The sequence below is a fragment of the Microbacterium sp. USHLN186 genome (genome assembly GCF_037145155.1).
Taxonomy (GTDB): Bacteria; Actinomycetota; Actinomycetes; order Actinomycetales; family Microbacteriaceae; genus Microbacterium.
In genome coordinates this window covers 1-57671 of record NZ_JBBCYA010000002.1, presented here as the reverse complement: position 1 = coordinate 57671, position 57671 = coordinate 1, and the positions used below count along the sequence as shown (strand labels likewise).

Annotated in this window: 48 protein-coding genes and 1 tRNA gene (1 of these 49 running past the window's edge); 13 read left to right on the top strand and 36 right to left on the bottom strand. The window is 70.6% G+C overall.

Annotation, left to right across the window (positions count from 1 at the left end; all coding sequences use genetic code 11):
• From WFG93_RS04315 to WFG93_RS04230, 18 genes are all read right to left on the bottom strand, one after another.
• Positions 1 to 227, bottom strand: the 5' end (the start) of a protein-coding gene (locus WFG93_RS04315; protein WP_336645100.1) for a Gfo/Idh/MocA family oxidoreductase. It extends 769 nt beyond the left edge of the window; the window shows 227 of its 996 coding nt (coding positions 1-227); it begins with the start codon at positions 225 to 227; the stop codon falls past the left edge of the window.
• On the bottom strand, positions 227 to 1324 hold the full coding sequence (locus tag WFG93_RS04310; RefSeq protein WP_336645099.1) for a DegT/DnrJ/EryC1/StrS family aminotransferase: 1098 nt from the start codon (positions 1322 to 1324) through the stop codon (positions 227 to 229). The genes WFG93_RS04315 and WFG93_RS04310 overlap by 1 nt, the downstream gene beginning before the upstream one ends.
• Entirely contained in the window at positions 1321 to 1890 is a 570-nt protein-coding gene (locus WFG93_RS04305) for an acyltransferase (protein ID WP_336645098.1), read from the bottom strand. Before WFG93_RS04305 ends, WFG93_RS04310 begins: the two co-directional genes overlap by 4 nt.
• Before the next feature lie 38 nt (positions 1891 to 1928).
• Positions 1929 to 3161: a glycosyltransferase family 4 protein gene (locus WFG93_RS04300; RefSeq protein WP_336645097.1), complete on the bottom strand. Its 1233-nt coding sequence runs from the start codon at positions 3159 to 3161 to the stop codon at positions 1929 to 1931.
• Complete coding sequence (locus WFG93_RS04295) at positions 3158 to 3571, bottom strand: DUF2304 domain-containing protein (RefSeq protein ID WP_336645096.1); 414 nt, start codon at positions 3569 to 3571, stop codon at positions 3158 to 3160. Before WFG93_RS04295 ends, WFG93_RS04300 begins: the two co-directional genes overlap by 4 nt.
• A 2-nt stretch (positions 3572 to 3573) precedes the next feature.
• Entirely contained in the window at positions 3574 to 4302 is a 729-nt protein-coding gene (locus tag WFG93_RS04290; protein ID WP_336645095.1) for a glycosyltransferase family 2 protein, read from the bottom strand.
• Positions 4303 to 4334: 32 nt separating this feature from the next.
• Positions 4335 to 6263 carry a DUF6541 family protein gene (locus WFG93_RS04285; RefSeq protein WP_336645094.1) on the bottom strand — a complete coding sequence of 643 codons (1929 nt, stop codon included), beginning with the start codon at positions 6261 to 6263 and terminating at the stop codon, positions 4335 to 4337.
• Positions 6260 to 6994 (bottom strand): ABC transporter ATP-binding protein, encoded by a 735-nt coding sequence (locus WFG93_RS04280; RefSeq protein WP_336645093.1) that lies wholly within the window; start codon positions 6992 to 6994, stop codon positions 6260 to 6262. The genes WFG93_RS04285 and WFG93_RS04280 overlap by 4 nt, the downstream gene beginning before the upstream one ends.
• Positions 6991 to 7953 carry an ABC transporter permease gene (locus WFG93_RS04275; protein ID WP_336645092.1) on the bottom strand — a complete coding sequence of 321 codons (963 nt, stop codon included), beginning with the start codon at positions 7951 to 7953 and terminating at the stop codon, positions 6991 to 6993. The genes WFG93_RS04280 and WFG93_RS04275 overlap by 4 nt, the downstream gene beginning before the upstream one ends.
• Before the next feature lie 99 nt (positions 7954 to 8052).
• Complete coding sequence (locus WFG93_RS04270; RefSeq protein WP_336645091.1) at positions 8053 to 10068, bottom strand: cell wall-binding repeat-containing protein; 2016 nt, start codon at positions 10066 to 10068, stop codon at positions 8053 to 8055.
• A 123-nt stretch (positions 10069 to 10191) separates the two neighbouring features.
• Positions 10192 to 11259 carry a glycosyltransferase gene (locus WFG93_RS04265; RefSeq protein WP_336645090.1) on the bottom strand — a complete coding sequence of 356 codons (1068 nt, stop codon included), beginning with the start codon at positions 11257 to 11259 and terminating at the stop codon, positions 10192 to 10194.
• Positions 11260 to 11320: 61 nt separating this feature from the next.
• Positions 11321 to 13003 (bottom strand): RecQ family ATP-dependent DNA helicase, encoded by a 1683-nt coding sequence (locus WFG93_RS04260; protein WP_442928230.1) that lies wholly within the window; start codon positions 13001 to 13003, stop codon positions 11321 to 11323.
• Between the two features lie 86 nt (positions 13004 to 13089).
• The gene (locus WFG93_RS04255; RefSeq protein ID WP_442928229.1) at positions 13090 to 14544 is read right to left on the bottom strand and encodes an LCP family protein; all 1455 of its coding nucleotides are present in this window, start codon (positions 14542 to 14544) and stop codon (positions 13090 to 13092) included.
• Positions 14541 to 15008 (bottom strand): 5-(carboxyamino)imidazole ribonucleotide mutase, encoded by a 468-nt coding sequence (purE, locus tag WFG93_RS04250; RefSeq protein WP_336645690.1) that lies wholly within the window; start codon positions 15006 to 15008, stop codon positions 14541 to 14543. Before purE ends, WFG93_RS04255 begins: the two co-directional genes overlap by 4 nt.
• Positions 15009 to 15120: 112 nt before the next feature.
• The gene (locus tag WFG93_RS04245) at positions 15121 to 16242 is read right to left on the bottom strand and encodes a 5-(carboxyamino)imidazole ribonucleotide synthase (RefSeq protein WP_336645088.1); all 1122 of its coding nucleotides are present in this window, start codon (positions 16240 to 16242) and stop codon (positions 15121 to 15123) included.
• Between the two features lie 68 nt (positions 16243 to 16310).
• On the bottom strand, positions 16311 to 16850 hold the full coding sequence (locus WFG93_RS04240) for a PH domain-containing protein (protein WP_336645087.1): 540 nt from the start codon (positions 16848 to 16850) through the stop codon (positions 16311 to 16313).
• A 65-nt stretch (positions 16851 to 16915) separates the two neighbouring features.
• On the bottom strand, positions 16916 to 17713 hold the full coding sequence (locus WFG93_RS04235; protein WP_336645086.1) for a biotin--[acetyl-CoA-carboxylase] ligase: 798 nt from the start codon (positions 17711 to 17713) through the stop codon (positions 16916 to 16918).
• On the bottom strand, positions 17713 to 18990 hold the full coding sequence (locus WFG93_RS04230) for a CDP-glycerol glycerophosphotransferase family protein (RefSeq protein ID WP_336645085.1): 1278 nt from the start codon (positions 18988 to 18990) through the stop codon (positions 17713 to 17715). Before WFG93_RS04230 ends, WFG93_RS04235 begins: the two co-directional genes overlap by 1 nt.
• Before the next feature lie 168 nt (positions 18991 to 19158).
• On the opposite strand from WFG93_RS04230, the gene WFG93_RS04225 reads away from it, so the two are divergent.
• Complete coding sequence (locus WFG93_RS04225) at positions 19159 to 20178, top strand: glycosyltransferase family 2 protein (RefSeq protein WP_336645689.1); 1020 nt, start codon at positions 19159 to 19161, stop codon at positions 20176 to 20178.
• A gap of 90 nt (positions 20179 to 20268) precedes the next feature.
• Here the strand turns inward: WFG93_RS04225 and WFG93_RS04220 are convergent, their stop codons facing one another.
• From WFG93_RS04220 to WFG93_RS04210, 3 genes are all read right to left on the bottom strand, one after another.
• The gene (locus tag WFG93_RS04220) at positions 20269 to 21705 is read right to left on the bottom strand and encodes a CDP-glycerol glycerophosphotransferase family protein (RefSeq protein ID WP_336645084.1); all 1437 of its coding nucleotides are present in this window, start codon (positions 21703 to 21705) and stop codon (positions 20269 to 20271) included.
• Positions 21702 to 22955 carry a CDP-glycerol glycerophosphotransferase family protein gene (locus WFG93_RS04215; RefSeq protein ID WP_336645083.1) on the bottom strand — a complete coding sequence of 418 codons (1254 nt, stop codon included), beginning with the start codon at positions 22953 to 22955 and terminating at the stop codon, positions 21702 to 21704. Before WFG93_RS04215 ends, WFG93_RS04220 begins: the two co-directional genes overlap by 4 nt.
• A gap of 66 nt (positions 22956 to 23021) precedes the next feature.
• Complete coding sequence (locus tag WFG93_RS04210) at positions 23022 to 24422, bottom strand: S1C family serine protease (protein ID WP_336645082.1); 1401 nt, start codon at positions 24420 to 24422, stop codon at positions 23022 to 23024.
• A gap of 97 nt (positions 24423 to 24519) precedes the next feature.
• Here WFG93_RS04210 and WFG93_RS04205 point away from each other — a divergent pair, with 97 nt between their 5' ends.
• Complete coding sequence (locus tag WFG93_RS04205; protein WP_336645081.1) at positions 24520 to 25719, top strand: aminotransferase class I/II-fold pyridoxal phosphate-dependent enzyme; 1200 nt, start codon at positions 24520 to 24522, stop codon at positions 25717 to 25719.
• 109 nt (positions 25720 to 25828) lie between these two features.
• Here WFG93_RS04205 and WFG93_RS04200 read toward each other — a convergent pair whose 3' ends face one another.
• The 4 genes from WFG93_RS04200 to WFG93_RS04185 all read right to left on the bottom strand — a co-directional run bounded on the left by WFG93_RS04200 (position 25829) and on the right by WFG93_RS04185 (position 30951).
• The gene (locus WFG93_RS04200; RefSeq protein WP_336645080.1) at positions 25829 to 26632 is read right to left on the bottom strand and encodes a carbon-nitrogen hydrolase family protein; all 804 of its coding nucleotides are present in this window, start codon (positions 26630 to 26632) and stop codon (positions 25829 to 25831) included.
• A 112-nt stretch (positions 26633 to 26744) separates the two neighbouring features.
• Positions 26745 to 26818: transfer RNA gene (locus WFG93_RS04195), tRNA-Met, on the bottom strand.
• A gap of 92 nt (positions 26819 to 26910) precedes the next feature.
• A complete protein-coding gene (locus tag WFG93_RS04190) occupies positions 26911 to 29814 on the bottom strand; it encodes a UPF0182 family membrane protein (protein ID WP_336645079.1) in 2904 nt (967 codons plus the stop codon).
• 45 nt (positions 29815 to 29859) lie between these two features.
• A complete protein-coding gene (locus WFG93_RS04185; RefSeq protein ID WP_336645078.1) occupies positions 29860 to 30951 on the bottom strand; it encodes a YlbL family protein in 1092 nt (363 codons plus the stop codon).
• 119 nt (positions 30952 to 31070) lie between these two features.
• On the opposite strand from WFG93_RS04185, the gene WFG93_RS04180 reads away from it, so the two are divergent.
• Positions 31071 to 32468 (top strand): zinc-dependent metalloprotease, encoded by a 1398-nt coding sequence (locus WFG93_RS04180; RefSeq protein ID WP_336645077.1) that lies wholly within the window; start codon positions 31071 to 31073, stop codon positions 32466 to 32468.
• Between the two features lie 849 nt (positions 32469 to 33317).
• Here WFG93_RS04180 and WFG93_RS04175 read toward each other — a convergent pair.
• A complete protein-coding gene (locus WFG93_RS04175; protein ID WP_336645076.1) occupies positions 33318 to 35048 on the bottom strand; it encodes an ATP-dependent helicase in 1731 nt (576 codons plus the stop codon).
• A 7-nt stretch (positions 35049 to 35055) separates the two neighbouring features.
• Entirely contained in the window at positions 35056 to 35934 is an 879-nt protein-coding gene (gene nudC, locus WFG93_RS04170) for an NAD(+) diphosphatase (protein WP_336645075.1), read from the bottom strand.
• A gap of 147 nt (positions 35935 to 36081) precedes the next feature.
• On the opposite strand from nudC, the gene WFG93_RS04165 reads away from it, so the two are divergent.
• Positions 36082 to 37521, top strand: a complete 1440-nt coding sequence (locus tag WFG93_RS04165) for a phosphotransferase (RefSeq protein WP_336645074.1) — start codon at positions 36082 to 36084, stop codon at positions 37519 to 37521.
• On the opposite strand, the gene WFG93_RS04160 is transcribed toward WFG93_RS04165, so the two are convergent.
• Both WFG93_RS04160 and WFG93_RS04155 read right to left on the bottom strand, forming a co-directional pair.
• Positions 37467 to 40943 carry a UvrD-helicase domain-containing protein gene (locus WFG93_RS04160; RefSeq protein WP_442928236.1) on the bottom strand — a complete coding sequence of 1159 codons (3477 nt, stop codon included), beginning with the start codon at positions 40941 to 40943 and terminating at the stop codon, positions 37467 to 37469. The genes WFG93_RS04165 and WFG93_RS04160 overlap by 55 nt on opposite strands.
• Before the next feature lie 71 nt (positions 40944 to 41014).
• Entirely contained in the window at positions 41015 to 44281 is a 3267-nt protein-coding gene (locus tag WFG93_RS04155; RefSeq protein ID WP_336645072.1) for an ATP-dependent helicase, read from the bottom strand.
• Between the two features lie 146 nt (positions 44282 to 44427).
• On the opposite strand from WFG93_RS04155, the gene WFG93_RS04150 reads away from it, so the two are divergent.
• Positions 44428 to 44652, top strand: a complete 225-nt coding sequence (locus tag WFG93_RS04150; protein WP_336645071.1) for a DUF3107 domain-containing protein — start codon at positions 44428 to 44430, stop codon at positions 44650 to 44652.
• Positions 44653 to 44654: 2 nt separating this feature from the next.
• Positions 44655 to 44942 (top strand): hypothetical protein, encoded by a 288-nt coding sequence (locus WFG93_RS04145; RefSeq protein ID WP_336645070.1) that lies wholly within the window; start codon positions 44655 to 44657, stop codon positions 44940 to 44942.
• An 18-nt stretch (positions 44943 to 44960) separates the two neighbouring features.
• Here WFG93_RS04145 and WFG93_RS04140 read toward each other — a convergent pair whose 3' ends face one another.
• Positions 44961 to 45671, bottom strand: coding sequence for a ferritin-like fold-containing protein (locus tag WFG93_RS04140; protein WP_336645069.1), 711 nt, complete (start codon positions 45669 to 45671; stop codon positions 44961 to 44963).
• Between the two features lie 201 nt (positions 45672 to 45872).
• Here WFG93_RS04140 and WFG93_RS04135 point away from each other — a divergent pair, with 201 nt between their 5' ends.
• Positions 45873 to 47384, top strand: coding sequence for a DEAD/DEAH box helicase (locus WFG93_RS04135; RefSeq protein WP_336645068.1), 1512 nt, complete (start codon positions 45873 to 45875; stop codon positions 47382 to 47384).
• Positions 47385 to 47468: 84 nt separating this feature from the next.
• Here WFG93_RS04135 and WFG93_RS04130 read toward each other — a convergent pair whose 3' ends face one another.
• Positions 47469 to 48341 carry a PHP domain-containing protein gene (locus tag WFG93_RS04130; protein WP_336645067.1) on the bottom strand — a complete coding sequence of 291 codons (873 nt, stop codon included), beginning with the start codon at positions 48339 to 48341 and terminating at the stop codon, positions 47469 to 47471.
• A 54-nt stretch (positions 48342 to 48395) separates the two neighbouring features.
• Between WFG93_RS04130 and WFG93_RS04125 the strand changes: the two genes are divergently transcribed.
• Together WFG93_RS04125 and WFG93_RS04120 are read left to right on the top strand one after the other, a co-directional pair.
• Positions 48396 to 49421 (top strand): endonuclease/exonuclease/phosphatase family protein, encoded by a 1026-nt coding sequence (locus WFG93_RS04125; protein ID WP_336645066.1) that lies wholly within the window; start codon positions 48396 to 48398, stop codon positions 49419 to 49421.
• Between the two features lie 78 nt (positions 49422 to 49499).
• Complete coding sequence (locus tag WFG93_RS04120) at positions 49500 to 50921, top strand: aminopeptidase P family protein (RefSeq protein WP_336645065.1); 1422 nt, start codon at positions 49500 to 49502, stop codon at positions 50919 to 50921.
• A 15-nt stretch (positions 50922 to 50936) separates the two neighbouring features.
• Here WFG93_RS04120 and WFG93_RS04115 read toward each other — a convergent pair whose 3' ends face one another.
• The 4 genes from WFG93_RS04115 to WFG93_RS04100 all read right to left on the bottom strand — a co-directional run bounded on the left by WFG93_RS04115 (position 50937) and on the right by WFG93_RS04100 (position 53315).
• On the bottom strand, positions 50937 to 51122 hold the full coding sequence (locus WFG93_RS04115; protein ID WP_336645064.1) for a hypothetical protein: 186 nt from the start codon (positions 51120 to 51122) through the stop codon (positions 50937 to 50939).
• Positions 51123 to 51269: 147 nt separating this feature from the next.
• Positions 51270 to 51935 carry an alpha/beta hydrolase family protein gene (locus WFG93_RS04110; RefSeq protein ID WP_336645063.1) on the bottom strand — a complete coding sequence of 222 codons (666 nt, stop codon included), beginning with the start codon at positions 51933 to 51935 and terminating at the stop codon, positions 51270 to 51272.
• Positions 51935 to 52351, bottom strand: a complete 417-nt coding sequence (locus WFG93_RS04105) for a hypothetical protein (RefSeq protein WP_336645062.1) — start codon at positions 52349 to 52351, stop codon at positions 51935 to 51937. The genes WFG93_RS04110 and WFG93_RS04105 overlap by 1 nt, the downstream gene beginning before the upstream one ends.
• 58 nt (positions 52352 to 52409) lie before the next feature.
• Positions 52410 to 53315, bottom strand: coding sequence for a general stress protein (locus WFG93_RS04100; RefSeq protein ID WP_336645061.1), 906 nt, complete (start codon positions 53313 to 53315; stop codon positions 52410 to 52412).
• Positions 53316 to 53392: 77 nt separating this feature from the next.
• Between WFG93_RS04100 and WFG93_RS04095 the strand changes: the two genes are divergently transcribed.
• From WFG93_RS04095 to WFG93_RS04085, 3 genes are read left to right on the top strand one after another with little or no spacing between them, the layout of a single operon-like run.
• Positions 53393 to 54652 carry a magnesium transporter MgtE N-terminal domain-containing protein gene (locus WFG93_RS04095; protein WP_336645060.1) on the top strand — a complete coding sequence of 420 codons (1260 nt, stop codon included), beginning with the start codon at positions 53393 to 53395 and terminating at the stop codon, positions 54650 to 54652.
• Positions 54652 to 55179: a DUF1003 domain-containing protein gene (locus WFG93_RS04090; RefSeq protein WP_336645688.1), complete on the top strand. Its 528-nt coding sequence runs from the start codon at positions 54652 to 54654 to the stop codon at positions 55177 to 55179. Before WFG93_RS04095 ends, WFG93_RS04090 begins: the two co-directional genes overlap by 1 nt.
• Positions 55166 to 56287, top strand: a complete 1122-nt coding sequence (locus WFG93_RS04085) for an Mrp/NBP35 family ATP-binding protein (RefSeq protein WP_336645059.1) — start codon at positions 55166 to 55168, stop codon at positions 56285 to 56287. Before WFG93_RS04090 ends, WFG93_RS04085 begins: the two co-directional genes overlap by 14 nt.
• A gap of 64 nt (positions 56288 to 56351) precedes the next feature.
• On the opposite strand, the gene WFG93_RS04080 is transcribed toward WFG93_RS04085, so the two are convergent.
• Complete coding sequence (locus WFG93_RS04080) at positions 56352 to 56780, bottom strand: Sec-independent protein translocase TatB (protein WP_336645058.1); 429 nt, start codon at positions 56778 to 56780, stop codon at positions 56352 to 56354.
• Positions 56781 to 56865: 85 nt separating this feature from the next.
• Between WFG93_RS04080 and WFG93_RS04075 the strand changes: the two genes are divergently transcribed.
• On the top strand, positions 56866 to 57498 hold the full coding sequence (locus tag WFG93_RS04075) for an O-methyltransferase (RefSeq protein WP_336645057.1): 633 nt from the start codon (positions 56866 to 56868) through the stop codon (positions 57496 to 57498).
• Positions 57499 to 57671: the final 173 nt, after the last annotated feature.

The following is a 57671-nucleotide window of genomic DNA, read 5'->3' as shown; positions in this document are numbered from 1 at the left end:
GCGTCCTCGTGGAAGCGGGTGGGAACCGCCACGACGGCGATGTCGATGCCCGCCGCGATCAGCGCATCGATGTCGGGCAGCACCTCGAGCTCGCCCGCGACGCCGTGCGGATCACCGCCGGGGTCCGCGATCGCGGTGAGCCGCACTCCGTCGAGCTCGCGCAGCACCCGGGCATGATGGCGGCCCATCATGCCCACGCCCAGCAGTCCCGCTCGCAGATCCGCCATCACGCGCCCGCCCCGGCGACGCTGTTCACCGCGGTGACGATGCGCTCCAGATCGTCCTGCGACAGCGACGGATGCACCGGCAGCGACACGACCTCGCGCGCCGCGCGCTCCGTCTCCGGAAGATCCAGCCCCTGCCCGAATGGCGCGAGCGAGGGCAGACGATGGTTCGGGATCGGGTAGTACACCCCGGAGCCGACGTTGTGCTCGGCCTTCAACGCCCGCACGAACCCGTCACGGTCGTCCGGAACCCGTACCGTGTACTGGTGGTACACGTGCACCGCACCGTCAGCCACCGGCGGCACGACCACCCCGCGCAGGTTCGCGTCCAGGAACGCCGCGTTCTGTTGACGCGTCTTCGTCCACGCATCGACCTTGCCCAGCTGGACACGACCGATCGCAGCATGGATGTCGGTCATGCGGGCGTTGAACCCGATGATCTCGTTCTCGTACTGACGCTCCATGCCCTGATTGCGCAGCAGCTTCACCCGACGAGCGATCTCGTCCGTCGCGGTGGTCACCATGCCACCCTCACCGCTGGTCATGTTCTTCGTCGGATACAGGCTGAACATCGCGAAATCACCGAACGAACCCACCGGCCGGCCATCCAGCGACGCGCCATGCGCCTGCGCCGCATCCTCATACAGCGCCACACCCCGCTGCGCCGCCAACTGCTCCAGCTCACGCATCCGCGCCGGGTGCCCATACAGATGCACCGGCATGATGCCCCGCGTCCGCGGTGTGATCGCCGCAGCCACCGCCTCCGGATCCAACGAGAAAGTCTCCGGCTCGATGTCCACGAACACCGGCGTCCCGCCGGTCAACGCCACCGAATTACCCGTCGCGGCGAACGTGAACGACGGCACGATGACCTCATCCCCCGCACCCACACCCGCAGCCAGCAGACCCAGATGCAGACCCGCAGTGCCCGAGTTCACCGCCACCGACGGGCGCCCCGGAACGAAATGCGCCGAGAACTCCTCCTCGAACGCCGAGACCTCCGGCCCCTGCGCCACCATCCCGCTGCGCATCACACGATCGACAGCGGCGCGCTCCTCATCACCGATGATCGGCTTCGCCGGGGGAATGAACTCGCTCACACGATCTCCTTCGTCAGAGTTCCATTGCTTTCCGCAAAGCGGTCACCAGTCGCAGGGCAGACCCATGCGCCGTCGTCGGCACCGGGCTGGAGCGGCATGCCCGACTCCCCCACCCAGCCGATACGGCGGGCGGGGACGCCGGCCACCAGAGCATACGCGGGCACGTCCTTGACGACGACGGCGCCCGCGGCCACTGTCGCCCAGGGGCCGATCATGACAGGGGCGACACAGGTCGCGCGCGCGCCGATGGCGGCCCCCTCTCCGATGGTCACGCCGACAGGCTCCCAGTCGTGAGCGCTCTTCAGCGTGCCATCGGCGTTGATGGCGCGTGGGTAGGTGTCGTTGGTGAGCACGACCGCGGGCCCGATGAAGACCCCGTCGCCGAGCTTCGCCGGCTCGTAGACGAGGGCGTAGTTCTGTACTTTGCAGTTGTCGCCCATCTCGACCCCTGTGCCGATGTACGCGCCGCGCCCGACGATGCAGTTCTCCCCCATGCGCACGCCTTCGCGCACCTGTGCGAGATGCCAGATCGACGATCCGTCACCGATGGAAGCGTCGGGGGACACGTCTGCGGAATCGACGATCCTCACGGAATGGGATGTAGTCACGACGCCGGCCTTTCTCCTCTGCGGGATCTCCCGCGGGCTGCGATACCGATTTTACGGGTCGAACGGCTGGTCGCCTGAGAGATCACCTGCGCAGTGCGCTCTGCGACGGCGCGCAGTGAGACGCTGCGCCGAGCCCAGTCGGAACGTCGCTGTCGTTCCCGTGCGGTCGTTCCGTCCGCGGCATCCGCGATCAGCTCACGCATCGCTGTCGCCACGGCGTCCGCCGTGAACTCGACCGCGAACCCCAGCTCGGCCGCGCGCACCAGCTCGGCGCCCGCCGGAGGCCCGGCGAAGAGCACAGGCGTCCCGGTGGCAGCGGCCGCATAGGTCTTGGTGGGCTTCGCGAAGTCGTAGCCGATTCCGGGCACGATGCTCACGAGCGATGCGATCGCCCCTCGGATCCACGACGCGGACTCGGCGGGGCTCACCACGCCTCCGAATTCCACCTGACCTGGAACGAGCTCTTCGGCGAGTCGCTTGAGCTCAGCCTCGACCGCCCCCTGGCCGAAGAAGCGCAGGCGCACCCCGGGATGCTCTCGCACGATGTCGGCGAAAGCACGGACGAAGATCTCCGGCTGCTGCCATTCCGACATCGTGCCGGTGTAGACGAAGTACGGTTCGGAGGAGGCTGCCCGCGCCGCGGGGCTGAACACGTCGGTGTCGATGCCGTTGCCGACAGTGGCCACGGCTTGCGGGTCCGCGCCGAGCAGCACCAGGCGTTCGGTCACCTCGTCGGACACCGAGATGATGGATCTCGCCCGGGAGAGCACGGCCCGTTCCAGAAGTCGCATGATCACGACGACGATCCGCGGCGCGCCCATCGAGATGACGCCGTCAGTCCACACATCCGCGGCGTAGTAGACGAAGGGACGGCGCTTGAGGGCTGCCACGGTCGCCACGATGATTCCCGTGGTAGGTGGCGACTCCGCGACGGCGACGTCGAACCGCTGGGCGAGCAGGCGCACGGCCAGAGGGATGTCGAAGCTCATGTACTGCACGTATCCGCGCACATTGCCGCCTTGATCACGAGCCACCGGCCAGCGGCGCACACGCACTCCCACTGCGTCCTCGATGGCCGGCGCGTGCGCAGGAGGGTTCGTGGTGAGCACGGTGACCTCGCTGCCGCAGTCCGCGAGAGCGCGCGCGAGAGCTCCGAGCCGGAACGCCCCGGCGCTCACCTCGGGTGGAAACAGCCGCGACGCGATGACGACCCTGCTGCGCCCCGTCACGAATCGGTCCCTTCTGTCGCCGAGCCCTGAGCGCCTTCGTCTGTCGCCTCGGGGCGGCGACCCCGCTCCTCGAGCCGCTGGATCCGCCGCTCATGGAACGCGGACTCCTCGGCGAGCACACGGAGCTTCTCCTCCATACGCGTCAACTCCGCGCCGTACTGCAGACTGACGAGGAACAGCAGCGCGATCGCGACGAAGAAGACGAGGTTCACCGGGACGACGACGCCCACCGCCCGCGCGGCCCACCCGAGCGTCTGCGGGAACACAGCGATGACGAGCGCCAGCACTCCGCCCACGAACCACCAGACAGCGTGACGCTCGCGCAGCGTCCCGCGCCTCATCAGCTCGATGATCGCGATCAGGGCGAGAACGGCGGCGATGATTCCGAAGACGTAGGTGATCGCGCTCATGTTCATGCTTCGTTCCTCACCTGCGCGCGGGGCCTGAGCATCGCAAGGCTGAAAGCCGCGCATGCGCGTACAAGGTAGACAGCGGCCTTGATCGGACGGTGCGATGGCGCCCCCGCCTGCCGAACGCGCATGGCGACCGGAATCTGACGGATCCGCAGGCCTGCCCTCGATGCGATGACGAGAGCCTCGATGGTGTCGCCCAGGTACTCTGCGGGAAACTCGTCTGCGAACAGCTCCACAGCACGGGGACCCGCGACTTTGAAACCGCTCGTGACGTCGGTGAGGGGAGTCCGTGCCACCCGACTGATCACGGCAGCCAGGAACCGCATCGCCCATCGGCGCGGTCCCCGCACGCCGTAGTCGCCCCTTCCGGCAAAACGAGCTCCGATCACAAGATCGGCGTGATCCAGCCCGGCGATCATCTCGGTGAGCATCGCGACATCATGCTGTCCATCCGCGTCGACCTGGATGACGACGGTATACCCGTGCGCCCGCGCGAAACGGTACCCGGCACGCATCGCGCCTCCCACGCCGAGGTTGAAGGGGAGAGTGAGAACGTCGGCGCCCGCGGCTCGCGCTCGGGGGCCGGTATCATCCTGCGAGCCGTCGTCGATCACGAGGCACCGTGCAGAAGGGTACGCGACCTGCACCTCGCGGACCACGTCCGCGACGGACTTCTCCTCGTTCAAGGCCGGAATCACGACGAGAACGGGCACATCGATCGCGCGCATCGCTACCGATCCTATCGAGAGTGCCGCTGAAGCTACTGAGCGCAGGCCGTGATGCGCCAGAGCGATGGGTCACCATCGGACTCCACGAGCTCGAACCCGGGTTGACCACTGAAGTCGGTCATTCCGGGCGCCGTGTACCGTCCGGGGGCTTGTTCTCCCGGACCGAAATCGAGCACATAGTCGGGGTGGCCGTACGCGGCCAGGGCCTCGCAGACGGCTGGATCGGTTGCGGCGTCCCGGAGCCGCAACGCGAGGACCTGCCACGCGGGATGCCGAGGCACCGCCCATGTCCTTGGGTACACGTCGATGCCGCTGAGGAAGTAGCCGAAGCCTGTTCCCGTGGACGGGTTGCCCAGAACACGCGATCCGGCCGGCACCAGCCCGTCCAGCGACTCGAGCAGCTGTCGTTCGTCCGGGTTCAGATAGGCGTCGTCTGCGGCGAGATAGCGCGACTCCCGGTCGAAGGTGCCCTGTGTGACCGCCGGCATCGCGACTGATCTGAACACGGAGATCGACAGAACCATCGCCGTGAGGACACCCAGCGCGACGCCGATCACGAGGGGCGATTGCACACTCGTGTGCACGACGCGCGCCGCCGCTCGCGTGACGACGAACGCACCTAGAGCTGCGAGCGGTATGACCACCACCGGCGCGAGCGCCGCGATTCGGTAAGGATCCGCGTACCACGCGCCGAGAATGACGTCGCGCACCAGCGGGGCATCGAAGGCCGCGACCAGCACGTACAGCCCCGAGACTCCGAGCCAAGCGGCGGCGAACCAGCGCAGCTCGGATCGGCGCAGGGCCTCCAGCAGACCGATGAACATGAGCGCGCTCACGGCGATCGCGAAGGGAATCCGTATCTGGCCGTTGAGCAGCACGTCCAAGAAAGCCTGGAGCTTCCCGCGGAAGGGCGGCCAGTGCGAGCCCGTGGTGCCCTGCGACAGAACCACCCATAGCGCCCCGACGCCCACCCACGCCGCAGCCAGCAGCGCGATCAGCCACGCACGTCTCAGCGCTCCGTGCAGCGAGATGAGGCGCGCGCTGACCCACAGGAGGGTGATCGCCATCCACGGAAGCAGCCCTGACGGCTGCGCAAGGGTCAGCGCGGCGCCGGCGACGGCGACGATGAGTACACCGCGCAGCACGCTCACTGCTCGATGACCTTCCGATCGCCAGTTCGTCAAGCTGGTCACTGCCGCGATCGAGGCCGGCAGCAGCGCGGTCGACAGTGCATTGGGGTAGAGAACGCCCCATTGGAACAGCAGCAGGGGGAACGTGTGCAATCCGCCGGCCAGGACGGCGGCCATCGCGGTCACCGGCACTGAGGAGGTGACGCAGCGCGTCAACCAGGCGACGCCGAGCGGCCAGATGAATCCGCCGATCACCAGAGTGAACATGTTCACTGCGACAGGGATGGGTGCACCGGAGATCAACGCACCCAGCGCGACGAAAGCGTGCCAGGCCGAAGGGTAGAACCCCGCTCCTCCGATCACTCCGCTCACGTGCAGGGACGACGCGTCAGCGGAATCGAGGATGAAGCGCACCGCGTTGAGGTGGAACACTGCATCGTTCGTCTGGGAGATGCCGGCTGGATTCTGGATGTAGCTCAGCAGACGCCACGTCGTCAAAGACGCGCCCAGGGCCAGCGCTGCGGGGAGCACCCATCCGGGGCGGGATGCCGTCATCGGCTCGAGTCGGCCGCGATCCCATCTACCGAAAAGGAACGCGACGAGGGCCACGACAAGCATGGCAGCCGCCCACGTGAAAGGACTCCATGCGACACCCGTGGCACCGAACACCAGAGCGGCAGCTGCGGTGACTGCAACGGTGAAGACCGGCGCGAACGCCAACAACGCGAGGCCCCGCATCCCGACGCCGAGCAGAGCGAGCAGACCCGGCACGAATACGAGCCCCAGGAAGAGGAGCAGCACCGGCAGCTGCGTGATCCAATCCAGGATCATGCGTCCACCAGCGCGATGGCGCCATCGAGCTCCCCGTCGTAGATGACCTCGCCCTTGCTGATCACCACACCTCGAGTGCAGAGCTGACGGACCATCTCCATGTCGTGACTCACCACCACCAACGTCTTACCGGCGGCGATGAGCTCCTCGAACTTCTGACGGCACTTCTCCCGGAAGGGGACGTCTCCGACCGAGAGGATCTCATCCATGAGCAGTACGTCCAGATGCACATGGATCGCGACCGCGAATGCGAGACGGAGGAACATTCCGGAGGAGTAGTGCTTGACCTCCTGGTCGATGAACTCCTCGATCTCGCTGAAGGCGACGATCTCGTCGTAGCGCTCCTCGATCTCATGCTTCTTCATCCCCAGGATGGCCGCGTTGAGGAAGACGTTCTCACGTCCGGACAACTCCGGGTGGAACCCTGCCCCGACTTCGATGAGCCCGGCGACCCTGCCGCGAGTGAGCACCTCGCCGGCGTCGGGCTCCATCACGCCAGAGATGAGCTTCAGCAGAGTCGACTTGCCCGAGCCGTTCATTCCGAGGATGGCGATGGACTCGCCTTCATTGATCACCAGATCGATCCCGCGCAGGGCTTCGAAGCTCGTGGAGAGCTTGCGTCGGCGGATCCACGAGACGACTGTGTCCTTGAGGGAGAACGCGTGATTGAGGGTGAATGTCTTCCGCACACCGTCGACGATGATGCTGGGACGCTTCGCTGTCTGGCTCATAGATCCTGGGCGAACCTTCCTTCGAGACGGCGGAAGACGAGCTGGCCGATCAGCAGGGTGGCGACGGCGATGACCGCGGTCCACAGCGTGTTGATCGCCAGATCGGGTGGCACGCGTGTCATGGCGTCACCGACGTAACCCGGCGAATCGACGAGATTCGCCGTTGCCGGCCGCCAGAACGCGTAATGGAAGAGCTCCACGCCCTGCGTGATCGGGTTGAGCAGGTACAGCTCCACCAGCCACCCCGGCCAGCCCAACTTGCCGACCACCGCATCATGCACCATCGTCCACGCATACAGCACTGGGGAGGCCCACGTCGCGAGCAGGAGCATCAGTTCCACGATGTTCTCGGCGTCGCGGAAGCGCACATTGACCGCACCGAAGAAGAGTCCGAGTCCCAGAGAGAACACCATCACGATCGCCATCCCGGCCAGCGCCGCCAGGACTCCCAGCACAGTGATGTGGCCCGCCCATCCCATGAGCAGGCAGACGAAGAGCAGCAGCGCGACCTGCGGGAGGAAATGGACGAACGATACGAGCACAGCCGACACTGCGAAGAGCTGCCGCGGAAGAAAGACCTTGCGCACGAGCGCGGCGTTGCCCACGATCGATGTCGTCGCGTTCTTGAACCCCTCGGAGAAGAGGTTGATGACGACGATCCCCGAGAAGAGATACACGGCGTAGTTGGGCACCCGATCCAGATCCATGAAGATCCCGAGGACGACCCAGAACACGAAGAACTGCGCCGCCGGACGCACGTAAGACCAGAGCCACCCGAGAACCGAGTTCCGGTATCGGGTGGTGACTCCAGTGCGCACCAGCAGCCGCAGCAGGTATCGCCAGCGCACCACATCGATCAGACCATGGCTCTTGCCGGGGACATCGAATTCAGCGCGCGGCACGAGAGCAAAATGATCGTTGATCGTCAAGGAGGGCTCCAGCCGAGGGGTCGCTGCCATCTTACTGGCTCATCGTCGTCGCCAACCTGGACACGTGTGCAGGTCGATGAGGTCCCACCCGGGCTGTGGCCGTTCAGACCATTGGAACCGGGCGCTGCGTCAGCAGCGGCGCATCGCGACCACACCGTCATCGAGCACTCCAGGACCGCCGATCAGCACCGCGGACTCGGTGCCGCTCGACTGAATGAAGTCCGCGGCCGCAGGCACCACGCACGACTTCCGCGTCAGCAGGAGCGGCACCTGCCACCGCCCGGCGAGCACGGAGGCACTGAGCGCGTCGGGGAACCCGTCGCCGGAGGCCATGAGAACGCGCAGCGCTCCCGTACGGAAGTACTTCCGCACGATCGCGTCATTCGTCGCATAGCGATCGACGCCGGACAGACGAGCGACGGTGAGCCCCAGCTGTTTGAGATGCTGCTGGATCCCGGCTCCAACCGCACCGTCGCCGCCGACGATCGTCGCGGAGGTCGCCCCTATCGCACGCAGCGTCGCGACCGTCGCGTCATCGAGAGTCGACTGAGCGCCGTCCACGAGCAGCACCGGCGTGCCTGTCCTGTTCCCCACGGCTGCAGCGCTGATCGCGTCCGGGTAGTCCCTCCCTGTAGCGATGAGCACCTGAGCACTCTTTCCGCCCATCTGGGCGGTAGCCTGCGATGTGGCGTACCTGTTGACTCCGGTGACGCGCTCCAGCTTGGCGTTCGGGGCCGAGTTCAACGCCTGTGCGCCCAGAGCCTTGGGCAGCACACCCGTTCCTCCGATGAGGATGATCCGGGTCGGTGCCAGCCGCTTGATCTCCGCGGCGACCGCAGCGGGCAGCGCGCTCGACGGCGTGAGAAGCAGCGAGGCCGACGCCTTGCCCGCGGCCGCGGCCGCACTCAGAGCGTCCGGGAAGTCGCCGCTCGTGGCGAGCATCACGGTGCGGGTGCCACTGGGCCACGCTGCGCGTGAGACCTCCACGGCCGTCGCCTCACGCTTCTGCCCTGCGAGCCGGTCGACCTTGACCGCGGTGACCTTGACCGCGGCGGACGTCGCGACCGCATCCGCATAGCCGGTCTTCTTCGCCACGACCCGGACATTGACGTTGGCGCCCGCGTCAGCGCTGGTGAGGGCGTAACTTGCGCCGGTGGCGTTCGGCACCGCCGAGCCGTTGCGCTGCCACTGGTACGAGAGCGTCCCGGGAGCGGGTGCCACGGTGACAGCCGCACGGAGGGGCTGTCCGACGACGGCCCTGCCCTGCAGCGTGACGGTGCCCATGCTGAACTTCCCGATCGGCTTCTGGGTGGATCCGAACCAGTCGGTGAAGTAGTTGTAGAAGTTGCGGTTGCCGTACGCCGAGCAGGAATCGCCCGTGCCGTATCCCGCTCGCATCGCAGCTGCGTTGGGCTGGTACGGCGTGTAGTAGTAGAGCGCCTCAGTGGCCTTGTTGGCGATGTACACGGGCCCGGTGCCGCAGCGGGCACGGTCGGGGTGGTACTGGATCTGCCATGTCTTGCCGGCCTTGTACCACTGGAAGTAGCGACCCTCCATGTAGACATTCATCTGCCGCGCGGCGCCGTAGATCTGATGGAAGAAGCCGACGAACTTCGGGTCGCATGGCGCGGTGTCGGGGCAGGCCTGCCCGAGCGCGATGTCATAGCGCCACTGGCTGGGCCAGTCGTGCGTGATGAGCCCCTGCTCCTTCTGGAGCATGACGATCAGCACCTGCGGATTGATGCCGCAGGACTGGGAGACGCGATAGATGATGCGAGCGGCGGTTTCCCCGCGCGCACCGGTGTAACCGCGGCAGTACGTGTCGGCCGGTCGCGTCACCGAATCCGCGCGGAAGTCCTTCAAACACGTGTACCCCGACTTGCAGGTCTTCACCTTCGAGTTGAAGAACGTCTGGATCTGGGCCTCAGTCATGGTCGACGCGTCGGTGAACACGGCGTCGCTGATGATGTTGCCGGGGTTGAACCCCGCCAGGGACGTCTTGGCCGGGCCGCCCAGCCCCGTTGCGACCACGGGGTCACCGGCCGCTGCAGCGGGAATCGCCGCCGCCGTTGCGGGTACCGCCGTGCCGAGGACGAGGCCGAGGACGGCGATCAGAGTCGTCGTCCAGCGAGCCGTTCTGGACACACCTCTGGCGTGGGATCCACGTGAATGCATGTGAACAGTGTGACGGAAGTTACGAGATGATGCCACTGAGCCGCGATTTCGCCCCTTTGCTTGCGGCGTGTCGTGCAGGCTCGCGGCCTTCTCTCAGAGTTCGGCGTGCAGTGCCCAGACGCGCTCGGCGGCACTGGGCCATGAGAACGCGCGAGCACGATCGGATGCGAGCACGCGCAGCCGCTGCGCTCCCCCGCCGAGGGCGTCGACGAGGGCATCCGGCAGTTCGTTCGATGCCACCACCGCTCCCCCGTCCGCGATGACGTCCCGATGCACGGCGCAGTCCACGGCGACGATCGGCTTCGCCAGCTCCATCGCCTCCACGACCCGCCAGGGCCATGCCATCGCGGTCGACGTCGCCACCAGCGCCTCCGCGCGGTTGACCACGGTCGCACGGGTGGCATCCGGCACCGCACCGGCGAGGTGCACCCGCTGCCCCTCGATGCCCGCGGCGCGCGCGGCATCCGTCACCTCCGCCTCCGCGCCCTCGGCGACGTCCAGCACGATTGCGTCGACATCGGCGGCCGCCGCCGCACGGAATCCCTCGTGCAGTGAGCCGGCGTCGCCGGTCAGCACGACGTAGCGCCGACGCAGACGCAGACCCGCCGGCAGCGGGTCGGCATCCACCCGTCGAGTGAAGCCTGTCGGCGCCGCGCCGGCGATCACGCGCACACGGTCGCCGAGAGGAGCGATCTCGACCAGGCGTGACGCCAGTGCGTGCGAGGGGACCACCACGGCGTCGGCGTGCTTCACGGCCCGCTTGAGCATGGCGCGCTGCCAGAGCACCTGCGCCTTGGGCAGCGAGTCCGGGCTCACCCAGGCGGTGAGATCCCACAGCGTGACCGTCGTCTGGTCATGATCGTGTACGCGATCGTGCCGCACGAGCGGCGCCATCAGGCTCGGCGCGTGGATGAGACCGCCGCCTGCTCCAGCGGCGATGCCCATCTGCCACGCTGCCGCGAGCTCGCGCCGGGCGAGGGCCAACCGGCGCACCTCGTGCAGTCCGTCCAGGGGGAGTTCGGATCCACTGGGCGCGATCGCCGAGACGACGCAACCCCGCGGGGCCGTGCGGATCAGCCCCTCGGCCAGCGCCAGACCGGCGCTCGCCTCATCGGCGTCGACGCCCGCCTGATCGAGGACGATACGCAGCTGCACGGTCATGAGGTCAGCCTAACCGCGGCCGCTCGCGGCGCCTCACAGTGTCGGGGCGCCCTCGGTCCGTTCATGATGCGGCCGGGGTCGCGGTCTCGAGCAGAGAGTTCTCCGCCACGAGCTGCAGCGACAGCACGCGGTAGCCCTCACTCTCGAAGAACACCGTCATGCGATCATCGCCCACTGCCATCACGGTGCCCGCTCCCCACTCGCTGTGCACCACGCGATCATCCACCCGATAGCCGTCGCCGCTCTCGGGCGAGGTGGCGTCCCCGGTGTGCGGCTCCTGCGCCTGGTCGTGTGCCTGCTCCCGCGCCTGCTCGGCGCTGCCATCGACGCAGGTGTCGCAGTTCCCGCACAGCCCTTCGCTCTCCTGGCCGAAATAGCCCAGCAGCACCTGCCGGCGGCACTGGCGGGTCTCTGCGTACGCCCGCATCATCTCGATGCGGGAGTGGTCGATGCGCTCGCGCTCATCGGCGCGCTCCAGTGCGTCGGCGACGGCACCCTCGGCGTCGTCAGCGCGAAGGCGCCTGGCGCCGGTCCGCGCGAGGCGGACATGGCCGGTGTCGGAGAGCAGCGCGAGCAGGGCGGTGATGCGCCGGGGCGAGAGGCCGGCGCGCTCGGCCAGCTCCGCGCGGCGCAGACCGCGCGTCTCGAGCACCGCCATCAGGCGGCGCAGCTCCCCTCCGGCAGGGCGGCGGCCGGCGAAGTAGCGGCGCAATGCGAGGTCCTCGGGGCGGAAGTGCAGTGTCGCCTGCGCGGCCGCGCCGTCACGGCCGGCGCGTCCGAGCTCCTGGTAGTACGCGTCGACCGAGTCCGGCACGTCCGCGTGCACCACGTAGCGCACGTTCTGCTTGTCGATCCCCATGCCGAAAGCCGACGTCGCGACGACCACATCGACCTCGTCGTCGAGGAACGCCGCGTGCACGCGGGCGCGCTCCTTCGCGGGGAGTCCCGCGTGGTAGGCCGCTGCCCGCAGACCCCGCTCGGCGAGCGCATCCGCGTAGTGCTGCGTGTCCCGACGCGTCGCGGTGTACACCAGCCCCGGATGCGGCAGCGCGGCCACCTCCTCGATCACAGCGGCGCGCTTGTCGGCGTCGGTGGTGTGCCGACGCACCGCGAGCGCGATGTTGGGCCGGTTCAGGTCGCCGATGCACACCACCGGATCGCGCTGCCCGAGTCGTCGGATGATCTCCTCGCGCACCGGAGTGGATGCCGTGGCGGTCAGCGCCATGATCGGAGGGCGTCCGAGGCGCTCGGCGAACGCGCCGAGCATGAGGTAGTCGGGGCGGAAGTCGTGCCCCCATGAGGCGATGCAATGCGCCTCGTCCACCACCAGCAGCGAGACGTCCAGTTCGGCCAGCGCGGTGAGCACCTCCTCCTTGGCCAGCTGCTCGGGCGCGAGCAGCACGAACTCGGCCGCTCCGGTGCGCAGCATCCGCCACGCCTCCTGCTTGGCCCTGGCCCCGCGAGCGGAGTTGAGCGCGACGGCGTCTGGGGCGTCCGGCGCACTCTCGATGCCGACCAGCTGATCCTCCTGCAGGGCGATCAGCGGCGAGACGACGACCGTGACGCCCTCACGCAGCGTCGCGGCGATCTGGTACATCACCGACTTGCCGTAGCCCGTGGCGAACACGGCGAGCACATCGCGCCCGTCCACGGCGGCGGCGATCGCCTCCACCTGCGCCGGGCGCAGCTCGTCGATGCCGAAGGAGTCACGCGCCACGCGCTGGATGTCGTCGGAGATCACCATCTCATTGCACCGCGTCGGTGCTGATCCCGCCACGGGGTTGCGTGCGGGCGCGGTGAGACATAGGCCCTTCGACGGGAAGGACCGGCTCAGGGGGTGGGAGTGGCGGTCTGCGGCGGGTGCAGCGCCTCGTCGACCAAGTCACGGATGTGCGCGTAGTCCGGTTCGTGCTCGTCGACGCCGTTCTCGGGCGTGAGCTCGACGCGCGTCACGGGCAGCTTCTTCGCCTTCACCATCAGGTCGAAGAACTCCGGCAGCTTGTCCCGCGGCAGGTCGGTGTCGGCGAGATCAGCGCCGGCGTCGGCGACGGCGCTGAAGCGCGAGAGCACGTTCTCGGGCGTGAACTGCGCGAGGATCGCCTCCTGCAGCTGGCGCTGGCGCTTCATGCGGTCGTAGTCATTCGTGGTGTAGCGCGAACGGGCGTACCACTGGGCGGTGTCGCCGTCCATATGCTGCTGTCCCGGCTCGATCCATCCGATCGCCCAGTCCTCCACGTCCGACGCCCCAGACCCGGGCGGCGGACCGCCCTTCGGCAGGCGCTGCGTCACGTCGATGTCGACGCCTCCGAGCGCGTCGACGAGCGCGGCGAAGCCGTCCATGTCGAGGAAGACGTAATAGGGGATCTCGATGCCGAGCACTCCCTCGGCGGCATCCTTGGTCGCCTCGATACCCGGCGCCGAGCCGTGCGCTGCAGCCTCCGGATACAGCGCCATGCCGTGGTCCTCCCGGCACACCTCTGCAGCGCTGCGGATGTGATTCATCCACGGCTCCCAGCCGCAGGTGGGACTGCTGTGCCCCTCGAAGCCATCCGGATACAGCTCGCGCATCGGACTGCCCTCGCTGAACGGCGCGTGCGGAAGCTCCCGCGGGATCCCGGTGATGGTCGTCGCGCCGGTGTCGGCGTTGACCGAGACGACCGAGATGCTGTCGAAGCGCAGCGAGTCGCGGCCGTCGCCGCTGTCCGCACCCAGCAGGAGGATGTTGTAGTAGCCGTCGCTGGGCGGAAGGCTCGGCCCGCTCCGGCCGAAGATGTCGCCGATCGCACCGCGGCCCGATGCCGCCACATTCGAGGTGTAGACCGCGCCGGAGCAGGCGAGTACGAGCGCGAGGATCGCTGCGACCGGCGCCGCGAAGCGGGTGATCACCGGCACCTTCACCAGCCGCAGCAGCCGCAGCGTGTCGATGGTCACCACGACCCAGAGCACGGCGTAGCCGAGCAGCAGCACCTGGATCGCGGTGAGCAGGATCCACGAGAAGCTTCCGGTGGCCAGCCACACGAACGTCCCCCGCGCGAACAGGCCGAGCCCGGCGACGACCGCGAGCAGCAGCCAGCCGAACAGCGTCGCGCCGAGGCCGAAGCGCCCGAGGCGCCGGCTGCCGGCCAGCACCTGCGCGGATCCGGGCACCAGCACGTTGAGCGCCACCAACCACCAGGCCCGCTGGCCCATCATCCGCGCGTCGGCGATGTCGGGATTCCGCAGCGGCCGCGTCTCGATGAGCGGTCGCCCGCCGCGCACAGGAGCGTGCGGGGCGGCCAGGGTCACAGGGAGTCCTTCAGCCGTTGGTTCTTCTGCTGCACCTGGTTCTCCAGCTGCGCCGCGTAGGCCTCGACGCGGTCGGCGAGCGCCGCGTCGGAGGTGCCGAGTATGCGTGCGGCGAGGATGCCCGCGTTGCGCGCGCCGCCGATCGACACGGTCGCGACCGGGATGCCGGCGGGCATCTGCACGATAGACAGCAGCGAGTCCATGCCGTCGAGGTACGCCAGCGGCACCGGCACGCCGATAACGGGCACTGCGGTCACCGAGGCGAGCATGCCGGGCAGGTGCGCCGCTCCCCCGGCTCCGGCGATGATCGTGCGGATGCCACGGCCACGCGCCTCCCGCCCGTAGCTCATCAGCTTGTCGGGCGTGCGGTGCGCCGAGACGACCTCGACCTCGTGTGGGATGCCGAAGTCGCTGAGGGCCTGTGACGCGTCGCTCATCACGCGCCAGTCGGAGTCGGATCCCATCACGACGCCGACGAGGGGCGAGCTCGAGGAGTGCAGTGGCTCAGTCACCATGACAGGCTACGGTGCGCCGCTGGGAGATCGTCGCAACGGCGCGCTCCGCCGCGCGTGCCGCTCACGCGAAGAACGTCGCAGCCGCCCTGGCCAGGTACACGACGTCGTCGAGGTCCTCGCCGGCGACGTTGATGTGGCCGACCTTGCGTCCCGGGCGCGGCGCCTTGCCGTAGGTGTGGATCTTCGCCTCAGGGTGCGCGGTCATCACGGATGCGAAGCGGTCGGCGAGCGTGCCCTCCTGCGGCCCGCCGAGGATGTTCACCATCACCGTCCACGGCTGGCGCGGCTCGGCGCGCCCGAGGGGCAGGTCGGTGACCGCGCGCAGGTGCTGCTCGAACTGGCCGGTGACCGCGCCGTCCTGACTCCAGTGCCCGCTGTTGTGCGGCCGCATGGCCAGCTCGTTGACGAGGATGCGCTGATCGTCGGTCTCGAAGAGCTCCACCGCCAGCATCCCGGTCACGCCCACCCCCTCCGCGATGCGGCGCGCGATCTGCTCGGCGGCCTGCACGAGCCGCTCGGTGGTACCCGGGGCGGGCGCGATGGCCTCCGCGCACACGCCGTCGCGCTGCACGGTCTCGACGACCGGGTAGGCGACCATCTCGCCGCTCGGACGGCGCGCGATCTGCTGGGCGAGTTCACGGGTGAACGGCACCAGCTCCTCTGCAAGCAGCGCATCCCCTTCGGCGGCGGCGAACCAGTCCGCCGCATCCATCGCCGTGCGCACGACACGCACGCCCTTGCCGTCGTAGCCGCCGCGCGGCGTCTTCACCACCGCCCCCCCGCCGTGATCGTCGATGAAGCGCTGCAGCTCGTCGGCGTCGTGCACGGCCGCCCAGTCGGGCTGCGGCACGCCGAGCTGATCAAGTCGTGCGCGCATGACGAGCTTGTCCTGGGCGTACTGGAGCGCGTCCGGTCCGGGGTGCACCTGCACGCCGTCGGCGACGAGCGCGCGCAGCACCTCCTGCGGCACGTGCTCGTGGTCGAAGGTGAGCACGTCGACGTCCTTCGCGAAGGCGCGCACGGTGTCGAGGTCGCGGTAGTCGCCGACGGCGGTCGCGGCCAGCTGCGCTGACATCCCCTCGTCCTCGGCGAGCACCCGGATGTCGAGACCCAGCTCGACGGCCGGCGCGATCATCATCCGAGCCAGCTGTCCCCCACCGATCACACCTACGCGCACGGTCATCCAGCGCCCCTTTCGTCTCGTGGTCCCTATTCTTCCGCACCGGCGGTGCGGCGGCGACGACGAGACGCTCAGATCGCGCCGGCCTGCGCGTCGCGATGCGCGAGGATCTGGTTCACCTCGACCTGATCGGCCAGCACCTCGTGGACGAGGCCGACCATCGGCACGTTGTTCATCCGCATCGGTGCGTCGGCGCCGTTGCTGAGCACGATCGTCCCGGCACCCCACAGCCGCTGCAGCGGCCCACGGCGCACGCTGATCGTGTAGCCGCGCATGTGCGACAGCTCGCGCCGGTGTCGCGACCCCAGCCCCTCGCGCACGATCACGCGCCGGGTGGTGATCGTGTAGGTGCGCGAGAGCCAGAACAGGTACGGCAGCACGACCAGCAGCAGCACCACGATCCCGGCGGCGGCCAGCAGCATCCAGTTCTGGTAGGGCGACGGCAGGTTGTCGTAGAGGTATCCGGTGGCACCCGCGGTGGCGATGAGCAGCGCGGCCGACCAGCACAGCCGGCGCGCATGGCCGCGGAAGCGCGCCACGAGCAGCTCTTCGACGGGCGCTCCCCGGGGAGGCATCTTCGGCCGGCCGCCGAGCGTCACGGGCTGGGTCACCCCTCCATTGTGCCCACCCTGCGACGACAGCACGGCAGGCCCGCCGCGCATGTCGGGCGCAGGGTTCAGGTCAGGCGCGCGTGCACGACGTCGCCAGACGCCACCGTCCGCTGCTGCCCGTCGTCGGTCGCGATGGTGAGCCGGCCGTCGGTCTCGAGCCGCACCGCCCGGCCGTGCAGCAGCTCCCCGTCGGGCAGGCTGACCTGCACCGGCCGCCCGAGCGTGAGGCAGCGTGCCGCGACGGCGTCGTGCAGCCCGGATGCCATGGCGTCTCCGTCCCTGCTCAGCGCGACGATCCGCGCGCGCAGGCCGATGAGGTACTCCGCGAGCAGCGCGTCGGCGTTTACCGCGACACCGAGCATGGCGAAGGACGTCGCAGTCGGCACCGGCAGCTCGGCCGCGGTCATCGCGGTGTTGACGCCGCTGCCCACGATCACCGCGCCCTCGGGCAGCACCTCGGCGAGGATGCCGCAGATCTTGCGGCCGTCGACGAGCACGTCGTTCGGCCATTTCAGGCCGACTTCGCATCCAGGCAGCTGCGCGGCGACGGCATCCGTCATCGCGGCACCGGCGGCGAGCGGCAGCCATCCCCACAGGTCGGGATCGGCGGGCAGCTCGCGCAGCAGCACCGAGATCGCGAGCGCCGACCCCGGCGGAGTCGTCCACTGCCGATCCAGCCTGCCGCGGCCGGCGGTCTGCGCGTCGGTGACGAGCACAGTGAGATGCGGCAGAGGTTCCGCCGGCGCGTCCGGACCGGGCGCGGAGGTGACTGCAGCCAGGGCGCGCAGCTCGGCGTTCGTCGATCCGCACGTGGGCAGCACGACGAGTCGACCGGCGACCCGCTCCGCGCAGGGCAGCCGCATCAGTCCTCGTCCTCGTCGACCTCGGCGTCCTCGACGTCGACATCGCCGGGTCCCGTGTCGCGCGCGTCCCACTCGTCCCAGGCCAGCATGAGCTGCTCTATGGCAGCGTGGAACTTCGCCGTCGCCGCTCCGTGCGCGGTGTCGCCGAAGTAGTGCTGCACCCACTTCTGCAGGCGGGCGACGGCCTCCTCGTCGCGCGCGACGCGCTCCACCTCGGCGGCGATGTCCGCCGCGCCGGATGTGGTGAGCCATTCACAGGCCGACAGGTACCCGGCGGTGTCGATGACGGCGCGCTCATCGGCGGGGCGGGTGATCAGCAGCGGCCTGCCGGCGGCGAGACGGTCGTAGACCATCGCGGAGATGTCGACGATCGCCACGTCGGCCGCCGCGAGCTGCCATCCGAGCTCGGGGCCGTCGTCGTGCACGTGCTGCGCGCCCGGGTCGCGTTCGTTGGCGGTGGCCAGTGCGGCGAGGATGCGCCGGTGCGCGGCGCCGTACTCCTGGCTGACCACCCCGCTGCGCGGGTGCGGACGGTAGATGACGCGGTGGCGGCCGGTGGCGAGCAGACCCCGCATGAGGGTCTCGCCGTGGCTGGCGATGGAGCCGTAGTGCGCGGACGGGCGATCGCCTTCCCAGGTCGGCGCGTAGAGCACGACCATCCGATCGTCGGGGGTGTAGGGCAGCGTGCCGGAGTAGTGATCGGCCTGCGGTCGACCGATCTCGATGGTGCGTCGGTCGATGTCGTAGTCCCAGAGCGTGCGGCTGAGGCGCTCGCGCGCGGCCTGCCCTGCCACCAGCGCGTAGTCGTAGGCCTTGTACTGGTTGGTGGTCATGTACATCTTGTCGGACTCGCCGTGGTTGATGAACACGTGCCAGCGCCGCCCGTAACGGAACATCTGGAAGTTGCGCGTGTTCTGGTTCACGTACAGCACGATGCGAATGTCCTGCGTGGCGAGGAAGCTCTCGAGGTCGCGCACCGTGGGCACGAAGGCGACCGGCGGGCTGTCCTCCTCGATCAGCTTCTCCGCGCCGGTGGCGCTGCGCGCGAGCACGACGACCGGCCACCGGTGCGCGAGGACCTCGAGGGGCCGGTACCACTGGCGCATCTGGTACATGTTGACCGCACCATCGGCGAAGTACACCGCGATCCGGTAGTGCCGCTGAGGGTGCGGGCCCTGCGCGGCCAGTCGTCGCCGCACCCGCTGCACGGCCGCGCGGGAAGTGAGAGCCTTGCGCAGCAGCCGGTATGCCTTGTTGCCATCGGAGACGACGCCCATCCCTTCAGAATACCGCGCGGGTCGACGTCTCCTCGGTGACGTGGTGGCGCATCGAGGCGTTGCGCTGGCACCTGGAGGCGTCGCTGGGAGCCGCCGCCATGCGCCCCGTGACATGATCGACACGTGCCCGAAGACCGCAGCATCACCTCCGTCGGCGTCTCGTTCGTGATGCCCGTGCTCAACGAGCACGACTACCTCGAACACGCCGTGCGCTCAGTGCTGGACCAGGATGTCGACGGTCCCACCGAGCTGGTGCTCGCGCTCGGACCCTCCACCGACGGCACCACCGAGCTCGCGCAACGGCTGGCAGCCGACGACGAGCGGGTGCGCCTCGTCGACAACCCGGCCGCGCATATCCCGGTGGGGCTGAACGCGGCGATCCGCGCGAGCAGGTATCCCGTCATCATCCGCGTCGACGCGCACTCCGAGCTCGCGCCGGGATACGCGCGGCGAGCGCTGGAGACACTGCGGCGCACCGGTGCCGCTAATGTCGGCGGCGTGATGAGCGCCGACGGGCGCACCCCCTTCCAGCGCGCCGTCGCCCGGCTGTACAACTCGCCGGTGGGACTCGGCGGCGGCGCCTACCACGGCAGCGACCGCGAGGGCGAGGCGGAGTCGGCCTACCTGGGGGTGATGCGCCGGGAGGTGATCGAGCAGGTCGGGCTGTTCGACGAGAGCATCCGCCGCGGCGAGGACTGGGAGCTGAATCTGCGCATCCGCCAGTCCGGCCATCTGGTCTGGTTCGATCCGTCGCTGTCGGTGACCTACTGGCCGCGGGAGAGCTGGTCCCGCCTGGCGCGGCAGTTCCGGGCGACCGGCGCCTGGCGCGGCGAGCTGGTACGGCGCTTCGGCCGACGCAACGGGCTGCGCTTCTTCGCTCCCCCGGCACTGGTCGTCGTCACCGGGTTGTCGATGCTGGTCGGCGTGCTGCAGCTGAGCGGGCTGCTGCGCGGCGTGGCCGCCCTGTTCGCCGCGGTGGTCCACGTGCCGCTCATCGCCTATGCGGCGCTGGTCGTCGGGGTGGGACTGGCAAGCCCAGGAGGCGCGCGCCAGCGACTGTGGACCATGGCGGTGCTGCCCACGATGCACTACGCGTGGGGTGTCGGATTCCTCACCGGTGCGCTGCGCGGCGCGCACGACACGGTCGACGCGTCGCGGCTGGATTCGCGCAACACGCCGCTGCCCTGACCCTTCGACAGGCTCAGGGACCACCCTTCGACAGGCTCAGGGACCACCCTTCGACAGGCTCAGGGACCACCCTTCGACAGGCACGGCCGGCTACGCGGTGAGCCATCCCTGGTCGAGGATGCGCGAGACGACGCGGTCGGCGGCCTCGCCGTCGTCTCGCCGGTTGAACTGCGCCTGCCAGGCCGTGTAACGCTGCCGGTACGCTTCAGCCACACCGGGATCGGCCATGGCCGCTACCAGCTCGTCCTGGCTGTGCACGAGCGGCCCGGGCGCGCGTGCGTCGAGGTCGAAGTAGAACCCGCGCAGCTCCCCGCGGTAGTGCTCGAGGTCGGGCACGAGGAAGAACATCGGCCGGCCGGTGACGCTGAAATCGAACATCACCGAGGAGTAGTCGGTGATGAGCACGTCGGCGATCAGCAGCAGCCGCGCCGTCTCCGGGTAGCCGGTCACATCGATGACCCGCGCACCGGACTGATCGCGCCCGGGCTTGATCGTGCGGGAGTGGCCGCGCACGAGCACGACCGAGTCGGTCTGCTCGGCCAGTCGCTGCGGGTCGACGAAATCGACCATCTGGTCGCGGTCGTCGCGCCACGTGGGCGCGTACAGCACCACCCGCTCTTCGGGTCGGATGCCGAGCGCCGAGCGCACCGGTGCCGGATCCCCGGAGACCAGCACGTCGTTGCGCGGATAGCCCTCGGTCCAGATCGGCCTGCCGAAGAAGGCGTAGGCCTTCTTGAGCACGCGGGCGGCGTACGTGTTCTGCGCGAGCAGCACATCCCAGCGGCGCGATTCCTTGATCACCGCCGCCATCCGGCGCGGGTCGAAGCCGGGCCGGTGCAGGGCGAGGCGCTTGAGGGGAGTGCCGTGCCAGGTCTGCAGCACGATCTGCCCGGGCTTGCGCACGAAGCGCCGCCGCAGCCAGTCGTTCACGATGAGCAGGCGCGACTCCGCGCGAGCGCGCCACCAGTCCGGACCACCCTCGACCACGGCGATGGCGCCCTCGGGCACCTCCACCGAGAGATCGGTCACGCTCCAGTAGCGGGTCACGGCCGGCGCGCGCTCGGCGAGCACCCGGTCGATCGCTCGGGGGTTGCAGCCGGCGGTCTGTCCGTAGAAACTCTCGAAGAACACCGCGTTCTCGCCGGCGCCGATCTGCGAGGCGTAGCGCTGCTCGAGCGTGCGCAGGCCGACGGGAGTCTCGTGGATGGGGGCGATGGGGGCCGCGATGATCACGCGTGCGCCGTGCACCTCGATGCGCAGCCCGGGTGTCAGCGTCGGCGGGATCTCCAGCCCGTCGACATCGATGCCATCGACGGCGAGCTCGTACACACCCGCGGGCAGCGGCAGCACGGCCCCGCCCCAGCGCGACACCCGCAGCGGCAGTGTCGCCTTCCAGGTCCTGCCGCCGCCGGTGATGCGGGCGCCAGTGCGGGCGCGCGGCCCCTCGAGGGAGGCAGAGGCGGGACGCGGGCCCGTCCCCGACACGATCAGCGTCTGGGCCTGCTCATCGATACGAGCGGTGGTCATCGTGCTCCCTTCGGCGCGGGGACGCCCCGCGCGCGGATGGCCTGGTAGACACGGCGGGCGTTGCCGCCGTCGCGGTGCGCGTGCATGTGCGCGCTGAGCTGCGCCGAGCGCCGGGCGCGCTCGGCGCGGGCGGCGTCGTCGGCGAGCACGGAGTCGATCTGCGCGAGCGCCTCGTCCCAGTCGCGGGCGTAGTCGTCACCGGCGACGTCGGAGTACTGCCCGTAGAAGCCGCGCTCGAGTGCGTACTGCTCGGCGTCGGGCGCGAGGTAGACGACGGGCATGGCGAGCAGGCCCACGTCGTACGCCATCGACGAGTAGTCGGTGATCAGCACGTCCACCCGCGCCAGCGCGGGTGTCACATCGGGCAGGAGCTCGGCGTTCAGCATCCGCACCCGTCCACTCGACCAGGGCGGCGCGTACGCTCCCTCGCCGAGGGGATGCGAGCGCACGAACAGGATCGCGTCGTGCTTCTCGAGCAGCCGCACGATGCGCACCCATTCGTCGGCGCTGGGCACGGCTGGATCCGCACCTCCGTCGCGCCAGGTCGGCGCGTACAGCAGGACGCGCTGGGCCGGCAGCAGCGGGCCGGTGCGGGTGAGCAGCGCGGCTCCTTCGGCGCGCCGTTGCTCGGCGGTACCGGTGGAGAGCGCGTCCACACGCGGCTCGCCCGTGACGACCACGCGATCGTCTCCGAGCGCGAAGGCAGATTCCAGTCGCCCGCGGGAGCGGTGCGAGGCGGCGGGCAGCACCCGGATGCGCTGCGCGGCGCGACGGTACAGCACGGTGAGCATCCGACGCAGCAGCGCTGCGGCGGGCAGCGCCTCCGGCACCTGCGCGGTGACCGGGGAGTCCAGCCCGATGCGCTTGAGCGGGATGCCGTGCCACAGCTGCACGACGAAGGCGCCGTCGCTGCCGTAGCGGTTGACGTCGCCCAGGCCGTGCGTGACCACGAGCACTCCGGCTCGCTGCGTGCGCCACCATCCGCGCACCCCGTCGCGGGGAACAGTGCGAATACCGAGTGCCGCCGCGTCCACGGCATCCCGCGGGCCGCGCGTCAGCCACAGCACGATGTGACCGGCCTCCTGCGCGACCCGGTACAGGGCGAGCGCGCCGTCTCCGACGCCGGCGCCGCAGCCGAACACCCACGTGTCACCGCGTGGTACGACGAGAGCGGCGAGGCGCCCGGCGGCGTACAGAGGGATGCGCAGTAGCTTCGCCGCGTTTCCGGTGCCGAAAGAGAAGGACGCCACCTCGCGAGCCTATCGCGCGGTGGCGTCCTTCTCGGTGTGCGAACGAGCGGTGCGCACACGCGGGATTCAGAGCTGCAGCTCGCCCAGGGTGACCTCCGCGGTGTAGGTCTTGCCGCCACGCACGTAGCTGAGCTCGGCGTCGCTGCCTGCGGCTGCGGCCCGCACCTGGGCCGTCAGGTCGCTGGCGCTGGTGATCGGCACGCCGTTGAACTCGGTGACGATGTCGCCGCGCTTCAGACCGGCCTTCGCGGCCGCCCCACCCGAGGTGGGGGTGTCGATCACGGCACCGGCGACGGTAGCGTTCTGCACGCTGCTCGCGTCGCGCACGGTGGCGCCGAGCAGTCCGTGCGTGGCCGTGCCGTCCTGGATGATCTCGTCGGCGACGCGCTGGGCGATGTTCGACGGGATCGCGAAGCCGAGGCCGATGGATCCGGCCTCGCCGCCGGACGAGGATCCGCCGGCGGTGGCGATGGCGACGTTGACGCCGATCAGCCGCCCCTTGCTGTCCACGAGTGCGCCACCGGAGTTGCCGGGGTTGATGGCGGCGTCCGTCTGCACCACGGCGATCGAGATGGACTGCTTGGCCTGCTGGCTGCCCATTCCGGGGATGTCGAACTGGAACGGGTTGCTGCCGCTGCCGCCCTCGCCCTGATCGGGCTGGGGGGCGCCGTTGTCGGGCAGCGCCGAGGAGGCGACCTGGATGCTGCGGTTGAGTGCGCTGACGATACCCGTGGTCACCGAGTTCGACAGGCCCAGGGGCGCACCCACCGCGACGGCGGTGTCGCCGACATTGAGCTTCGCCGAGTCGGCGAACTCGATGGGAGTGAGATCCTTCGGGTCCTTCAGCTTGATGACCGCGAGGTCGTAGATCGGGTCGGTGCCGACGACGCTGGCCTCGTAGATGCGCCCGTCGGCGGTCGTCACGCGGATGGTGGGGTCTGCGACCGCTCCGCCGAGCGTGACCACGTGCGTGTTGGTGAGCACATGGCCCTCCTTGTCGAGCACCACGCCCGAGCCGCTGCCGGACTCGTTGGAGCCGGCGACCTCGATGGTGACCACCGAGGGCAGCACTTCGCTGGCGATCGCGGTCGTCTCGTTGACCGAGCCGGGGTTGTTGACCGTCACGCTCTGCGGGCCGACGGCGGACTGCGAGGCGGGCCGGTCGAGGACCGCGTCTCCGATCATGCTGCCGCCGAAGCCGGCGGTCCCGCCGACGAGGGCGGCCGCGAGGATGAGGCCCGCCACCTTGACCGGTGCCCCTCCGCGCTTCGCGCCGGGCTGTGCGGACTGCGGTGCTGAGGCGGGATCCTGCGGGAGGTGCGGCGCCTGCGGCGGCTGCCAGGTGGCCTGCGGCGAGCCGAAGGTCGGGGGGATGTGGTGGCCGTGTGCCGGCGGCGTCGTCGGAGTGGGACCGACGTACGCAGCCTCGGGGTTCGAGGGCTGACCGGGGTTGTTGTCGTCATTCATCTTCTGCTCCTTCACAACGCCCTATCAGAGTGACAACCCAGTCTGTGCGTTTCTTATGCCGAGGATGAAATTCACCTATGGTCTTAGCCTGTTCTGCATGGATGTCATTCCCGGCGCCTGGCGGCGCACAGCAAAAGGGGCGGGGCTGCTCTCCCCGGACGGTGAAGTCGCGCCCACCATCTTCGCCGAGATGTCGGCCGCGGCCGCGCGCACGGACTCGGTGAACCTGGGCCAGGGCTTTCCTGACGAGGACGGCCCGGCCGAGGTGCTCGAGGCGGCGCGGGACGCCATCGCGCAGGGCATCAACCAGTACCCGCCCGGGCGCGGCATCCCCGATCTGCGTGCGGCGATCAGTGAGCATCAGCGGCGCTTTTACGGTCTCACCGTCGACCCCGACACCGAGGTGCTCGTCACCGCGGGTGCGACCGAGGCGCTCACCGCGACGCTGCTCGCGCTCATCGACGGGCCAGACGACGAGGTGGTCGTCTTCGAGCCGTACTACGACTCGTACGCGGCGGCCGTCGCCCTCGCCGGAGCACGGCTGCGCACCGTGCCGCTGCGTCGGCCTGACTTCCAGCCGGATCTCGACGGGCTGGCCGCCGCGGTGACCGATCGCACGCGCGTCATCCTGGTGAACGACCCGCACAATCCCACCGGGGCGGTGTTCTCACCGCACGTGCAGGCAGAGGTGGTGCGCCTCGCCGACCGGCATGACGCCGTGATCGTCACCGACGAGGTGTACGAGCACCTCTCGTTCCGTCGCCCGCACGTGCCGATCGCGACCCTGCCCGGCGCGGCCGGGCGCACGCTGGCCATCTCCTCAGCCGGCAAGACGTTCTCGACCACGGGGTGGAAGATCGGGTGGGTGCACGGTCCGGCGGAGCTGATCACCGCCGTGCTGACCGTCAAGCAGTACCTCACCTACGTCAACGGCGCGCCGTTCCAGCCGGCCATCGCGGTGGGGCTGCGCCTGCCGGATGCCTACTTCGTCGACGCGGCAGCCGCGATGCTGCGCAAGCACGGCGTGCTGGGCACGGCGCTGCAGAGCGCGGGGTTCGAGGTGTTCGCGCCGGACGGCGGCTACTTCACCGTCGCAGATGCCACCGCGCTGGGCGGCGCGGACGCCGCCGCGTTCTGCCGCAGCCTGCCGGAACGCGTAGGCGTGGCGGCCATCCCGCTCAGCGCGTTCGCGACGCCCGAGAACCAGAGTTACTACTCCGGCCTGGTGCGCTTCGCGGCTTGCAAGCGCATCGAGGTCATCGAGGAGGCCGCCCGGCGGCTGACCGCCCTGCGCTGACCCGAGTCCCGTTCCGCTTGGGGGTCGACACGCCAGATGTCGGACTGATTCGCCCGGAACGTCCGACACGTGGCGTGTCGGCCCCGGAATGCGTCGCGGATGTCGCGCCTCAGCGCGGGGCGACCCGGTAGCGGCGCAGGCGCAGCGACGGGTTGCTCTCGCGCGTGCGGGAGACGAGCGCCGGATCGACGGATGCCACCGCGACCCCCTCCCCCGCGCTGACCCCCGCGACGACGACGCCCTGCGGGTCGATCACCTGCGAGTACCCGACTCCGATCGGCGCGGGGTGGTCGGCGGCGATCACATAGGCGGTGTTCTCGATCGCGCGCGCGGCGAGCAGCGTGTTCCAGTGGTGCTCCTTCAGCGGGCCGCGCACCCATTCCGCGGGCACGACCAGCGCGTCGGCGCCGGCGTCGGCGAGCGTGCGCGCCACTTCGGGGAAGCGCAGGTCGTAGCAGGTCATCAGCCCGAACCGCATCCCCTGCACCTCGAACACCGCCGCCTCGCCGAGCGCTCCCGGGGCGATCCAGTCGGACTCCCGCTGCCCGAACGCGTCGTACAGGTGCTGCTTGCGGTAGATCGCCTGCACACCGGCATCCGTCACCGCGACCACGGTGTTGTGCACGCGGCCGTCCGCGGCCTGCTCGATCAGACCCGCGACCACGGTGAGCCGGTGCGCGGACGCGAGTTCGCGCAGCGCGCCGACGAACGGCCCGTCCAGCGTCTCGGCGTTGCGAGCGAGTGTGTCGTCCATCGGCGTCGCGAAGTAGTTCGCGTACTCGGGCAGCACGACCAGTTGCGCCCCTCGCGCGGCGGCATCGGCGACGAGCGCGGCGACGCGCGCGCGGTTGTCCGCGCGGTCGGCGGTGGGCGCGAACTGGCAGACGGCGACGAGCGCGGTGGAGGCGGTCATGCTGCCATCCTCCCCCACCACGGGTCGCGCCGCCTCTCTCGAGCAGGCACCCGGACGACCTCTGCCGGGAAACGCAGAAGGCCCGGTCCTCACGGACCGGGCCTTCTTCTTGTTGCGGGGACAGGATTTGAACCTGCGACCTCCGGGTTATGAGCCCGGCGAGCTACCGAACTGCTCCACCCCGCGGCACATTTGAAAGCCTAACACGGCTCGCAGACGAGGGCGAATCGAGGAGGCCGGCGGGGTGATCACGGGCGTGTCGCCCCGCCGGCCTGCCGTCATCCCTTGGCGGCGGCGTCCTCGAGGGCCAGCAGCCTCTCGATCGCGGCGGTCAGCTTCTTGTCCTCGGCGGCGAACTTCTCGAGGTCGCCGGCCTTGAGCGCGACCTCGCGCGCAGTGAGCGCGGTACGGGCGCTCTCGAGCGCGCTGGCCATCTCGTCAGCCGGCGGCGTTGGCGTTCCGCCCTCGTCGGGGTTCGTGGGCTGATCCGGATCGGTGGGCTTCACGTCCTCGTCGCCGGCGGCCGCGCCGGCGTCACCGCCGAACAACGCGTCCAGCGCCTCGGTCAGAGTGTCCTCGAACGCGACCCGGTCGCCGAAGGCCACGAGCACCTTGCGGAGGTTCGGCAGCTTGGTGCCTTCGGAGGATTGCACGAACACGGGCTGCACGTAAAGCAGACCCCCACCGACCGGCAGGGTGAGCAGGTTGCCGTACTTCACATCGGACTTGCCCAGCGTCAGCACGTTGAGCTTGTTGGCGATCTCGGTGTCCGAGTCGAACGTGTTCTGCACCTGACCGGGGCCCGGCACGGTGGTGTTCGTGTCGATCTCGAGCAGCCGCAGCTTGCCGTAGCCCTCGGCCTTCTTGCCCGCTGTCGATCCGGCATCCGAATCCACCGCCAGATAGCCCATGAGCACCTCGCGGCTCTCGCCCTGCTGCGCCGCCGGGATGAACGTCGAGAACATCGAGAAGCGCGGCTCGTTCTGCCCTGGCATCTGCATCGACAGGTAGTACGGCGGCTGCAGGCGGTCCTTCGCGCGCGGATCGTCCGGCGTCTGCCAGCGGTTGTCCTCCTGCGCGAACGAGCGCGCGTCGTCGATGTGGTACACCCCGAGCACGTCGCGCTGCACCTTGAACAGGTCGGTCGGGTAGCGCACGTGGCTCATCAGATCGGCGGACATCTTGCTGATCGGCTCGATCGTGGAGGGGTAGACCTTCTGCCAGGCCTTGAGGATCGGATCCTCGTCGTCCCACGCATACAGCTTCACCGAGCCGTCGTACGCGTCGACAGTGGCCTTGACCGAGTTGCGGATGTAGTTGATGTTGTCGAACGAGACCACCGACGCCGGGGTGCGCGAGTCCGCGATCGCGTCGCGCAGGCTCACCGTCTTCGAGTACGGGTAGCTGGCGCTGGTGGTGAATCCGTCGACGATCCACACGATGCGGCCGTCGACCACGCTGGGATACGGGTCGTTGTCGAGGGTGAGGTAGGGCGCCACCTTCTGCACGCGCACCTTCGGGTCGCGGTCGTAGAGGATCTGCGACTCGGAGTTCACCAGATTCGAGAAGAGGATCTGCTCGGACTGGAACTTCATCGCGTACAGCAGCTTGACGAAGGTGTTGCCGATGCGGGGCCCGCCGTCGCCCTCGAAGGTCGTCTTCGTGTCGCTCGCGCCGTCCTGACCGCGCGGGTAGTCGATCTCGACCGGATCGGTGCCCTTGGGCGCGCCGACGATGGAGTACTCCGGTGAGGACTCGCCGAAGTAGACGCGCGGCTGGAAGTCCTCGCTCTTGCTGAGGAATCCGGAGGTGGGGATGCCGCTCTCGAGGAAGACCGGCTCGCCGTCGTCGGTGCGCTGGTTTCCGGCGAGGGCCACCAGTCCGTACCCGTGCGTGTAGACCGCGGCGCGGTTGTTCCAGCTGTCGCCGCCGCCGAGTTTGGTGAGATCCAGGTCGCGCACCGAGACCACGGTGTCCTGCGACTTGCCGTCGATCTCGTAGCGGTCCACGTCCAGCTCTGGGGCGAACTGGTAATAGGAGCGGTACTGCTGCAGCTGGCGCACGGTCGGGCTGATGATGGCCGGATCCATGATGCGCACGGATGCCGTGGTCTCAGCATCTGCGCGCAGCTGCCCGGGCGCCGTGTCGGTGGTGGCGGTGAAGGGCGTGACCTCCATGTCAGCGACGCCGTACGCCTCCTTGGTGCTGGCGATGCTGCGGTCGTAGAACTCGGCCTGATAGGCGTTCTCGTTCGGCTTCACCTGGAAGGTGGTGACGACCCAGGGGTAGCCGATGCCGACCACGAGCGACGCGACGACGAACAGGGCGGTCGCCGCCAGCGGGAAGCGCCAGCGCCCGATCACCGCGGTGACGAGGAACAGCACGGCCACCACGGCGGCGATGATCGACAGGATCGCAAGTCCGGGAATCGTGGCGTTCACGCCGGTGTATGCCGCACCGGTGATGCGGCCCTCGGGCTGGACGAGGGTGAGGTAGCGATCCAGCCACAGGCTGACCGCCTGCACCGCGAGGTAGACCCCGGCCAGCACTGCGAGCTGGATGCGGGCGGGCTTGGAGATGCGCAGCTCGCGCTGGCCGATGCGCACCGAGCCGTACAGGTACGACACGAGCGCGGTGATGATCAGGCACAGCAGCAGCACCGCGGACACGAACGCGAGCAGCGCCGAGTAGAACGGCATCGCGAACAGGTAGAAGCCGGTGTCGACGCCGAACTGCGGGTCGAGAGTGTCGGTGCTCACGCCGTTGGCCCAGAGCCAGGCGGTCTTCCAGTTGCCCGCCGCGGCGAAGCCGGCGAATACGCCGAAGAACACGGGCATGCCCCACATCGCCAGGCGCCGCAGCGGCTCGATGACCTCCTGATAGCGGTCCAGCTGCGAGCTCAGGCGCACGTACACCGGACGCAGCCGGTACGCGAGCTGGATGCACAGGAAGATCGGCAGCGCCATGCCGAGGAAGCCGATCACGAACATCGTCGCGGTCGCGATCCACTGCGTGGTGAGCACGCGCGCGAAGTCGAGCTGGTCGAACCAGAGGAACTCGGTGTACAGGGAGGCGAACACGAAGAACGCCGCGATGACGGCGGCGATGATCGCCACCGATATCCCGAGGATCCGACGTGAGGTGCTGGGCGTGGCCGGCTGCGGCGCTGAGGTCGAGGTCACCGTTCCATCCTAGGCAGGCTGCCTATGACGCGGCCCCGGATGCGCTCAGCGAGCGGCGGTGCAGGTCGGCAGGCTCTGCACGTCACCGCCGTCGGCGACGACGTCGAGGATGTGGAGCGACTCCTCCAGCGTGCCGGTGCGGAACACCTGCAGCCCGTCGGGCACGTGGCCGACAACCTCGTCGCAGTTGTCCGCGGGAGCCAGGAAGATGGTCGCGCCCGCATCCCGTGCACCGTAGAGCTTCTGACGGATGCCGCCGATCGGCCCCACGGTGCCTGCGGCGTCGATCGTGCCGGTACCCGCGACCTGCTTTCCGCCGTTGAGCTCACCCGGGGTGAGCGTGTCGATGATCCCGAGCGCGAACATCATCCCCGCACTGGGGCCACCGACGTTGTCGAGCTGCAGGCGCACGTCCACGGGGAAGTCGTAGTCGGTCGTGAGCACGATGCCGATCAGCCAGACCGTGGCGCCGGCGGCATCCGTCGACCTCTCGGGAGTGATCGACACCGTCCGCTCCGCGTCGTCGCGACGCACGGTCAGCGTCACCTCCTCCCCCTCGGCGTCCTGGATGGCGTCGCGCAGGCGCGTGGCGGAGTCGACGGGCGTTCCGTCGATGGCGGTGATGACGTCGTCGGCGCGCAGCTCCCCCTGCGCGGGACTGTCGTCGACCGTCTCGACCACGCGCACGGTCGCGCCCACGTCGTAGCCGAGCTCGGTGAGGGCCGCGGCGGTGGCCTCGTGCTGCGAGTCGACCATCAGGGCGGCGTTGCGCTCGTCGCGCTGCTCGGAGCTCACCCCCTGCGGAAAGACCGTATCGATCGGCACGACCGCCCGCGTCGGGTCGGTCCACGCCATCGCCAGCTCGAACCAGGTGGGTGTGCGCTCGCGGTTGCCGACCACCTGCACGGTGGTCAGATCCAGTGCGCCGCCCGTGGGATACGACTTCGCACCGTCCACCTCGATCAGCGGCACGGCCTCGCCGTCGGCGCTGCGCGCTGAGCCGAGGGTGTCGTACACGGGCCCCGGCCGCTGGATCACGTACGGGGTGGGCACGAAGGTCAATCCGACCAGCGCCACCAGCGACACGCTGAGCGCCACGATGCCGGTGCGCGTGCCCGTGTTAGGGCGTGATGACACGGGACCTCCAGGGCGTTCGCGAGCGGCGTACAGGGATCCGCGCGCATCGGGGGCGAGCACAGGATCGTGTGACTAGCGTAGAGCGCACACGCTACGGGCATGCTGAGAGGGCTATTCGCATGGCAGATGACGAGCAGGATCCGTCCGACTTCGAGGAGATGCTCCGGCGCATGATGTCCGGAGGCGGCATCGACCCGGAGGCGCTGCGCGACGCGCTCTCGGGTGCCTCCGGTATGCCGGTGGATCCCGCGCAGATGTCCGGATTCATGGCGCAGCTGCAGGGCATGTTCAACGCCGATCCTTGGCAGAGCGCGCGCCAGCAGGCGCTGCACATCGCGAACCGGGACGGACTGGGCATCGCGGGCGGTGCGCGCAGCTCGCTCGTGGATGCCTTCGGCCTGGCGAATCTGTGGCTGGGTGAGGCGACCACGATCTCCGAGCTCGCATCGAGCCCGCAGGCCATGACGCGCGGCGAGTGGGTGGAGAAGACGCTGCCGGTGTGGCAGGAGATCGCCGACCCCGTGGCGACGTCGATCGCCGACGCGCTCACCGGCGCGCTCGAGACGCAGGTGCCCCCGGAGATGCAGCAGATGGTGCAGGGCGCCGGACAGCTCATGCGGGGCCTGGGATCCTCCCTGTTCGCCGCGCAGTTCGGCCAGGTGCTGGGTCGGCTCTCGCTGGAGGTGGTCTCCGGCGGCGACGTCGGCATCCCGGTGCTGTCCGCCGGCACCGCCGCGCTGATCCCGCAGAACATCGCCGATTTCGGCGAAGGTCTCGAGGTGCCGGAAGACCAGATCACGCTCTACCTGGCCGTGCGCGAGCTGGCCTACGCGCGCCTGTACCGGCACGCCAAGTGGCTGCACCTGCACGTGCTGTCGCAGATCACCGAGTACGCCCGCGGCGTGACCGTCGACTTCGCGGCGCTGGAGGACCTCGCCTCCCGCCTGGACCCCAGCGACCCGGCCGAGCTGCGCGCCGCCATCGAGGGCGGTGCGCTGCTGCCGACGCAGACCGAGTCGCAGCGCGAGTCGCTGGTGCGGCTGGAGAACCTGATCGCGACGATCGACGGCTGGGTGGACGTGGTGACCGAGCAGGCCACCGCACGTCTGCCCGACGGCGAGCGCCTGGCCGAGGCCGCGCGGCGGCGGCGCGCGGTGGGCGGTCCTGCCGAGGACGCCCTGGGCGCGCTCGTCGGGCTCAAGCTGCGGCCACGGCGTCTGCGTGAGGCGTCGGCGATGTGGCGCGCGGTGACGGATGCCGTCGGCGTCGCCGCCCGCGACGCACTGTGGGACTACCCGGACATCATGCCGCTCGCCTCGGACATCGACGACCCCTCTGCGTTGATCGCCCGGCTCGAGGCCGTGCAGCGCGGTGAGCAGCCCGCGACGGACGAACTCGACGAGGCACTGGCACGTCTGCTCGACGGCGAGGAGTTCGGCGACGAGGACTCCGGCGGCGAGGAGTCCGGCGGCGAGGAGTCCGGCGATGAGCGTCCCGAGGGGGATCGCCCCGTCTGAGACCGCTCTGCGACCGGTCGCTGCGTCTGACTCGCGCCTGAGCCGCGGGGTGCGACTGGTTCTGCACAGACGACGGACGGCGCGGATCGCTCCACAGATCGTGGGATCGACCGCCGCGCCGGCATCGGACGGATGAGAATCGGGGCATGAGCCCGATGATGCCGCCGGTCCTCACCCGACTCGATCCGCGCTATCCCCTGCTCTGGCGCGACGAGTCGACCGTGCAGTTCGGTCTGGAGGGACGGGTGCGCATCCACGTCGAGGGCGACTGGGTCGAGCCACTGATGGCGCGGCTGCGCGCCGGCATCCGACGCAGTGCCTTCGACGTCGTCGCGCACGGCGTGGGCGCACCGCGGGAAGCCGCCCGACGCCTGCTCGCGCAGCTGCAGCCGCTGCTGATCGACGACACCGCCCCGGCACCGCCGGTCTGGATCGACGCGGTGAACCTGCGCGACGGGCGCGCACCGGAGCGGCTGCGTCAATCACTGCTCGACGAGGGTGTCACGATGACCGACCCCCGTGCGGCCGACGCGGTTGCGGTGGTGATGATCGGCGGCGCTGCTGCCGCGCTGCAGCTCGCCCCGTATCTGCGCGAGGACGTGCCGCATCTGCCGATCGGCTTCGAGCAGGAGGCCATGCTGGTGGGCCCACTGGTGGTGCCGGGGCGCACACCGTGTCTGTCGTGCCGCGACGCGCACGAGTGCGCCCGGGATCCGGCGTGGCCACAGCTGCACGCGCAGCTGGTCGGGGCGCGTGTCGACGTCAGCGCCGCACGCATCGCGCACGCCGCGACGCTCGTGGCGCGCATCCTGCGCACCCCCACTCCGCACGCCGGTCTGATGGTGCGCGTCAGCCCCGGCGGGCGGCACGCCTGGCGCTCGGTCCGACCTCACGCAGAATGCCCGTGCCTCGATTCGTCGTTCCGATCTCCGCGAGGAATCTCGACGGCGCCCGCTCACCTCGCCCCGCCGACCGCGACCACGACACCGCCAGCGTTCGCGCGGCGCGCGTGATGCCGACGTAGGCCAGCCGACGCTCCTCGTCGATCTGCTCGAACGTCGCGGCGTAAGAGATGGGCAGCGCGCCCTCCGCCCAGCCGGCCAGCAGCACGTGGGGCCATTCCAAGCCCTTCGCGGCGTGCAGCGTCGACAGCGTCACGGTCTGCAGGGTGGGCTCGTGCTGATCCTTCGCGCGGGCCATCAGATCGTCCGCGAAGGTCCGCAGGGTGGTCCCGGCGGGAGCCTCCTCCGCGAGACGCAGGATCGCGCGCCGCGCCTCCCAGCCGTCGCGTTGCGCTCCGCCGGCCTGGGGCGGCTCATCGGTCAGGCCCAGCCCGCGCAGCACGTCACGCACGGTGGGCAGGAAGCCGGCATCCGTGGGCGCGACCGCGGCCCCCCGCAGGCCGAGCACCGCCTGACGCACCTCGGGCATGTCGAAGAAGCGAGTGCCGCCCAGCACGCTGGTCGCGATTCCCCGCGCGGCGAGCGCCTGCTGCAGCGCGGCCGACTGCGCGTGCGCCCGGTACAGCACGGCGACGTGCGACGGTGCGGCGCCGGCGGCGATGCGGCGCACGATGCTCTCGGCGATCCCTGCCGCTTCATCGCTCTCGCTGTCGTACGCGGTCACGGTGGGCGCCTCGGCCGGCTCGCTCCGCGCGTCGGCGTCCGCCGGAACGAGCGCCAGCGCGCCGGGACGGCCGCGCATCAGCGCATTGGCGGCCTCGAGGATGGGGCCGCGCGAGCGGTAGTTGGTCTCCAGGCGCACCACGGTCGCGTCGCTGTGCCGGTGCGCGAACTCCAGCAGATAGCGCTGCTGGGCGCCGGCGAAGGAGTAGATCGTCTGGCTCGCATCGCCCACCACGCAGATGTCGCGCCGGTCGCCCAGCCACAGCTCCAGCAGGCGGTTCTGCAGCGGCGAGACGTCCTGGTACTCGTCGACGGTGAAGTGGCGGTACTGCTCGTGCACGGCGGCGGCGACTCTGCTCTCGGCCTCGAGCATCCCGGCGCAGGCCAGCAGCACATCCTCGAAGTCGAGCTGGCGGCGCTCGTCTTTCAGCGTCTCGTAGGCGCGCTGCAGCTCGAGAAGCTGATCGGGGCGGATGCCGGTGCTCGGCCGCCCCTGCTCGGCGTACTGCTCGATCGAGAGCATCGAGACCTTCCGCCACTCGATCTCAGCGGCGATGTCGCGCAGCGTGGCCGTGCTGGGGCGCAGTCGCATGCCGTCGGCGGCCTGGCCGAGCAGACGCACCTTGTTGTCGATGAGACCGGGGGCGGAGTCGCCGGTGAGGGTGGGCCAGAAGAAGTTCAGCTGCTTCAGGGCCGCGGAGTGGAAGGTGCGCGCTGCCACTCCCCCGACCCCCAGCGACCGCAGCCGCCCACGCAGCTCGCCGGCAGCCTTCGCGGTGAAGGTCACGGCCATGACGCGCTGCGGTGAGTACGCGCCGGTGTCGACGCCGTGCGCGATGCGGTGCGTGATCACACGGGTCTTGCCGGTGCCGGCGCCGGCGAGCACGGCCACGGGGCCGCGCAGCACCGCCGCGGCCTCGCGCTGGCGTTCGTCGAGCGCGTCGAGGGCGCTCACAGCGCGCTCACGCCGGACGCTCCTCGTACCACTGCTCGATCATCTGCCGCGCGATCGATGAGCGGCCGGGCAGACCGACCGGACCCTCGCCGGCCAGCGCGGTGCCGATCTCCGCTCGCGTGAGCCAGCGCACGTCGATGATCTCCTCGCCGTCGCCCACCGCGCGCTCGTCGGCCGCGACGGCCCGGAATCCCACCATCAGCGAGCGGGGGTACGGCCACGGCTGCGAGGAGATGTAGCGCAGCTCGCGCAGGCGCACGTCGGCCTCCTCGGCGAGCTCGCGGTGCACGGTGTCCTCCATCGACTCGCCTGCCTCGACGAACCCGGCGAAGCAGGAGTACATCGTGCCGCGCCAGCGCGCGTTGGCGCCGAGCAGCAGCTTCTCGCCGTCCGCGCTCTCCACGGCGACGATGACGGCGGGATCGGTGCGCGGGAAGTGGTCGGCGCCGCAGCCCGGGCAGTGCCGCGACCAGCCGCCGTTGCGCAGCTCGAGCCGGTCTCCGCATGCCGCGCAGTGGCGCACGTCGCTCAGCCAGCCCGCGACGGCGATCGCGGTCACGAAGATCTCCGCCTCGAACGGATCGAGATCCCCGGCCTCGCGCAGCCCCAGCCACCTCTCCTGCGGAGCGGCGTCGATGCTGTCGGTCTCGGAAGGAGCGGATGCCAGGAGCAGAGCGGCACCGTCGGCATCCCGCCCCAGCAGCGCCCACTCCGCGGCACCCACCTCGGCAGGGGCGACGCGACGGACCACGCCGTCCTGCACGCGCAGGCGGCGATCGCGCACGACGACCACCCGCGTGTCGGGCTCCGCGCGCAGCCGTTCGACCACATCGGGTTCGGCGCGCAGCTCTGCGGCCCGGTCGAAGGTCCTCGGCGCGGTGCTCATGCGGCCTCCTGCTCTCTGCTGTCCCGGCTGCCTGCGCGTCCGACTGTCCTCGGCCGGCCCTCCACGTCTTCCTCTGCACGCGACGTATCCGGCGGCAGGGGCGTGGCGCGAACACCGCATCGGCGAGGCAGACCTACCCTGGAGAACATGGCACGCTCTCCTTTCACTCTAGTGGCGGCGGTCACGGCTGCACTGCCCGGGGCGGAGGTCACCGGCGCCCGCGCCCTCACCTCCGACGGGGACGGCAGGTTCGACTCCGCGGTGGCCACGCTGGCCGACGGCAGCGAGGTCGTGATCCGTGTGGCGAACGACGATGCGGCGGCGCTGGAGCTCGCGGAGGAGTCCCTCGCGCTGCGTGCGCTGACCGCGGGCGCGCGCGAGATGCTGCCCTTCCGCGCGCCGACCGCCATGGGCGAGACCCACGTCGGCGAGGCGCGGGCGCTGGTCACCGATCTTCTGCCCGGGTTTCAGATCGAGGCGGCGCACCTCCCGCCCGGCCGCGGTGCCGCTGCCTCGGTGGGCGCATCGATCGCCGCCGTGCACGCGCTGCCCCCGTCGATCGTGCGCGCGGCCGGCCTCGGAGCGCGCGATGCCGCCACGGTGCGCGCCGAGATCGAGCAGGTGATCGATCGCGCCGCGGCGACGGGCCGAGTGCCCTCGCGCCTGACCGGTCGCTGGCGTCAGGCGGTGGCCGATGACGGCCTGTGGCGCTTCGAGACGGCGGTCACCCTGGGCGGGCTGCAGGCACTGTCGTTCCTGTACGAGGATGACCCCCGCGAGGGACCGCAGGTGGTCGGGCTGCTGGGCTGGCGCGGCCTGACGGTGGGCGATCCGGCCGAGGATCTCGGCTGGCTCTCCACGGCGCCGGATGCCGCGTCCGATGTGCACGCCGCGTACACCGCCGCGTCGTCCCGTGCTGCGGATGCCGCGCTGCGCGCACGCGCCCGCCTGCACGCCGAACTGGACTTCGCCCGCTGGCTCGTGCACGGCGACGAACTGCGCCGTCCGGACATCGTCGCCGACGCCGCCGCGCTGCTGGAATCGCTCAGCGACGGCCTGCGCGGTGACGATCTGCGCGTGGTCGCCCCCTATGCCGGGGGCGTGGATTCCGCACTGGACGTGCTGGATCGCACTCCCCACACGGCGGAGAGCGAGATCGACACGTCGATGCAGACCGACGCGTACCGCCCCGAGGACCTCTGGCCGGACGACGCGGACGACACGGCCGCAGACGGCGAGGGCGCCGGCACGGCAAGCGCGGATGAGCCCACCGGGGACAGCTCGGACAGCCGGGGCGGCGACGACGCGCCCGCGGCGCCGGCCCCCTCCGCAGCCGAGACCGTTCCGGTACGCGAGCGCGGCGCGGCGGCAACCGTCACGGGCTCGGCCTCCTGGGATCAGCCGACGCAGGACCTCGGCGAGATCAGCGGCGTGCGCGGGTCGAGCACGCTGCGCGCTGAGGCGAGCGGCGACGCGGATGCCGGCACCGGAGCGATCACGCAGCCCAGCGACCTGGATTCAGCGGCCGAGGCTCAGCGCGCCGCGCGGGCGGCGCTCCAGCGCTGGACGAGCTCCGACTCCGAGTAGACACGGTCGCCGCGGATGACGAGGTCGTCGGCGACATAGAACAGCGCCACGTCGATGTCCTCCAGCGGCACACCGAAGCGGCGGTGGTACGCGAGGCGGTAGAGGGCGAGCTGCAGCATCCGCTCCTCCCGCTCCGCCGCGGTGCGCGGCGCTCGCCCGGTCTTCCAGTCCACGATCTCGATGCGCCCGCCGCGGTCGTCGCGGCGGTAGACGGCATCGAGCTTGCAGATGACGATGTGTCCGGCGGCGAAGGCGAAGTCGATCTCGATCTCGACCGCGATGGGCTGCAGCGCCGCCCATTCGCTGCGCTCGAAGGCGGCCCGCAGCGCGGCGAGCGCGCGCTCGTCGTCGGCGACCGCGTCGACCGACATGCCGACGTCAGCCGTCGCCTCCTCGTCGCTCTCCCACAGCGCGCTCTCGGCCGTGGAGTGCGCGCCGACGAGGCCGGAGCGGTGCTCCACCCACGCGTGGAAAAGCGTGCCGATGCGGGTCTGCGTGTACGGCCGCTCCGGCATCGGGCGGCCCAGGTCGCGCAGCGTGCCACGGTAGTCCGTCACCCAATCCTTGAAGCGGGAGGCGGGCACGCGCGTCGGGGCGTCCCCCACGATCCCGCGCTGCCGTTGCGCGCGCTCGGCGAGCAGTCGCTGCAGCTGGGCGGACGGCGCCGCGGGTGGCGCATCGAGGGCCGCCCGTGCCACGGCCGCCGCGCCGAGCACGCGCTGTCGTCGATCGCCGAGCGGGTCCAGCGGCCAGGCACGCGTCATCCCGGGCCCCTCGTACGGGTTCTGCTCGGGATCGACCCCGGCGATGGGATCGAGCCCGAGCACGTCGAGGGCGTCGAGCAGGTACGGGCTCGCGGTGCGCGGACGGCTCTGCCCGGCCCAGTGCGCGCCGGAGAGCAGCAGGTCGCGTCGGGCACGGGTGATCGCGACGTAGGCGAGACGACGCTCCTCCTGCTGCTGGTGCTCGCGGTACTCGTTCTTGAAACGTCGCAGCGCTCCTCCGTGCGGAAAGACCTTCGTCACCCCGGCGGCCAGCGCGTCGAGCGCGGCCTTGTGCCGCTTGCCGGGATCCTCGCCGGCGGCATCCATCTCCGCCTGCGGATCCCAGCGGAACACCGGCAGCGCGTCGCGATCCCCGCGGAGCGCGAACGGCACGACGCCGAAGCCGAACCACCCCGCGGTGTCCTGCGGCCGACCGGGCAGCTCGCCGTCGACGAGGCGCACGACCGCGACCGCGTCCCATTCCAGTCCCTTGGATCCGTGGACGGTCAGCAGCTGCACGACCCCCGGCTCGGGTGGCTCGGGTCGGGGCATGAGCTCGTCGGTGCTCTCGGCCTTGTCCAGCCACGCGAGCAGTGCTCCGACCGTCCCGCGATCGTCGGCGCTGAGGAAGGCGCGCACCTCGTCGGCGAACGCCCGCAGCTGCGTCGCGGCGACCCGCGCAGGTCCGCGCGACTCGTTCGCGGCGAGTTCGATGTCGAGCCGCAGCTCGAGCTCGATCAGGCGGATCAGCTCCGGGATGGGCAGACCCGCCGCCCGGCGCAGGCGCTCGAGGATCTCCCCCGCCTCACGCAGCCGGCGTCGCCCTTGCGCGCTCAGCGCCTGGAGAAGGCGGTAGTCCTCGGGCGACGCGCGCACGAAGTCGACGGCGTCGACGATGGAGGTGGCCTCATCCGCTCCGCGTGAGGAGCGCAGCCGTTCGCGCACCTCCTCGGGCAGCGGAGACAGCGCCGCGTCACGGCCGGCGAGCGTCGCGGCCAACTCGTACAGTGCCGCCATGTCGGCCACCCCGATCGCGAAGCGCGGACCGGTGAGCAGCCGGATGAGCGCGGAGCCGGCCGTCGGGTCGTGCAGCACGCGCAGCATCGACACGACGTCGACGACCTCGGGCGTGGACAGCAGACCGCCGAGTCCGAGGATGCGGTGCGGGATGCCGCGACGTGCGAGCGCGGCGGCGAAGGTCGGCATGTGCCGCTTCGAGCGGAACAGGATGGCCCCGGTGTGTGCGGGGGCCGCGGTGCGGATGCCGCCTGCCACGCCGCTCTGGCTTGCCTCGGCGGCCGCGGCGTGCTCGGCACGGCGCGCCGCGAACCACTCCGCCACCTGCTCCGCCTCGTCGTCGACGGTGTGCGGGTAGACCACCTCGACGCGCCCGGCATCCGCTCCCGGACGCGGCTCGAGCGCCGGTACATCGAGGCCGGGTCGCTGCAGCGGCTCGAGCACCTGATTGGCGACGTCCAGAATGCGCGTGTCGTTGCGCCAGCTCGTCATCAGGCTGTACGTGCTGGCGGGCGCCTGCTGGGCGAACTCCCGGCGGAAGGCGTAGAGGTTGTCGGCGCTCGCGCCGCGCCACCCGTAGATGGACTGGTGCGGGTCGCCGACGGCCATCACCGCGCTGTCGCGGAACAGCGCGGCGAGAAAGCGCGTCTGGATCACCGAGGTGTCCTGGTACTCGTCGAGGAGGACCACGCGATGCTGCTCGCGCAGCTCGGCCCGCACGTCGGCAGCGGTCTCCACGATGTCGAAGGCGCCGGCGACCTGGTCCGCGAAGTCGAGCACGCCGCGCCGCTCCTTCTCGGCCATGTAGTCGCGCACCAGGCGCACGAGCACCGGGACGCTGCGCAGATTGAGGAACGCGGTGTCGACGTCGCGGTTGCTGCGATACGGCTCGAACGCGACCGCCTGCGCCGCCGCGATCCGCTCCACGGCGTCGAGGTCGACACGGTGGTCGAGGGTCTCGGCGGCGAGGCGCTGGACCGCGTCGATCACACCGCCCAGGGAGCGGTCTATCTCCTCGAGGTCGGGGATGTCGGCGCGCAGCACCACCGCGCGCGCGATCAGCCACGACGCGGACTGGCTGAGCATGGCCGCCTCCGGGTCGCGTCCGATGCGCGACGCGTGCTCGCGCACGATGCCATCCGCGAACGCGTTGTACGTCGAGACGCGCGGCCGTACGAGCAGTTCCTCCGCCGAACGCGGCGTGCGCGGGTCCCAGCCGGTGTCGTACCGATCCGCGAGCTCGTCCAGCACCTGGGTGCGGACGGTCTCGCGCTGGGCGCCGGGCGCGGCATCCTGCACTCGGCGCAGCAGGTCGCCGGCGACGATCTCGGCGAGATGCGGCAGCAGTCCCCGGCGGCTGAAGTGGCCGATCGCGTTCAGGCGCGCGCCGACGCGCTCCGCGAGCTCGCCCGCCGCCTTCCGCGTGAAGGTGAGCCCGAGCACCTCGTCGGCGCGGACATGCCCGTTGGCGACCAGCCAGACGACACGACCGGCCATCGTCTCGGTCTTGCCGCTGCCGGCGCCGGCGACGACCAGTGCGGGCGTGAGCGGCGCCTGGATGACCCGCTGCTGTGCGGCCGTCGGCACCGGCAGCCCCAGAGCGAGCGCGATGGTCTGCGCGGAGAGCTCGGCCGCGGGCACGGCGGAGAGCGGCGCCGAGGACTGCGCCGAGAGCCCCACGGACGGTGTCGCGGCGGTTGCCCGGAGCCCGCTCACGCGCTCACCGCCGGGACGGTGTGGATGTGACAGGTGGTGACGCGCACCTGCGTGTCGGCGCAGTGCGCCTCGACCTGCGCGGTGAAGCTGTCGGCGGCCATGCCGCGGCCGGCATCCACCACGCGCTGCACGAACGCCTTGCGCGCCTCGTCGTCGAGGGTGTGCTGGTGCGCGACGCGGTACTGCGACTTCCCGACGGTCTTCGACACGATCACCAGGCGCGCGCCGGTGAGGCCCGCAGCGGGCGCCCCCTCGAGCAGGCCCTCCTGTACGGCGATCTGGTACGCGGCCAGCTGCGCGTGCTCGCGCACGTTCGCCTCGGTCTCCGGCTCGTACTTGCCCGTCTTCAGGTCGACCACGACCACCCGCTCCCCCGTCTGCGGTGATGACATCCGCTCCCAGCGCTGTCCGCGTGCCGGGGCGTGCTCCCCGGCCTCCGCCGGGTACACCTCGACCCGGTCGATCACTCCGCTCACCAGGGCATGCTCGTGCCCGTCGGCGCCCTGCGCAAGAGCCTCCGGGTGGACGGCGGTGTCCTCAGCCTCCGCCGCGGCATCCGCCCTTCGGCCGGGAGCAGCGACCGGGCGCACGGTGCCGTCCGCGAGGTCGACGCTGAAGCGGAACTCAGCCTCCGCGGCGACCACGCGGCCGCCGTCGCGAGCGACCTCGTCGAGATAGGCGCGCAGTCGCTCGATGTAGAGCTCGGTGCGTCGGCGCTCCTTGCGGCCGATCCAGGCGGTCTCGAAGTCCAGCTCTGGCCAGTGCTCGTCGACGATGGCCCGCATGGCCTCGGGGTCGCCATCGGGCACCCGCTCCAGCACCTCGTGGAGGATCGTGCCGATGCCCGCGGTCGGAGGCGCGACGGTGTCGCCGCCGAGCGCCGCGATGGCCCAGTTCAGGCCGCACTCCTCGAACGTCTCCAGGCGCGACGGCGATACCCGCACCGGCCCCTGTCGCAGATCCCGCAGCGGAGCGGTCGTCGTGGCAGCGGTGACGCCGTACCAGTCGTCGACATGCGCGCCCGGCACGCCCGCTTCGGCGAGGATGCGCAGCTGACCGGCCGCGAACGCCGCGTCCTCCGCATCGGTCGCGGTCGTCAGCGTGCGCCGGTGCCGGGCGACCAGGCCGCGCAGGGTGAGCGGATGCGCGAAGCGCCGCTCATCCTCCTCGGGCGGTGGCGGCGCGGGCAGGAAGGTGAAGAACGGGCTGGGGCTGAGGTCGTCGTCGTCGACGGCGGAGATGACGAGCTGACGGCGAGCACGGGAGAGAGCGCGCACGAACAGGCGCAGCTCGTCGTGCAGCGCACTGCGCCGCCGGTCCAGCGCCCCAGGCACCACCTCGGGCGAGCCGGAGCGCGCGGCTGTGATCGCCTCGGCCAGCCGCCAGGTCTCGAGCATTCCGCCGCGCAGCCGCACGTTCGGCCAGACGCCGTCCTGGACACCGGCGACCACGACCGCCTCGAACTCCGTGCCCAGGGCGTTCGCCGGGGTGAGCAGCGTCACGAGCCCGGGCCGGTCGGGGGTGGAGAGGGTGTCCTCGGGCACCTCGCTGTCGAGGATGTCGCGAATGAACAGCGCCGGCTTCTCCTGCGGGGCGCGCTCGACGAAGCGCTTGGCGGCGTCGAAGAGCGCGACCAGGCTGTCCAGCGACCGCGCGATCTCCCCGCCGCCCGGCTCGACCGCCGCCGCCCGCCAGGCGGCGGCCAGCGGCTGACCGCCGATCGAGCGAGCGCGCTCCCACACGGTCCACAGCAGCTCGTGCACCGTGCGCCCCGCGGCGCCGTCGTCGTGCAGCGTCCGCAGGGTGAGGGCGAAGCGCTGGGCGAGACGCGCTTCGGGCGCGTCGACGCGATCGAACAGGTGCGGGAACTGCATCGCCTCGCGCAGCAGCTCGCGCGCCGGGGTCGAGCCGCCCTCTGCAAGCTCGACGTGCCGCAGCCGGGCGCGCAGCCTGCGCAGCCCCACCGGGTCGAGTCCGCCGAATGGTGAGACGAGCGCCTCGGCGAGCATCTCGACCGGACGTTCGGCGGCCGGCGTGAGTCCCAGGCGCACGATCTCGATGATCTGACGCACCGTCGCCTCGCTGCCCAGCGGGCGGGGCACGCCGGCGGCGCGCGTGGGCACCTCCCGCGCCGCGAGCTCGGCCTCGAGCGCGACGATCTGCCGGGTGTCGTGTGCGATGACCGCCATCTCGCTCCACGGGATGCCCTCATCGAGGTGCCACTCGCGCAGCACGGCGGCGATGCGGTCGATCTCCTCGTGCGGCGACGGGGCGACGAGGGTGCGCACGCCGGCATCCGTCGTCTGCGCGGGCGGCCGCCGGTGCTCGACCCGGCCGGCGACGCCGATCGCCTCGGTCACCGTGCGGGTCAGCGCGGTCAGGGCGGGACTCTGCCGGTGCGCGCCGTCGAGCACGTGCACCGCGCCGAGCACCCCGGCCAGCTCGGCGAACAGCTCGGGGCTCGCGCCACGGAAGGCGCCGGAGGAGATGTCGGGATCACCGAAGGCGAGCACCGCGACGCCGCGCGAGAGCAGCGCGCGCACGATCCGGATGCCGCCGCGCGTGAGCTCCTGGGCGTCGTCGATCAGCACGGCGCGCAGCCGGGCGAGGGGACCGAGGTCCGCCGCCTCCGCGGTGTGCAGGATGGCGGTCGCCTCGGCGAGCAGCTCCGGCACGTCGCGGTGCGCGATGCGCATGCCGCCCAGAACGTCGCGGTACTCCCCGAGGAAGTCATCGACGGCCTGCCAGACCTCGCGTCCGGATGCCGAGAGCTCACCGGGACGCACTCCCAGCTCGGTGCACTCCGCGAGGAAGGCCCGCAGCTCGGAGCGGAACCCCTTCGACGCCCGCACGGCCGGGCTCAGCGATTCCGGCCAGGCCCGCTCGGCGTCCTCGGCGTCGCCGGCGAGCAGGTCGGCGAGGATGCGGTCCTGGTCGGCGCCGGTGAGCAGGGCCGGCGGTTCCTGCCCCTGACGCACGGCGACTCCACGCACGAGCTGGAATGCGAAAGAGCCCAGCGAGCGCGCCAGCGGTCCGGGAGTGGCCTGGTCGACGCGCACGCCGATGCGATCGCGCAGCGCCGTCGCGGCCTGGCGGCTGGGCGTGAGCACGAGCACCTCTTCGGCGGTGAGGCCCTGCTTCAACAGGTGCACCACCCGGTCGATGAGCGCGGTGGTCTTGCCCGTGCCGGGCGCGCCGATCACGACGCCGGATGCGGTCGCGTCGGCGACCACGACGGCGTGCTGCGCGGCATCCTGGGTCATGATCTCCACGCTAGCCGCGCGCACCGACACCGCGTCGCGCGCACCGGCGCGCGCTGTGCGCCGAGGGCGAAATCCGCGGTCACCACCGGACCCCCACAGAGCCCAGCGGGTAGAGTCGGGGTGTTCGCCCAACCTGAGGAGATCGCGTGGAAATCCGCATCGGCATCGTCAACACCGGTCGTGAGCTGAGCTTCGACACCTCCAGCACCGCGGATGAGGTGCGCGCACAGGTGACCTCGGCCCTCGAGCAGAACACGAGCCACATCACCCTCAGCGACAGCAAGGGCAGCTCCTACATCGTGCCGACGGCGAACCTCGCCTACATCGAGCTGGGCACCGAGGAGTCGCGACGGGTCGGCTTCGTCGCCTGACGATGTACATCCTGCTCGCGCTGATCGCCGCGTGCTCGCTCGGCGTCGCGCTGCACTTTCTGCTGCCGACGCGCGATCTGCGCGGAGTCGCCGTCACACCGGCGATCGCCACGGCCGCTGCCGCCGCGATCTACACGATCCTGCAGTGGTGCGGCGTCGTAGCGAGTGATCCGCTGCTCTGGGTCGCCAGCATCGGCGGCGGACTCGCCCTCGCGGCGGCGGCGACGGTGCTCCTCACCACGCGACGCACTCGCGGCGACGCACGCGAGAAGCGCACCCTCGGCATCTGACGCTCGGCTTCCGGGTGATCAGGAGGCGAGCCCCATGGCATCCATTCGCCGCGCATGCGCGCCCATCAGCTCGGTGTACACCGGCTCTATGCGCTGGTCGTCGGCCTCCAGCCGGCCAGGGCGCAGGGCGTCACGGCAGACGAGCAGCGTGTCGCCGACGAGGCGGCGTCCCCACATCGACAGCAGCGCGCGCCACTCGTCGTCGCTCTCGATCGTCTCCTGGATGATCGACACGATCTCGCTGCCGCGGTCGTCCTGGCGCAGGATCGCCGCGACCCGCTCCCCCGTCTCGCCGTAGCTCGAGGCGAGCGCGAGATAGAAGTCGTCGAGCATGCCGGCGGTGAGATACACCGCCAGCAGGGTCTCCTCCTGCCGCTCTCCGATCGTCTTGCGGCGGAAGTCATCGAGGTTCTCGCGGAAGGGCAGCATCACCTGCGTGGGGTCGTCGCCGCGTTCGGCGATCACCTTCACGATTGCGTGGTGCTTGTCGAGGGCCGCTCCGGCGGCTCGCAAGAGGGCCTCCTTGCGTGCCAGGGCCGGCGTGCCCCGGATGCCGCGGCTGAGGGTCTCGAAGTAGCCCAGCTGCAGATAAGCGGCCTGCCCGAGGAAGCGGTTCAGCTCGGGGGCGAGTTCGGCGAAGTCGACGCGCGTGGCATTGCCGCTCTCCCCGCGTCCGCGCAGTTTCAGCGTGCGCCGCTGCGGCTTGCGCTTCCAGAACCAGTTGACCACCCGCCCAGACTACTGGGCGCCGCGGCACCCGCCCAGAACTCGCTCTTCCGGTCGGCGGGGGCGGCTCCGGTAGGCTGGTGCCGTCCTGCCATCGGAGCAGGGCCCCGCGCCTGTGGCATGCAATGAGACGGCGTGGATCCATCACGAGGCGCGGCTCGTGCGGCACAGCCCGTGCACGCGCCGGACAGGCAAGAGAACACTGTGACTTCATTCACTGATCTGGGAATCGATCAGGACATCGTCGACGCGCTGGGCGCGAAGGGGATCGTCGACGCCTTCCCCATCCAGGAGCAGACCATCCCGCTGGGCCTTCCCGGGCAGGACATCATCGGCCAGGCCAAGACCGGCACCGGCAAGACCTTCGGATTCGGCATCCCGGTCGTGCAGCGTCTGGGTCTGGACCCCGAGCCCGGAGTGAAGGCGCTCATCGTCGTGCCGACCCGTGAGCTCGCCGTGCAGGTGTACGAGGACATGGACCTGCTGACCTCGAACCGCTCGACGAGCGTCGTCGCCATCTACGGCGGAAAGGCCTACGAGGGCCAGATCGACCAGCTCAAGGCCGGTGCGCAGATCGTCGTGGGTACGCCCGGACGCCTCATCGACCTCGCCAATCAGCGTCTCCTGGACCTGTCGAACGCGACCGAGGTGGTGCTCGACGAGGCCGACAAGATGCTCGACCTCGGCTTCCTCGCCGACATCGAGAAGATCTTCTCGAAGGTGCCGCCGGTGCGCCACACGCAGCTGTTCTCGGCGACCATGCCGGGGCCGATCGTCGCGCTCGCCCGCCGGTTCATGTCGAACCCCATTCACATCCGCGCCAACGACCCCGACGAGGGCCTGACGCAGGCGAACATCAAGCACATCGTCTACCGGGCGCACTCGCTCGACAAGGACGAGATCATCGCCCGCATCCTGCAGGCGGAGGGTCGCGGCAAGGCCGTGATCTTCACGCGTACCAAGCGCGCCGCGCAGAAGCTCGTCGACGAGCTCGGCGACCGCGGGTTCAACGTCGGCGGCGTGCACGGCGACATGGGCCAGGAGCAGCGTGAGCGCTCGATGGCCGCGTTCAAGGCCGGCAAGCGCGACGTGCTCGTGGCCACCGATGTGGCCGCCCGCGGCATCGACGTGGACGACATCACCCACGTCATCAACCACACCATCCCCGATGAGGACAAGACCTACCTGCACCGCGCCGGCCGCACCGGTCGCGCGGGCAAGACGGGCATCGCGGTCACGTTCGTGGACTGGGAGGACCTGCACAAGTGGGCGCTGATCAACCGTGCCCTGGAGTTCGGTCAGCCCGAGCCGGTCGAGACGTACTCGTCGAGCCCGCACCTGTACTCCGACCTCGACATCCCCGAGGGCACGAAGGGCCGCCTGACGACCGCCCCGAAGTCCGAGAAGCCCGCCGCGGAGCGTCGTCAGCGTCAGCCGCAGAAGGCAGCGGATGCCGCCGCCGAGGGCACCGACGAGGGCACCACGCGTCGCCGTCGCCGCCGCCGCCGCAGCTCGGGTGACGTCGGCTCGACGTTCGTGGAGGGCGCAGAGCAGAAGAGCCCGGATGCCGCCGGCGACCAGGGCGCGGACCGCGAGGCGGAGGGCGCCGGCACGCACGACGGCGACGCGACCCGCGAGCACCGCGACGGCAAGCCCGCGCCGCAGCGTCGCCGTCGTCGCCGCCGCAGCGGAGGCGCAGCGCCCAGCGGCGCCTGACGCACGTTCTGAGGCCTCCCCTGCCACGCAGGGGAGGCCTCGCACGTTTCGGCGTCAGCCGTTCCGGCGTCAGCCGTTCCCGCGTCAGCCGAAGCGTGGCGCCGTGCCGGTGGCACGGTCGATGATGCGCGCCACCATCTCGTCCGACGTGGTGTTCTCCCCGGGACGGTTCGGCTTGCCCGAACCGTGGTAATCGCTGGAGCCGGTGACGATCAGATCGTGCGTCGCGGCGAAATCACGCAGCAGTCGCTTGCCCGCTGCCGTGTTCTCGCGGTGGTCGATCTCGAGCCCGGCGAGACCCGCGGCGATCAGCCGCTCGAGGTACGCCAGCGGCAGCATCCGGTCCCGGCTGGTGACCGGATGCGCGATCACGGCCACTCCCCCGGCGCGGGTGATCAGACGCACCGCCGTCATCGGGTCCGGCGCGTAGTGCGGCTCGTAGTAGCCCTCACGCGGATGCAGGATGCCCTCGAACGCCTCCGTCCGGTCGCGCACGATCCCGCGAGCGACGAGCGCGTCGGCGATGTGCGGGCGGCCCACGGTGGCATCCGGGGTCGTCTGGCCGACCACGTCCGCCCAGACGAGGTCGTAGTCGCGGCCGATGCTGCGCACGATCCGCTCCGCCCGGCCCACGCGGTCGCTGCGGATGCGCTCGGTCTCGGCGACGAGGTCGGGGTCGGCGGGGTCGAACAGGTAGCCGAGCACGTGCACGCTGCGCCACTCGTGCTTGGCGGAGAACTCGATTCCGGGCAGGAACGTCATGCCGTGCGCGACGGCCGCATCGCCGGCTTCGGCCCAGCCGGTCGTGCGGTCGTGATCGGTCAGCGCCAGTGTGCGGATGCCATGGGCGTGCGCCTGGCGCACCACCTCCGCGGGCGCCTCGGTGCCATCGGAGTGGTTGGAGTGCAGGTGCAGGTCGCTCGGCCCGCGGAAGCGGTGTCGGGCGCCGGAGGTCATGATCCGAGCGTACCGCCAGCGCCGTCACAGCCTGCTCCCCTAGGCTGTGCGCCGATGTTGAGACTCGTCGGAATCCTCGTCACCGTGATGTTCGCGATCGCGACCGCGGTGCTCGTCTGGCCGCAGTTCTTCCGGCTCGAGCTGACCTTCCCGATGGCGCAGATCGTGTCGGCGCGCGGTGCGATGGCGGCCGGCTTCCTTGCCGTGGCGCTGCTCGCGGCGTTCCTGCTGTTCGCCCGGCCGCTGCGCGGCTTTGCCGCGTCGATCCTCGTCGTCGCGCTGGTCGGTGCGGGAGCGAGCGCGACTATCGGCGCTCTGCGCGGTTACGGCGACGACACCCTGCCCGCCAAGACCGACGAGGCCCTGCGCGTGCTGAGCTGGAACACCGCCGGCGCGGCGGTATCGGCGGAGACCATCGCCGGGGTGATCGCCCAGCAGCAGATCGACATCGTGTCGCTGCCGGAGACCTCGGAGGAGGTCGGCGAGCAGATCGCCATCCGGATGCGCGACGCGGGCCGGCCCATGTGGGTGCATCACGTCAACATCCGCCCGGATGTGCCGGACGGGCCGCAGGCCTGGCAGACCACCATCCTCATCTCCACCGAGCTCGGCGAGTACTCGGTGATCGACTCCTCGCGCGACGGCTCGAGCAACACCGGGGAAGTGCCGAGCGCCGTGGCCATGCCGGTGGACGGGTCGGGTCCGACCATCGTCGCCGTGCACGCCGTCGCGCCCCGCGAGGACGCCATGGCGCAGTGGCAGTCCGACCTCGAGTGGATCGCCGATCAGTGCCCGAAGGGCGAGTTCATCCTCGCCGGCGACTTCAACGCCACGCTCGATCACATGGCCTCGTTCGGTGTGGACGGCGGCGCCATGGGGCGCTGTGTCGACGCGGCGGCGACCACGGGCAACGGGATGGTGGGCACGTGGCCGGCGAAGCTGCCCCGGCTGGTCGGCGCGCCCATCGACCACATCATGTCGAGTCCGAGCTGGGTCGCGACGGGCAGTGCCGTGCTTGCGGATGCCGGCGGCAGCGACCACCGCGCGATCGTCGCCCAGCTGGAGCCCGCCCGCGGCTGATCTCGCACGTCGGCCTACTAGGACCCTGAGCGTGTCGAGGGGCCGCGCCCGTCTGCAGGTCGGTGAGACAATGGAGCCATGACCAGCGCAGAGAACGACGCCGCCGTCGAGACCCCCGCCGAGCCCGTCGCCGAAGAGAAGAAGAACCCGCGCAAGCAGCCGTTCCCGCGGGGATTCCTCGACACGATCTCGACGGGGTGGGCGGATCGGCCCGAGACCCTGCCCGCGCCGCGCGCGCAGGCCCCGTACGCTGCCCGGCGCCGCGACGCCGTGTCGCAGGCCTTCCCCGGCAAGCGCCTGGTGGTTCCCGCGGGCTCGTTCAAGCAGCGCAGCAACGACACCGACTACCCGTTCCGTGCGCACTCCGCGTTCGTGCACCTGACCGGCTGGGCGAACGAGTCCGAGCCGGACTCGCTGCTGGTGTTCGAGCCCACCGACTCCGGCCACGAGGTCACGCTGTACTTCCGCGAGCGCGCGGATCGCACTACCAGCGAGTTCTACTCGGATGCCACGATCGGTGAGTTCTGGATCGGTCCCCGTCCCTCGCTCGCCGGCGTCGCCGCCGACCTCGATCTGGCCACCGCACACGTCGACACGTTCGAAGCCGGCGAGGACGACCTGGTCGTGGACGAGGACGAGGAGCTCACCCGCTTCGTGTCCGAGCTGCGCCTGGTGAAGGACGAGTACGAGATCGCTGAGATGCGCCATGCCGTCGCGGTGACGGCATCCGGTTTCGATGACATCATCCGCGATTTCGACCGGGCCGTCGCGCATCCGCGCGGCGAGCGCATCGTCGAGGGCGTCTTCCACCAGCGCGCGCGCAGCGACGGGCACTGGGAGGGGTACGACACCATCGCCGCGTCCGGTCATCACGCGTGCTACCTGCACTGGACGCGCAATGACGGCGCGGTCGTGCCGGGCGATCTGATCCTCATCGACGCCGGCGTCGAGGTCGACAGCCAGTACACTGCCGACATCACCCGCACCCTGCCGGTGAACGGCAGGTTCTCGGATGTGCAGCGGCGCGTGTACGACGTCGTGCTCGAGGCGGCGGATGCCGCCTTTGCCGCCGCCAAGCCGGGCGTGCGCTTCCGTGCCGTCCACGAGGCGGCGATGGAGGTGATCGCGCGCCGCACCGCGGAGTGGGGCGTGCTGCCGGTCAGCGCCGACGCGGCGCTGGATGCCGACCGCGGTGGGCAGCACCGCCGCTACATGGTGCACGGCACCAGCCACCACTTGGGCATCGACGTGCACGACTGCGCGCAGGCGCGTCGCGAGATGTACTACGACGGCGTCCTCGAGCCGGGGATGGTCTTCACGATCGAGCCCGGTCTCTACTTCCAGATCGATGATCTGACCGTGCCGGAGGAGCTGCGCGGCATCGGCGTGCGCATCGAGGACGACATCCTCATGACCGCCGACGGACCCGTCAACCTCTCCGCCGATATCCCGCGCACGGCGGACGACGTCGAGGCGTGGATCGCGCGTCTGCAGGGCTGACACCGGCGCGGGCGTTCACGACGATGGCGTCCGAAGTGCGCCGATCTCCTCGAGCGTGTCCCACAGGCCTGCTTCATCGACGAAATGATGCGTTGGCGTACCAAGTGCCGTCGCACCAGCCAGATTCGTGAGCGAATCGTCGGTGAAGAGCACCTGCTCAGGCGGCTGGCGCATCACTCGGGACAGACACGAGGACTTCATCCTGCATCCGCCTGGGGGGCGATCCCCCATCCCGCTGCGTCCGCGAGCGGTGCTGACCGCGGCGTGGGCGGGCGTCCATCCACCGGCTCGCCGCTTCAGACCCGGGGCTGCGTGAGGCCGCCGGCCCCTCGAACGTCCTGAGGGCGCTCAGCGCCGCTCCACCTCGGCGATGAATGCGCTGACGACCGGCCCAAGCGAAGCGCCCACCTCCTGAGCGGCACGTCGGCGGCCCTTCACCTCGAACGAGTGCCCGCCGCCCTCGATCCACGCGATGCGGGCCTCCTGGCAGCTTCCGACCGCCTCCTCCAGCTGCTCGAGAGGCTGCACGAAGGGATCATTCGTCCCTTCCACGAACAGCTGCGGCGGCGCGACGGAGGGAAGGTGCTCGACTCTCGGCTTCTCCGGCTTCCCGGGCGGATGCAGCGGATACCCGAGATAGATGAGCCCGTCCACCGCCATGCCGTCGCTTGCCGCCATGGACGCCATCCGTCCGCCGTACGACTTCCCGCATGTCCAGATCCGTGAGCCCGGCTCCTCCTGCCGAGCCCGCTCCACCACAGCGCGCCAGGTGAGCATCGCATGCGCGGCGGGGCCGGGCATCCGCCGCCCCGCCTCCACATAGGGGAAGTTGAAGCGCACGGTCGTGAATCCTTCGTCGCGCAGCGCCCGCGCGAAACCCACCAGGAACGGGTGATCCATCCCCGCACCCGCGCCGTGGGCGATCGCGACCACACCGCGCGACGCACCGTCGGGCTGCTCCCACGCCGCGCTCACCTGCACGGTCCCGGCCGGCAACGCCACCTCAATGCGCATCAGAAGCTCCGTCTCGACGGCACACGCACGGATCCGCCGCAGCGGATCCGTGCCAGCGCCACGATCACCACCACCAGATGCGCGGCGCACACAGCGACGTACAGCACCAACGGCATCACGAGCAGGAAGAGAGCGGATGCCGCGGCATCCGGCTGCGTCAGCCGGATGAGTCCGATCGCGAGCTGCAGCACGAGCAGCGACGTCGACACGATCAGGAACAGGCGTCCCCACGAGCGAGCGGCCGCCGCGTTCGCCTTCGCCACCGGCCCCTGGCGGGACAGCGAACCGTATGCGGCGATCATCGCCCCGCCCGCCGCGAGCGGGCCGAGCAGCGGGATCGGCAGCAGCACGAGCAGACCCAGCGCCCACGCCGATGCACCGGACGCCTCACCTGCGCGGGCGGTGCCCCTCGCCATCACAACTCGCCGGACGCGGTCATCGTCGCCGATCCTCATCGTCGCCGCGCGCCCCGCCTCATCGATCGGCGACCGGCCCAGAGGCATCCCCCTCACCGGGGAGAACCGGCCGCGTAGCGGGAAGCGGAGGTCGCGGCGGGATGGCCGGCGCCGCATCGCCGACGGGATGCCCGCCGACCGGCCGTTCACCCGCCCGAGCGTCGAGACCGCGCGACGCGTTCCCGTCCCGGTCGCCACCTCCGGCGCCGGACGGACCACCGCCCTCCACTCCGCCGACCTCGCCCGCGCCGATGTCACCGCCGACAGCGCCGCCACCGGAGACGCCACCGTCCGAGACACCGTCGCCCGGGACGCCGCCACCGCTGACGCCACCACCGGCAACACCACCACCGGAGACGCCACCACTGGTGCCGCCCGAGGGCGTCCCGCCGCCCGGCTGCAGCCGCTCGCCGTACCGCGGCGGCTCGCTGAGGTCGACCGGCGGGCGCACCGTCGACGGACGGTCCGGTCCGACGATGCCGCGCGCCTTGGTCAGCGACGACGGCTGCACGCGCACCTCGTAGTGATCCGCGAGCATCTGCATCATGCTCGCGAAGTCCCGCCGCCGACGCACGATCGAGTACATCACCAGGCTCATGATCATGCCCAGGGCGACGCCGATGAGGATGAACCCGAGGAACAGCGAGATCGGCGCATCGGGCGTCCCGAACAGCATGATCGCCGACAGCAGCAGACCGATCAGCACGCCGTTCATCGCACCCGAGCGAGCCGCAGCCGCATATCCCAGCTTGCCCGTCACGCGCTCCACCGTGCGCACGCCCTCACCGACGATCGCGATGTCGCGGGCGGGCACCTCACCCGCGATCAGCTTCGACACGATCTTCTGCGCCGCCTCGTAATCTTTCGTCGAGGCGATCACCTCGCCGATGTCGTTGCCGTTCCCCGGTCGATTCAGCATGCTCATCCGGCCATTGTCCCATCGACTCGGCTTCCGGTCACCCGCCCGGATTCACGCAGCTCCCGCGCACTACGCTGGGAGGCGTGAGCACACAACGGGTCTTCGTCGCGCGTCTGGCAGGATGTGCCGTCTTCGACCCCGCCGGAGATCGCCTCGGCAAGGTGCGCGACGTCGTCATCGTGTACCGCAAGACCGCCTCGCCGCGCGTAATCGGTCTCGTCGTCGAGATCCCCGGCCGCCGCCACGTCTTCCTCTCCATCGGCCGCGTCACCTCGATACGTGCAGGTCAGGTCATCACCACCGGCCTCATCAACGTCCGCCGCTTCCAGCCACGCCCCGGCGAGGTGCGCGTGGTCGCCGAGTTCCTCGGACGCCGCGTCAGCCTCATCGACGGCGGCGCGACCGCCGTGGTCGAGGACGTCGCCATCGAACAGGACCGCCACGGCGAGTGGGGCATCACGCAGCTCTTCCTGCGCAAGGCGAAGACGAGCGCGTCCCCCTTCGCCAAGGGTTCCACCACCTTCGCCGCGTGGAGTGAGGTCGCCGAGCTGCGCGAGCCGGGCCAGGCGCAGTCCGCCGAGCAGCTCGTCGCCACCTACTCCGAACTGCACGCCGCCGACCTCGCCACCACCCTGCTCGATCTGCCTCAGGAGCGGCGCATCGAGGTCGCCGAGGAGCTGCCCGACGAGCGCCTCGCCGACGCCCTCGAGGAGATGGCGGAGGACGACCAGGTCGGCATCCTCGACCGCCTGGGCGACGAGCGCGCAGCCGACGTGCTCGACGAGATGGAGCCCGACGACGCCGCCGACCTGCTCGCGCAGCTGCCGCCAGAGCGCCTCGAGCAGCTGCTCGCGCTCATGGAGCCGGAGGAGGCCGACGACGTGCGGATGCTGCTGCGCTACGGCCCCGACACCGCGGGCGGTCTGATGACGCCGGAGCCGATCATCCTCTCCGCGGATGCCACCGTGGCGGAGGCCCTCGCCCTCATCCGCCGCCATGAACTGCACCCGGCCCTCGCCGCGGCGGTGTTCGTGACCCTGCCGCCGTTCGAGACGCCGACCGGGCGCCTGCTGGGCGTCGTGCACTTCCAGAAGATGCTGCGCTACCCCCCGCATGAGCGACTCGGCGCCATCCTCGATGACACCCTCGAACCGGTGTCGGTCACCGCCTCCGCAGCCGAGGTCGCGCGCATGCTGGCCAGCTACGACCTCGTCTCGCTGCCGGTCATCGACAGCGCGCACCGCCTGGTCGGCGCGATCAGTGTCGACGACGTGCTCGACTACCTGCTGCCGGACGACTGGCGCACGAACGATGCCGAAGAGCCGACAGGCGGCACGCGATGATGGCCCGCCCCACCCGCCGCGCGCAGCTGGACACCCCCGGCACACGCGGCGCGACCCGCACCGCCGCTCCGTCGCGCGACCGGTTCGGCCGGTTCACCGAGTGGGTGGCGCGCGCCATGGGCACCCCGGCGTTCCTCGTCATCCTCACGCTGTTCTGCGCCGCGTGGATCGTGTGGAACACCCTGATGCCGCGCGAGCTGCGCTTCGACGACGCAGCCCTGGGCTTCACCGCGCTCACCCTCATGCTCTCTCTGCAGGCCTCGTACGCGGCGCCGCTCATCCTGCTCGCCCAGAACCGTCAGGACGACCGGGACCGGGTGCAGATCGAGCAGGACCGGCAGCGGGCCGAACGCAATCTCGCCGACACGGAGTACCTCGCCCGCGAGATCGTCGCGCTGCGCCTCGCGCTCGAGGAGCGCTCGTCGCAGACGGTCACCCGGGAAGTGCTGCGCCAGGAGCTGAAGGCCCTGCTCGCCGAGCTGGGCGAGGACGCACACCCGGCGGAGAGCCGCGATGACCGTCGCTGAGCGCGTCCGCGCGGCCGTCGCCGCGGTGACTGATCCCGAGTTGCGCCGCCCGATCGGCGACCTCGACATGGTGCGCGACGTCACGGTGGAGGGCACCACGGCCCGGGTCGGCATCGTGCTCACGATCGTCGGATGCCCCGCGGCGCAGCGCATCGAGCAGGACGTGCACGACGCTGCGGCATCCGTGCCCGGAATCGAGGCCGTCGGTGTCGAGGTCGGCGTGATGACCACGGATGAGCGCCGGGCTCTCACCGAGCGGCTGCGCGCCGGCCGCCCCGCCCGGCACATGCCGTTCGGACCGGACTCGCTCACCCGGGTGATCCTCGTCTCAAGCGGGAAAGGCGGTGTGGGCAAGTCGACGATCACCGCGAACCTCGCCGTCGCCCTGGCTCAGCAGGGGATGCGAGTGGGGCTCGTGGATGCCGACGTGCACGGCTTCTCCATCCCGGGTCTGCTGGGTATCGCCCCTGGCATCCAGCCCACCCGGATCGACGACCTCATGCTGCCGCCCGTCGCGCACGATGTGAAGACCATCTCGATCGGCATGTTCCTGCGCGACGGCGAAGCCGCCGTGGCCTGGCGGGGACCCATGCTGCACCGCACCGTGCAGCAGTTCCTCACCGACGTGTTCTTCGGCGACCTGGACATCCTGCTCATCGACATGCCGCCGGGCACCGGCGACATCGCGATCTCGATCGGTCAGCTGCTGCCGCACGCCGAGGTGCTCGTGGTCACCACCCCTCAGCCGGCAGCGGCCGACGTCGCGATCCGCAGCGGCCTCGTCGCCCGTCAGACCGGTCAGCACGTGATCGGCGTCGTCGAGAACATGTCCGCCTACGCGCTCCCAGACGGGAGCATGCTCGACCTGTTCGGTGCGGGCGGCGGCGACGAGGTGGCCCGTGCACTGAGCACCTCGGACGAGACGGTGCCGCTGCTGGCATCGGTGCCGCTCAGCCCTGCGCTGCGTCGCGGCGGCGATGCGGGGCTGCCGGTCGTGCTCGGGGATCCGGACGACGTCGCCTCGCGCGCGATCGCCGAGATCGCCGAGCGGATCACGCACCGCGGACGCGGTCTCGCCGGGCGCTCGCTGCCGCTGCGCCCGCACTGAGCTCCTTGAACCGCCCCAGGGCCGGCTCCCCTACCGGGCGTGCCGGCCGTCCTGATCGACGCCCTCAGGTCGCCTCGACGTCGAACGGCGGCGGTGAATCCCTCGTGAAGTGGGTGCGCGTCATCCGCGGGCGCGGAGGAGTGACGGGGTCGGTCGCCACGATCGACGTGGCCGCGCCGGCCGGCCCGCGCTGACCGGCGGAGGCGGACGGAGCGCCCGCCGGGGAATCGAAGCCGGGTTCCTCGAACAGCGCATCGCGGATGATGCGCCGCGGGTCGTACTGGCGCGGGTCGAGCTTGCGCCAGTCGACCTCGTCGATCTCGGGCCCGAACTCGTCGCGCATCTTCGTCTTCGTCTCGCGCAGGTAGTCCCCCGCGCGGCGCACGATCCTCGCGAACGTCTCGGCTGCCTTGGGCAGGCGCTCAGGGCCGATGATGATCACTGCGACAAGCCCGATCAGCAGCAGCTTGTCGAAGGTCAAGCCCAGTTCCATGGTCCCAGGCTACCCGCCGCGCCTCACTCCACGAGGCACCGACCCCGCATACGCTTGTCACTGAGCCCCTTCCCGAGGAGAACCCATGAGCGAGCACGACGCGAACGCCCGATTCGCGCGCGAGACCATCGTGGAGCCCGCCGCGATCGCGCGGGCCCGCGCCCACGCCCTCGAACTCGGGGCTGCCCCGATCAGCGCCGTCGTCGGTGCCCAGTGCGCCGTGCTGGCGGCCGCGACCGCCGCCCGCTCGATCGTCGAGATCGGCACCGGAGCGGGAGTCTCCGGACTGTGGCTGCTGCGCGGCGCCCCGCAGGCGGTGCTCACCACGATCGACAACGAACCCGAGCACCTCGGCGCAGCCCGGCAGGCCTTCGCCGACGCCCGCGTGCCCGCCACCCGTGGCCGCTTCATCACGGGGCGTGCCGCGGACGTGCTGCCGCGCATGAACGAGAGCGCATACGACATCGTCTTCATCGACGCGGATGCCGAGAACGTGATCGAGTACGTCGAGCACGGTCTGCGCCTGGTGCGCACCGGCGGCCTGGTGCTCGTGCCCCGGGTGCTGCACGGTGGGAAGGTCGCCGATCCCGTGCAGCGCGACCCGATCACCACCGCGTATCGCTCGCTCGTGCAGGAGACCCAGGAGTCGCAGGCGGTGCTGGCCGCCCTGTCCACCGCGGGCGAGGGGCTGCTCCAGCTCAGCCGCGTGGCCGAATGAGCTCCTGAGGCGGGCGCCGCATCGCCGGAGAACCTCCACCGTACGACGCAGAAGGGGGGGGGGGGGGGGAGTTTAGGCGCCCCCCCCCCCGGCGCCAGGTGGGGGGGGGGGGGGGGGGGGCGCCCGCCCCGCCCGCGGGGGCGGCGCCCCCGCCGCGGGGCGCGACACCACCC

Coding starts and splice junctions, on each gene's coding strand:
- WFG93_RS04295 (WP_336645096.1), bottom strand. CDS start 3,571: ATGAGCGCGATCACCTACGTCTTCGGAATCATCGCCGCCGTTCTCGCC.
- WFG93_RS04290 (WP_336645095.1), bottom strand. CDS start 4,302: ATGCGCGCGATCGATGTGCCCGTTCTCGTCGTGATTCCGGCCTTGAAC.
- WFG93_RS04285 (WP_336645094.1), bottom strand. CDS start 6,263: ATGATCCTGGATTGGATCACGCAGCTGCCGGTGCTGCTCCTCTTCCTG.
- WFG93_RS04280 (WP_336645093.1), bottom strand. CDS start 6,994: ATGAGCCAGACAGCGAAGCGTCCCAGCATCATCGTCGACGGTGTGCGG.
- WFG93_RS04275 (WP_336645092.1), bottom strand. CDS start 7,953: ATGGCAGCGACCCCTCGGCTGGAGCCCTCCTTGACGATCAACGATCAT.
- WFG93_RS04265 (WP_336645090.1), bottom strand. CDS start 11,259: ATGACCGTGCAGCTGCGTATCGTCCTCGATCAGGCGGGCGTCGACGCC.
- WFG93_RS04260 (WP_442928230.1), bottom strand. CDS start 13,003: ATGGTGATCTCCGACGACATCCAGCGCGTGGCGCGTGACTCCTTCGGC.
- purE (WP_336645690.1), bottom strand. CDS start 15,008: ATGGGATCCGACTCCGACTGGCGCGTGATGAGCGACGCGTCACAGGCC.
- WFG93_RS04245 (WP_336645088.1), bottom strand. CDS start 16,242: ATGACCGTGCGCGTAGGTGTGATCGGTGGGGGACAGCTGGCTCGGATG.
- WFG93_RS04235 (WP_336645086.1), bottom strand. CDS start 17,713: ATGCGGCTGCCCTGCGCGGAGCGGGTCGCCGGTCGACTCGTCGTGCTG.
- WFG93_RS04230 (WP_336645085.1), bottom strand. CDS start 18,990: ATGGGCGTCGTCTCCGATGGCAACAAGGCATACCGGCTGCTGCGCAAG.
- WFG93_RS04225 (WP_336645689.1), top strand. CDS start 19,159: ATGCCCGTGCTCAACGAGCACGACTACCTCGAACACGCCGTGCGCTCA.
- WFG93_RS04220 (WP_336645084.1), bottom strand. CDS start 21,705: ATGACCACCGCTCGTATCGATGAGCAGGCCCAGACGCTGATCGTGTCG.
- WFG93_RS04210 (WP_336645082.1), bottom strand. CDS start 24,422: ATGAATGACGACAACAACCCCGGTCAGCCCTCGAACCCCGAGGCTGCG.
- WFG93_RS04205 (WP_336645081.1), top strand. CDS start 24,520: ATGGATGTCATTCCCGGCGCCTGGCGGCGCACAGCAAAAGGGGCGGGG.
- WFG93_RS04200 (WP_336645080.1), bottom strand. CDS start 26,632: ATGACCGCCTCCACCGCGCTCGTCGCCGTCTGCCAGTTCGCGCCCACC.
- WFG93_RS04180 (WP_336645077.1), top strand. CDS start 31,071: ATGGCAGATGACGAGCAGGATCCGTCCGACTTCGAGGAGATGCTCCGG.
- nudC (WP_336645075.1), bottom strand. CDS start 35,934: ATGAGCACCGCGCCGAGGACCTTCGACCGGGCCGCAGAGCTGCGCGCC.
- WFG93_RS04165 (WP_336645074.1), top strand. CDS start 36,082: ATGGCACGCTCTCCTTTCACTCTAGTGGCGGCGGTCACGGCTGCACTG.
- WFG93_RS04155 (WP_336645072.1), bottom strand. CDS start 44,281: ATGACCCAGGATGCCGCGCAGCACGCCGTCGTGGTCGCCGACGCGACC.
- WFG93_RS04145 (WP_336645070.1), top strand. CDS start 44,655: ATGTACATCCTGCTCGCGCTGATCGCCGCGTGCTCGCTCGGCGTCGCG.
- WFG93_RS04130 (WP_336645067.1), bottom strand. CDS start 48,341: ATGACCTCCGGCGCCCGACACCGCTTCCGCGGGCCGAGCGACCTGCAC.
- WFG93_RS04125 (WP_336645066.1), top strand. CDS start 48,396: ATGTTGAGACTCGTCGGAATCCTCGTCACCGTGATGTTCGCGATCGCG.
- WFG93_RS04120 (WP_336645065.1), top strand. CDS start 49,500: ATGACCAGCGCAGAGAACGACGCCGCCGTCGAGACCCCCGCCGAGCCC.
- WFG93_RS04115 (WP_336645064.1), bottom strand. CDS start 51,122: ATGAAGTCCTCGTGTCTGTCCCGAGTGATGCGCCAGCCGCCTGAGCAG.
- WFG93_RS04110 (WP_336645063.1), bottom strand. CDS start 51,935: ATGCGCATTGAGGTGGCGTTGCCGGCCGGGACCGTGCAGGTGAGCGCG.
- WFG93_RS04105 (WP_336645062.1), bottom strand. CDS start 52,351: ATGGCGAGGGGCACCGCCCGCGCAGGTGAGGCGTCCGGTGCATCGGCG.
- WFG93_RS04100 (WP_336645061.1), bottom strand. CDS start 53,315: ATGAGCATGCTGAATCGACCGGGGAACGGCAACGACATCGGCGAGGTG.
- WFG93_RS04090 (WP_336645688.1), top strand. CDS start 54,652: ATGGCCCGCCCCACCCGCCGCGCGCAGCTGGACACCCCCGGCACACGC.
- WFG93_RS04085 (WP_336645059.1), top strand. CDS start 55,166: ATGACCGTCGCTGAGCGCGTCCGCGCGGCCGTCGCCGCGGTGACTGAT.
- WFG93_RS04080 (WP_336645058.1), bottom strand. CDS start 56,780: ATGGAACTGGGCTTGACCTTCGACAAGCTGCTGCTGATCGGGCTTGTC.
- WFG93_RS04075 (WP_336645057.1), top strand. CDS start 56,866: ATGAGCGAGCACGACGCGAACGCCCGATTCGCGCGCGAGACCATCGTG.